53 protein-coding genes, 1 tRNA gene and 1 pseudogene (2 of these 55 only partly in view) are annotated in these 56,909 nt (G+C 61.8%); 27 read left to right on the plus strand and 28 right to left on the minus strand.

Annotation, left to right across the window (positions count from 1 at the left end):
* From addB to regB, 6 genes are all read right to left on the minus strand, one after another.
* A protein-coding gene (gene addB, locus L0V05_RS05275) for a double-strand break repair protein AddB (RefSeq protein WP_234869035.1) crosses the window boundary here: on the minus strand, positions 1-2,397 show its 5' portion. Its footprint begins 543 nt before the window's first position; 2,397 of the gene's 2,940 nt are visible here — the first part of the coding sequence; it begins with the start codon at positions 2,395-2,397; the stop codon falls past the left edge of the window.
* A complete protein-coding gene (locus L0V05_RS05280) occupies positions 2,390-3,094 on the minus strand; it encodes a nucleotidyltransferase family protein (protein WP_234869036.1) in 705 nt (234 codons plus the stop codon). Before L0V05_RS05280 ends, addB begins: the two co-directional genes overlap by 8 nt.
* Positions 3,073-4,086 carry an aminoglycoside phosphotransferase family protein gene (locus tag L0V05_RS05285; RefSeq protein ID WP_234869037.1) on the minus strand — a complete coding sequence of 338 codons (1,014 nt, stop codon included), beginning with the start codon at positions 4,084-4,086 and terminating at the stop codon, positions 3,073-3,075. The genes L0V05_RS05280 and L0V05_RS05285 overlap by 22 nt, the downstream gene beginning before the upstream one ends.
* Entirely contained in the window at positions 4,079-4,558 is a 480-nt protein-coding gene (tsaE, locus tag L0V05_RS05290; protein ID WP_234869038.1) for a tRNA (adenosine(37)-N6)-threonylcarbamoyltransferase complex ATPase subunit type 1 TsaE, read from the minus strand. The genes L0V05_RS05285 and tsaE overlap by 8 nt, the downstream gene beginning before the upstream one ends.
* Before the next feature lie 56 nt (positions 4,559-4,614).
* Positions 4,615-6,198, minus strand: coding sequence for a PAS-domain containing protein (locus L0V05_RS05295; protein ID WP_234869039.1), 1,584 nt, complete (start codon positions 6,196-6,198; stop codon positions 4,615-4,617).
* 67 nt (positions 6,199-6,265) lie between these two features.
* Positions 6,266-7,651 (minus strand): sensor histidine kinase RegB, encoded by a 1,386-nt coding sequence (regB, locus tag L0V05_RS05300; RefSeq protein ID WP_234869040.1) that lies wholly within the window; start codon positions 7,649-7,651, stop codon positions 6,266-6,268.
* Positions 7,652-7,745: 94 nt separating this feature from the next.
* On the opposite strand from regB, the gene L0V05_RS05305 reads away from it, so the two are divergent.
* From L0V05_RS05305 to L0V05_RS05315, 3 genes are all read left to right on the plus strand, one after another.
* Complete coding sequence (locus tag L0V05_RS05305; RefSeq protein ID WP_234869041.1) at positions 7,746-8,363, plus strand: SCO family protein; 618 nt, start codon at positions 7,746-7,748, stop codon at positions 8,361-8,363.
* A 66-nt stretch (positions 8,364-8,429) separates the two neighbouring features.
* Entirely contained in the window at positions 8,430-8,984 is a 555-nt protein-coding gene (locus tag L0V05_RS05310; protein ID WP_234869042.1) for an ActR/PrrA/RegA family redox response regulator transcription factor, read from the plus strand.
* Between the two features lie 100 nt (positions 8,985-9,084).
* On the plus strand, positions 9,085-9,399 hold the full coding sequence (locus L0V05_RS05315; protein ID WP_234869043.1) for an H-NS histone family protein: 315 nt from the start codon (positions 9,085-9,087) through the stop codon (positions 9,397-9,399).
* Positions 9,400-9,405: 6 nt separating this feature from the next.
* Here L0V05_RS05315 and L0V05_RS05320 read toward each other — a convergent pair whose 3' ends face one another.
* The 3 genes from L0V05_RS05320 to L0V05_RS05330 form a co-directional block, all read right to left on the minus strand.
* Positions 9,406-10,275, minus strand: a complete 870-nt coding sequence (locus L0V05_RS05320; RefSeq protein WP_234869044.1) for a LysR family transcriptional regulator — start codon at positions 10,273-10,275, stop codon at positions 9,406-9,408.
* Between the two features lie 238 nt (positions 10,276-10,513).
* Positions 10,514-11,116, minus strand: a complete 603-nt coding sequence (locus tag L0V05_RS05325; protein WP_234869045.1) for an HD domain-containing protein — start codon at positions 11,114-11,116, stop codon at positions 10,514-10,516.
* Positions 11,113-12,042: a glycosyltransferase family 8 protein gene (locus L0V05_RS05330; RefSeq protein ID WP_406565957.1), complete on the minus strand. Its 930-nt coding sequence runs from the start codon at positions 12,040-12,042 to the stop codon at positions 11,113-11,115. The genes L0V05_RS05325 and L0V05_RS05330 overlap by 4 nt, the downstream gene beginning before the upstream one ends.
* Positions 12,043-12,244: 202 nt before the next feature.
* Between L0V05_RS05330 and ahcY the strand changes: the two genes are divergently transcribed.
* Both ahcY and L0V05_RS05340 read left to right on the plus strand, forming a co-directional pair.
* Positions 12,245-13,636, plus strand: coding sequence for an adenosylhomocysteinase (gene ahcY / locus L0V05_RS05335; RefSeq protein ID WP_234869047.1), 1,392 nt, complete (start codon positions 12,245-12,247; stop codon positions 13,634-13,636).
* A gap of 220 nt (positions 13,637-13,856) precedes the next feature.
* Complete coding sequence (locus L0V05_RS05340) at positions 13,857-14,198, plus strand: DUF2853 family protein (protein ID WP_234869048.1); 342 nt, start codon at positions 13,857-13,859, stop codon at positions 14,196-14,198.
* A 181-nt stretch (positions 14,199-14,379) separates the two neighbouring features.
* Here L0V05_RS05340 and L0V05_RS05345 read toward each other — a convergent pair whose 3' ends face one another.
* Genes L0V05_RS05345 through tsaD form a run of 5 tightly spaced genes read right to left on the minus strand, consistent with a single transcriptional unit; the run spans position 14,380 to position 17,556 of the window.
* Positions 14,380-14,772: a DUF1761 domain-containing protein gene (locus L0V05_RS05345; RefSeq protein ID WP_234869049.1), complete on the minus strand. Its 393-nt coding sequence runs from the start codon at positions 14,770-14,772 to the stop codon at positions 14,380-14,382.
* 47 nt (positions 14,773-14,819) lie between these two features.
* Positions 14,820-15,239 carry an EVE domain-containing protein gene (locus L0V05_RS05350; protein ID WP_234869050.1) on the minus strand — a complete coding sequence of 140 codons (420 nt, stop codon included), beginning with the start codon at positions 15,237-15,239 and terminating at the stop codon, positions 14,820-14,822.
* Entirely contained in the window at positions 15,239-15,511 is a 273-nt protein-coding gene (locus L0V05_RS05355; RefSeq protein WP_234869051.1) for a YciI family protein, read from the minus strand. The genes L0V05_RS05350 and L0V05_RS05355 overlap by 1 nt, the downstream gene beginning before the upstream one ends.
* A 3-nt stretch (positions 15,512-15,514) precedes the next feature.
* Positions 15,515-16,462: an NAD(P)H-dependent glycerol-3-phosphate dehydrogenase gene (locus tag L0V05_RS05360; protein ID WP_234869052.1), complete on the minus strand. Its 948-nt coding sequence runs from the start codon at positions 16,460-16,462 to the stop codon at positions 15,515-15,517.
* Complete coding sequence (gene tsaD, locus L0V05_RS05365) at positions 16,459-17,556, minus strand: tRNA (adenosine(37)-N6)-threonylcarbamoyltransferase complex transferase subunit TsaD (protein WP_234869053.1); 1,098 nt, start codon at positions 17,554-17,556, stop codon at positions 16,459-16,461. Before tsaD ends, L0V05_RS05360 begins: the two co-directional genes overlap by 4 nt.
* Positions 17,557-17,601: 45 nt before the next feature.
* On the opposite strand from tsaD, the gene L0V05_RS05370 reads away from it, so the two are divergent.
* The 4 genes from L0V05_RS05370 (at position 17,602) to L0V05_RS05385 (ending at position 21,168) form a co-directional block, all read left to right on the plus strand.
* On the plus strand, positions 17,602-18,333 hold the full coding sequence (locus L0V05_RS05370) for a uroporphyrinogen-III synthase (protein ID WP_234869054.1): 732 nt from the start codon (positions 17,602-17,604) through the stop codon (positions 18,331-18,333).
* A gap of 77 nt (positions 18,334-18,410) precedes the next feature.
* On the plus strand, positions 18,411-19,571 hold the full coding sequence (locus tag L0V05_RS05375) for a hypothetical protein (RefSeq protein WP_234869055.1): 1,161 nt from the start codon (positions 18,411-18,413) through the stop codon (positions 19,569-19,571).
* 9 nt (positions 19,572-19,580) lie between these two features.
* Complete coding sequence (locus L0V05_RS05380) at positions 19,581-21,014, plus strand: heme biosynthesis protein HemY (protein ID WP_234869056.1); 1,434 nt, start codon at positions 19,581-19,583, stop codon at positions 21,012-21,014.
* A gap of 78 nt (positions 21,015-21,092) precedes the next feature.
* Positions 21,093-21,168 (plus strand) — tRNA-Thr (locus tag L0V05_RS05385).
* Positions 21,169-21,706: 538 nt separating this feature from the next.
* Here the strand turns inward: L0V05_RS05385 and L0V05_RS05390 are convergent.
* The 6 genes from L0V05_RS05390 to L0V05_RS05415 form a co-directional block, all read right to left on the minus strand.
* Positions 21,707-22,945, minus strand: a complete 1,239-nt coding sequence (locus L0V05_RS05390; RefSeq protein WP_234869057.1) for an HlyD family secretion protein — start codon at positions 22,943-22,945, stop codon at positions 21,707-21,709.
* Positions 22,946-22,948: 3 nt separating this feature from the next.
* Positions 22,949-23,383 (minus strand): hypothetical protein, encoded by a 435-nt coding sequence (locus L0V05_RS05395; RefSeq protein WP_234869058.1) that lies wholly within the window; start codon positions 23,381-23,383, stop codon positions 22,949-22,951.
* 161 nt (positions 23,384-23,544) lie between these two features.
* Positions 23,545-24,450: a DUF2950 domain-containing protein gene (locus L0V05_RS05400; RefSeq protein WP_234869059.1), complete on the minus strand. Its 906-nt coding sequence runs from the start codon at positions 24,448-24,450 to the stop codon at positions 23,545-23,547.
* 16 nt (positions 24,451-24,466) lie between these two features.
* Complete coding sequence (locus tag L0V05_RS05405) at positions 24,467-25,993, minus strand: DUF3300 domain-containing protein (RefSeq protein WP_234869060.1); 1,527 nt, start codon at positions 25,991-25,993, stop codon at positions 24,467-24,469.
* Positions 25,994-26,023: 30 nt separating this feature from the next.
* Positions 26,024-26,893, minus strand: a complete 870-nt coding sequence (ppk2, locus tag L0V05_RS05410) for a polyphosphate kinase 2 (protein ID WP_234869061.1) — start codon at positions 26,891-26,893, stop codon at positions 26,024-26,026.
* A gap of 54 nt (positions 26,894-26,947) precedes the next feature.
* The gene (locus L0V05_RS05415; RefSeq protein WP_234869062.1) at positions 26,948-27,397 is read right to left on the minus strand and encodes a hypothetical protein; all 450 of its coding nucleotides are present in this window, start codon (positions 27,395-27,397) and stop codon (positions 26,948-26,950) included.
* Between the two features lie 389 nt (positions 27,398-27,786).
* Between L0V05_RS05415 and L0V05_RS05420 the strand changes: the two genes are divergently transcribed.
* From L0V05_RS05420 to L0V05_RS05465, 10 genes and pseudogenes are all read left to right on the plus strand, one after another.
* The gene (locus L0V05_RS05420) at positions 27,787-29,262 is read left to right on the plus strand and encodes a hypothetical protein (RefSeq protein WP_234869063.1); all 1,476 of its coding nucleotides are present in this window, start codon (positions 27,787-27,789) and stop codon (positions 29,260-29,262) included.
* A 105-nt stretch (positions 29,263-29,367) separates the two neighbouring features.
* Positions 29,368-30,531 (plus strand): annotated as a pseudogene (locus L0V05_RS05425) (IS3 family transposase).
* A 250-nt stretch (positions 30,532-30,781) separates the two neighbouring features.
* Positions 30,782-33,043 (plus strand): Orn/Lys/Arg family decarboxylase, encoded by a 2,262-nt coding sequence (locus L0V05_RS05430; RefSeq protein ID WP_234869064.1) that lies wholly within the window; start codon positions 30,782-30,784, stop codon positions 33,041-33,043.
* Positions 33,040-35,409, plus strand: a complete 2,370-nt coding sequence (gene speC / locus L0V05_RS05435; RefSeq protein ID WP_234869065.1) for an ornithine decarboxylase — start codon at positions 33,040-33,042, stop codon at positions 35,407-35,409. Before L0V05_RS05430 ends, speC begins: the two co-directional genes overlap by 4 nt.
* Positions 35,410-35,427: 18 nt before the next feature.
* Positions 35,428-36,765 carry a putrescine-ornithine antiporter gene (gene potE, locus L0V05_RS05440; protein WP_234869066.1) on the plus strand — a complete coding sequence of 446 codons (1,338 nt, stop codon included), beginning with the start codon at positions 35,428-35,430 and terminating at the stop codon, positions 36,763-36,765.
* 53 nt (positions 36,766-36,818) lie between these two features.
* Positions 36,819-37,739, plus strand: coding sequence for an amino acid ABC transporter substrate-binding protein (locus L0V05_RS05445; protein ID WP_234869067.1), 921 nt, complete (start codon positions 36,819-36,821; stop codon positions 37,737-37,739).
* Between the two features lie 58 nt (positions 37,740-37,797).
* Positions 37,798-39,027, plus strand: a complete 1,230-nt coding sequence (locus L0V05_RS05450; protein ID WP_234869068.1) for an arginine deiminase — start codon at positions 37,798-37,800, stop codon at positions 39,025-39,027.
* A gap of 26 nt (positions 39,028-39,053) precedes the next feature.
* On the plus strand, positions 39,054-40,055 hold the full coding sequence (locus L0V05_RS05455; RefSeq protein ID WP_234869069.1) for an ornithine carbamoyltransferase: 1,002 nt from the start codon (positions 39,054-39,056) through the stop codon (positions 40,053-40,055).
* Between the two features lies 1 nt (position 40,056).
* Positions 40,057-40,995, plus strand: a complete 939-nt coding sequence (gene arcC / locus L0V05_RS05460; RefSeq protein WP_234869070.1) for a carbamate kinase — start codon at positions 40,057-40,059, stop codon at positions 40,993-40,995.
* Between the two features lie 44 nt (positions 40,996-41,039).
* Positions 41,040-41,777 (plus strand): TorF family putative porin, encoded by a 738-nt coding sequence (locus L0V05_RS05465; protein ID WP_234869071.1) that lies wholly within the window; start codon positions 41,040-41,042, stop codon positions 41,775-41,777.
* Here the strand turns inward: L0V05_RS05465 and L0V05_RS05470 are convergent.
* Together L0V05_RS05470 and L0V05_RS05475 are read right to left on the minus strand one after the other, a co-directional pair.
* Positions 41,774-42,616 (minus strand): bile acid:sodium symporter family protein, encoded by an 843-nt coding sequence (locus L0V05_RS05470; RefSeq protein WP_234869072.1) that lies wholly within the window; start codon positions 42,614-42,616, stop codon positions 41,774-41,776. The genes L0V05_RS05465 and L0V05_RS05470 overlap by 4 nt on opposite strands.
* Positions 42,617-42,670: 54 nt before the next feature.
* Positions 42,671-44,338 (minus strand): SulP family inorganic anion transporter, encoded by a 1,668-nt coding sequence (locus L0V05_RS05475; protein ID WP_234869073.1) that lies wholly within the window; start codon positions 44,336-44,338, stop codon positions 42,671-42,673.
* A 175-nt stretch (positions 44,339-44,513) separates the two neighbouring features.
* Here L0V05_RS05475 and L0V05_RS05480 point away from each other — a divergent pair, with 175 nt between their 5' ends.
* From L0V05_RS05480 to L0V05_RS05515, 8 genes are all read left to right on the plus strand, one after another.
* A complete protein-coding gene (locus tag L0V05_RS05480) occupies positions 44,514-46,004 on the plus strand; it encodes a Ppx/GppA phosphatase family protein (RefSeq protein WP_234869074.1) in 1,491 nt (496 codons plus the stop codon).
* A 72-nt stretch (positions 46,005-46,076) separates the two neighbouring features.
* The gene (locus L0V05_RS05485; protein ID WP_234869075.1) at positions 46,077-46,871 is read left to right on the plus strand and encodes a CYTH domain-containing protein; all 795 of its coding nucleotides are present in this window, start codon (positions 46,077-46,079) and stop codon (positions 46,869-46,871) included.
* A gap of 113 nt (positions 46,872-46,984) precedes the next feature.
* Positions 46,985-47,254 carry a hypothetical protein gene (locus L0V05_RS05490; protein ID WP_234869076.1) on the plus strand — a complete coding sequence of 90 codons (270 nt, stop codon included), beginning with the start codon at positions 46,985-46,987 and terminating at the stop codon, positions 47,252-47,254.
* Positions 47,251-47,832 carry an AI-2E family transporter gene (locus L0V05_RS05495; protein ID WP_234869077.1) on the plus strand — a complete coding sequence of 194 codons (582 nt, stop codon included), beginning with the start codon at positions 47,251-47,253 and terminating at the stop codon, positions 47,830-47,832. The genes L0V05_RS05490 and L0V05_RS05495 overlap by 4 nt, the downstream gene beginning before the upstream one ends.
* A gap of 109 nt (positions 47,833-47,941) precedes the next feature.
* Positions 47,942-48,817 (plus strand): hypothetical protein, encoded by an 876-nt coding sequence (locus tag L0V05_RS05500; RefSeq protein WP_234869078.1) that lies wholly within the window; start codon positions 47,942-47,944, stop codon positions 48,815-48,817.
* Between the two features lie 153 nt (positions 48,818-48,970).
* Entirely contained in the window at positions 48,971-49,177 is a 207-nt protein-coding gene (locus L0V05_RS05505; RefSeq protein WP_234869079.1) for a helix-turn-helix transcriptional regulator, read from the plus strand.
* Positions 49,170-49,595 (plus strand): helix-turn-helix domain-containing protein, encoded by a 426-nt coding sequence (locus tag L0V05_RS05510; protein ID WP_234869080.1) that lies wholly within the window; start codon positions 49,170-49,172, stop codon positions 49,593-49,595. Before L0V05_RS05505 ends, L0V05_RS05510 begins: the two co-directional genes overlap by 8 nt.
* A 49-nt stretch (positions 49,596-49,644) precedes the next feature.
* Positions 49,645-50,664, plus strand: coding sequence for a site-specific integrase (locus tag L0V05_RS05515; RefSeq protein ID WP_234869081.1), 1,020 nt, complete (start codon positions 49,645-49,647; stop codon positions 50,662-50,664).
* 73 nt (positions 50,665-50,737) lie between these two features.
* On the opposite strand, the gene L0V05_RS05520 is transcribed toward L0V05_RS05515, so the two are convergent.
* The 6 genes from L0V05_RS05520 to L0V05_RS05545 all read right to left on the minus strand — a co-directional run.
* A complete protein-coding gene (locus L0V05_RS05520; RefSeq protein ID WP_234869082.1) occupies positions 50,738-52,012 on the minus strand; it encodes a tyrosine-type recombinase/integrase in 1,275 nt (424 codons plus the stop codon).
* A 310-nt stretch (positions 52,013-52,322) separates the two neighbouring features.
* On the minus strand, positions 52,323-53,132 hold the full coding sequence (efeO, locus tag L0V05_RS05525) for an iron uptake system protein EfeO (protein ID WP_234869083.1): 810 nt from the start codon (positions 53,130-53,132) through the stop codon (positions 52,323-52,325).
* 24 nt (positions 53,133-53,156) lie between these two features.
* The gene (gene efeB / locus L0V05_RS05530; protein WP_234869084.1) at positions 53,157-54,494 is read right to left on the minus strand and encodes an iron uptake transporter deferrochelatase/peroxidase subunit; all 1,338 of its coding nucleotides are present in this window, start codon (positions 54,492-54,494) and stop codon (positions 53,157-53,159) included.
* 4 nt (positions 54,495-54,498) lie between these two features.
* Positions 54,499-55,680, minus strand: coding sequence for an iron uptake system protein EfeO (efeO, locus tag L0V05_RS05535; protein WP_234869085.1), 1,182 nt, complete (start codon positions 55,678-55,680; stop codon positions 54,499-54,501).
* Complete coding sequence (efeU, locus tag L0V05_RS05540) at positions 55,677-56,510, minus strand: iron uptake transporter permease EfeU (protein ID WP_234869086.1); 834 nt, start codon at positions 56,508-56,510, stop codon at positions 55,677-55,679. Before efeU ends, efeO (L0V05_RS05535) begins: the two co-directional genes overlap by 4 nt.
* A gap of 161 nt (positions 56,511-56,671) precedes the next feature.
* On the minus strand, positions 56,672-56,909 hold the 3' portion of the coding sequence (locus tag L0V05_RS05545; RefSeq protein ID WP_234869087.1) for an AraC family transcriptional regulator. The gene runs 770 nt beyond the window's last position; 238 of the gene's 1,008 nt are visible here — the last part of the coding sequence; its start codon lies beyond the right edge, outside the window — the gene reads right to left on this strand; the stop codon is at positions 56,672-56,674.

The following is a 56,909-nucleotide window of genomic DNA, read 5'->3' on the forward strand; positions in this document are numbered from 1 at the left end:
CAGCCGCGCCCGCCACAGGGCGCGAGCTGCGGGCCAGGGCGCCTCTTTCGCAAGAACGTCATCGGCAATCGACAGCAGACGCAGTCGTGCCATTTCGGCTGTCTCCTCGACCTGCTCGCGCATGAAACGTTCGAGGATCAGATGCAGGATCGATCCGCGCGCCAGTGCGTCCGGCGCGGGCCGCAGCGGGTCGAGCGGATAGAGCCTCAGGATGTAGCGTGCATAGATCGCGTAGGGATCGCGGATCAGCCGGGAGATGCCGGTGACCGGCAGCTTTCTGGGGCGCAAGGCAACGGGCGGTCTGGGGGCGGGTCTGGGCGCGGGCGGACTTGGTGCGTCGGGCCTCTCCAGTACCCGCGCGAGATCAAGCCACCGCTGGCCCCGATCACGCATGGCCGTCAGCGCATCGGGCCCGTTTCGATCCGGCAGGCCGGCCATTAGGTTGGTCAGCCGGTTGATCCATCGCGATGGCACCGTTTCCGCCTCGGCATCGCGGAGCGCCCGGGTCAGGATTACCTCGCGCGCCGCGACCGCCTGCTGGTAGTCATGTGCGGAAAGGCCGATCTGTCGCTCGGGCAGCAGCAGCCCCGCTGCCTTGCGCATCTGGCGGTTCAGCCAAGGGTCTGGCGAGGGAAGCCGTGGCCAGACCCCGTCGTTCAGCCCGCCGAGGATGACCAGATCGGCCCGGCATTCGCGGGCCTCGCGTGTGCCGATGATGCGGATCCGCGGATGCACCGAAATCGACTGGCGCACTTCGGTCTGGTTCGTCAGCGATGTGAAAAGGTCCCGGTACTCGGCTGCAGTCATCGCGCCGCCGTTTTCCGCCTCGCGCGCCAGATCCTCGATCACGGCCGAGGCGGCCTGTCCGGCCTCCCGTTCCCAAAGGGCTCCAGTGGCCTCGGACCATGGACCCCGCGCGAGCGCTTCGGCCAGTGCGCGGTGCCGGGCGACGTGATCCGCAAGCTGCCGGGACCGCCCAAGATCAAGGCCGCAGACGGCATCGCCGATCCACTTCGCCCAAACTTGGGCCGACGGATCCTTGTGGCCGGCGGCCCAAGCCGAAAGTGCATCGACGGTCGGAAACAGCGGCCCATGGCGGCGCAGGTGCAATTCCAGCGCGCGGGTGAACAAGAGATGCGGCCCGCGCCCCTCGGCTGACGAGGTGATGGGGTGCTTCAGCAGCACAAGCAGGGTCTCCACCGTCAGCTTTTCGCCGAACAGCGCCGCGACATGGCGCAGGAACCGTCCGGGAGCCGAGACGCCAAGTGGCTGTCCGGCGCTGTCGTCCGGCGTGATGCCCCACCGGTCGAGCGCCGCGACGACCTGACGGGCCAGCAGGCGGTCGGCGGTGACCAGCGCAACCTCGCGGTCGGTCTCGGCAGCCTCGCGTAGGACGAGAGCGATTGCCAGGGCCTCGGCCCGTGGAGAAGGAGCCTCGATCAGGGTCATTCCTTGCGCGGCGAGCACGAGGTCCGGCAAGTGTTGTCCCTCGGTCAGCCAGCGGTCGGTAACCGGTGCGGGCCGCAGCGAGAGCGAGATCAGGCGGTTGCGTTCGGGTGCGGGCGGGGAGCAGGGGATCCAGGGGCGAAGATCGGCAGGGCTCTGGCCGCACAACTCCATCAAGCGGCGGAAACGGAACTGCGGGTGATCTTCGGACGTGAGCGCATCGTCCAGTTCGGCCCATGCGGATTGTGGCATGTCGCCATCGACCCCCGGCAGGATGATCGCCCCTTGCGGCAATGCGGCGACTGCCTGCATCAGGAGGGCCGTCGTCCCCCGCGATCCCGTCGACCCTGCGATCAGTACCGGATGGCTGGGTGGTGAGGATTGCCAGCGGCGCGCAAGCGCCTTGACCGCCATCCGCCGCCGCGCTTCGGCGTCGGGGGGTGATTCCCCGGTGAAGAAGGGTGTGACGATCGACAGGAAATCTTGTGCGCGCTTCCAGTGGGCAGAGTGATCGGACACGTCCAGTGCCGAAAGTGCTTCCGGCGGAACACCTTCGCCCTGCATCTCATCGATCAGATTGGCCAGGCTATCGGCCAGATCATAGATGGCGGCTCGCGGCGCGAGGTCGGGCTGGGCATTCAGCAAGCCGGCAATGAGCTGGGTCAACTCTAACCGCCGCCGCAAGGGCGGGATTGCCGCCGGCATCGCCTCGTCCGGCGGCAGGAAAGGATCTGTGACAAGCCGCAGGCGGGGCAGGTATCCCGCGCCGCTTGCCAGGAAGCATTCCCGCACCGCCTTCAGCATCCGGCCGGAGTTCACGTACAGCTCGACGCTAGCCATCGCCTCGGGCGGATCCCCTGCCACACGTTCCTTCAGCCCGGCAACGAGGGCCGCGGCGAAATCTGCGCCGGGGGGCAGCGTGAACAGGCGTGGCGAGCCGGCTTCAAACATGTCCGGATGCCGCAAGAAGCGCCTCTGCGTCGACGATCCCGTCCGGATGGCCAACATCGCACCAGCCGCCGTCATGGACCATTCCGAACAACCTGCCCGCCTCCACCATTCCGCGCCAAAGCAGCCAGATAGAGAACGATCGTTCGGAAATTTCCAACAGTTGCTCTGTCCGCAGAATCTGTGCGCCGAGATAGACGTAACCGGGCCGTCCGGCGACAGGCGGATGCTGTATGCGGCCGTCATCGGCAAGCGTGAAGTCCGGCTTCGGCGCATGACCGGTTGCTTGTTCGACCGGCAACAACAGCAAAAGGCCGTCCATGTCATCCGACCAGCGGGAAATGAGTTCGGAAAGCGGATTCGCACCCGTCCAGACCGCATCGGTATTCAGCGTCAGCACCGGGCCGTCGCCAAGCAGAGGCAAAGCCTGTTTCAGCCCACCCCCGGTTTCGAGGATTTCCTCCCTCTCCCAGGAAAGGCGAAGGTCGCGACCGAAGAGGTGATCGGCAAGCTGCTCTCCACGGTAATGCAGGTTCACAACGATTGGCGCGACGCCGGCGGCTTCGGCGATATCCAGGGCGTGGTCGATCAGCGGCCGCCCCGCGACTGGGATCAGCGGTTTCGGGCGGTCGGCGGTCAGCGGCCCCATTCGGGTGCCGAAACCGGCGGCGAACAGCATCAGGGCGCGTGGTGGCCGCATTTGGCACGGATCCTTTCCAGTCGTTCCGGTGTCGGCGCGGGCAGGGTCTCCCTGCAAATCGCGGCCAGCGCCGCCAGTTCAGGCTGCTCGAGGTTGCGCTGCAATTGTGACCAGACCCGCGGAATCTTGTCGACATAGCCCGGTTTGCCACCAACCAGCGACAGCCGGGCAAAGATCCCCAGAATCCGCAGCGCCCGCTGCGCGCCGAGCGCCGCATAAGCCGGGCCGAACCCTCCCTCGGCGCGGCCGGTGAGTGACAGATAGTACCGGATCATTGTCTGTTCGATCCCCTGCCCAGTGTCGCGCCGCGCATCCTGCAGAAGCGAAACAAGGTCGTAGCCCGGCTGGCCAAGCTGGGCGAGCTGGAAGTCGAGCACCCCGACCCGAGCGACTCCCCGCCTGTCCGGAAGCCACAGCAGGTTCTCGGCATGATAGTCGCGCAGGATCATCACCCGAGGAGCATCCGCATGGTGCTGCAGTGTTTCTGTCAGAACCTTTCGGAACGGAGACGTGTCCATCCGGTCTCCGGTGATCGCAAAGCGGTACCAGTCCAGCGCAAATGCAGCGGCTCCGGCCCAATCGGCCGCGGTAAGGTTGGATAGTGCGGGGGGCGGATCGTTGCGCTCGATCTGCGCCAGAACCTCGACCGCCGCCTTGTAGAGCGGCTCCTCGAGTTCGGGCCGGCGTTCGATCAGCCGGGCATAGATGCCGTCGCCCAGATCCTCGATCAGCAAGAGGCCGCTAGCGATGTCTTGCGCGAGGATTCGTGGCGCAGACAAGCCGATCGAAAGGAGATGGTCGGCAATCCGAACGAAGCTCTCGGTATCCTCCCCCTCCTCGGGTGGAGCATCCATCAGGACGGCACTTTTCCCATCCAGCGTCAGCCTCTCGTATCGTCGGGCCGAGGCATCGCCGGCCAGAAAACTCCGCGCGGCGTTGCCCCAGCCACAGCCGCTCAGGAAAGCGGTGATCGATGCGGCCCGGTCAGTCACGGAGAAGTGCCCCGAGCTTGTCCAGCCGGTCCAGCCAGGAGGCGCCGCCGGTCAGCGTCGCAATTCGTCCTTCGCCTTCAGCGCGCAGCACCAAGGTCAATGCATCGCCGGGGCGCGCCGTTCCAAAGCGTTCAGGCCATTCAACAAGACAGATGTCTCGGCCAAAGGCCTCTTCCAGGCCAAGTTCGAGCAGGTCGTCGGGATGGCTCAGCCGGTACAGATCGGCGTGCCAGATGGGCGGATGGCCGTCATACTCCTGAACCAGAGTGAAGGTCGGAGAGGGAACGTCTTCGTCCCGCCCCAGACGGGCCCGGATATAGGCGCGGGCGAAATGCGATTTTCCCGCGCCGATCGGACCTTCCAGAAGAATGATGTCGCCCGGCCTTGCGACCTTTGCCAGCACAATGGCCAACTGGTCGGTCGCTTCGGGGGTCGGCAGCGGAAGGGTGATCTGTCTATCGGGCGTGGCCATGGCCCGAATCTATCGACCGGCAGGGCGACCGCAAGCGCTTTGCCCTGTCGGGACCGTCAGCCGAGCCCGGTGCGGCGCTGCGACACGAAGGGCAGGGGCGTTCCGAAATCCTCGACCGGGGAAAGCTCCGCCTGGGGGAATGCGCTGAATTCCACCATCGTGGCCCCGCCAGTCAGCGAAACGACCCGGCACAGCAGGGCGCGGCCGTCTTGCAGCCGGATCGGCCAACCTGCAGCCGGTGCCACGGCTGCTCCCCGGACTACGGTCTCAATTTCGGCCCAGGCCGGGGTTGAGGACGACAGATTCCGCCAATAAGACGCGAGTTCGCCAATGTCGTGACAGCCGCCCTGAAAAACCTCCATCGGATCGTGGTTCCACATGGCCGTATAGGCGGCATTGGCCAAGACAAGATCTCCGCCCTGCCCGAACACGGCTACAGCATCCGACACGGAATCGACGATGGCCTGCCCAAGCTCGACATTCGCCCGGTCGCGTCGGGTCTGGCTCATCTGAAGGGTGACATCCTCGAACAATAGTGCGAGGGCGCCTTCGGGATGAGGTCGGCCGATCACGCGGAAGGTCTGCCCGCCCGGAAGGTTCCAATGCTCTTCGAACTGTCCGATCGCCGAGGCTTTTTCTAGATCGGTCAGACGCTTGCGCCAATTGGAGAAGTCCTTCGGTTCCGGAATCATCTGACGGTCGCGCAACTGGTTGAGAAAGTCGAACAGTGTCGGGTTGCCGATCAGGAATTCGGGCGCGAGCGTAGTCAGGTCGGCCAAGGCCGGGTTGAACAGCGCAAGCTTTCGCTGCCGATCGAAAATCGCCAGACCAATGGGCAGGCTAGCAAAGGTCTTGGTCAGGGTCTGCGTGAATTCACGCAAGGTGCCCTCGGCTTGAACGAGGGCGTCGATGGGCTGGGCGAATGCCATGACGCCGTCGGCGAATGGGGCCGTCACCACCTCGAACCACATCGGCGCCTTGCCCGGCGGCACGATGCGGATGCGCTGCAGGCGCTGGGAGGCCAGCCGAAATACCCTTGGCAGCGGCCAGGACAGTTCCTCACCACTCTGAACGGCCAGCTTTAGGTAGGAACCGTTGGACCAGATCACCTCTTGCGCGCCGTTCTGCACCCAAACGGGATGCGGGGTCAGCCCGACCGTCGAGCGAAGCAGTTCCAATTCTTCGCCCGTTGCGCGCAGCGTGAGCGGATCGACGACAGCGCTGCGGTCCGCATCGGGATCCGTCAGCCTGATTTGTACCAGCCCGGATCGCAGTTCCGCCACGAGGGCGAGCGGCGTCAGCGCACCGCCCTGACCCGATTCAAGGACAAGCCTGCCTTCGTCGGGAAGTGCGGTAAGGCGGGTTTCGATGTCCGGAAAATGCCGAACCAGAAACGCCAACAGACGTTGCCATGGCGGCCCCCGCAAACTCGAGCCGGCAATCAGGGCGCGCGCCGTCGGAGAAGCGTCTACCAGCGTTTCCCCATCGAACAGGAAGATCGTGTCGGACGTCGCCGCATCGAGCAGCGGCATAAGCCGGTCGTCTGCCCGGCGCGGAAGAACGACGAGCAAACCAAGACCTGTCAGCGCTGCCACTACCGACACGAGGAACAACGAAACGATTGAGTACAAGTCTGCCAAGCGCGCCCCCGGTTAATGTCGGATCAACCGTGGGCTTGAGATGCTTAAGGGAAGGTAAACGCGAAGCCTAAGGCAGGATTAGCTGGTTTTCTCCGGTCACTGCATCCGAAGCGCGGATCCTGTCGATTGGCCAGACAACCTCGACGATGGCGCCGGAGCGTTCGGGATTCTCCTCGCTGCTCAGAAACGGGTCAGTGCCGTTCGCGAAGGTCAACTTTGCACCCGACCGTTCCAACAGCGTCTTGGCAATGAACAGGCCAAGGCCCATTCCTTCGTATTCGGGCCGCTTCGCGTCGTGATGCTCATCGCGGCGGTTCCGGACAAAGGGATCACCGATCCGTCCTATGACATTGGGCGGATAGCCGGGACCATCGTCTGAAATGCGGAGCGTGATCTGCCGGTCGTCCCAGAGGGCATCCACCCAGACCCGGCTTTCCGCAAAGTCGACGGCGTTCTGAATCAGGTTGCGGATACCATGGATGATCTCGGGGCTTCGCAGGATGGTGGGCTGTCTCGCATCGCCCAGACCGCCGGATCCGAGCGAGAAAGAAATCTCTTTCTTGCGCTTTATGTGAGGCTCCGCCGCTTCGCGCAGAACCGCGGCAATCGGGGCCTGATGAAGATGCAGGTCGTCTTTTCCCGCCCGGCCCATCGATTGCAGAATGTCGCGGCATCGGTCGGCTTGGCTCCGGATAAGGCCCGCGTCCTCCTGAAGTTCAGGCCATTCTGCCAACTCTTCGAACAGCTCGCTGCTGACCAGCTTTATCGTCGCAAGCGGCGTGCCAAGTTCGTGGGCGGCAGCGGCGACCACGCCGCCCAGATCGGTCAGCTTCTGCTCACGCGCGAGGGCCATCTGGGCTGCAAGTAGCCCGTCTGACATCGACCGGATCTCGGTCGCGACTCGGCGGCTGTAAACGGCAAGAAAGACGATCCCGATGACGATGGCCAGCCAGAAGCCGAACTCGAAGATCCCAGGTACCGACAGGACTGATCCGTCGGCAAATCGCAACGGCAGGTTGGTGAAGGTGATGACTGTGACGAGGAAAATCGCAACGATCCCGAGAATGATGGTCGTCTGCAGTTCAAGAGCGCTGGCCGAGATCGTGACAGGTGCCAGGATAAGAAGCGCGAAGGGGTTGTGCAGGCCCCCCGTCAGGCCAAGGAGCAGAGCCAGTTGCGATATGTCGAACAGCAGCGTCGTCATAGCCTCTGCTTCAGTCAGCCGCTTGTTTTCGGGGAAGATGAAACCGGCAGTCATGTTGGCGATCACGGCGGCGCCAATGACCAAGGCACAAAGGCCCATCGGCAGGACGAGATCGAAGACGACCGTCGCAGTTATGATCGCGGCGACCTGGCCGACAATTGCCAGCCAGCGCAACAGGATCAAGGTGCGCAGCTTCACCCAGTAGCTTCGCGTATCCCGTCCGAGAAGGTCGAGGCTGGCTGCGGGCATGGCGGTGGACCCCTTGGAAACCATGGACTATTGCTTCCTAGTCCGGCAGGACAGGGCGATCAATCCGGTGGGGGCACTTGGGATGGCTGAGAAGATGAGGCGGCTTGTAGCTGGTGCTGCGCTTGTCGCGGCTGTGGGCTTTATCGGCTGGCAGGCCTATCAGGTCTACGGTCCCGACCCGGATCCTTTTGCCTCGTGCCGCAATGGCCAGATCGCCGGTGGCGCCGGCGCGATCGGCGGGCCCTTCACATTGATTGACGGTCAGGGGCGCACGGTAACGGACAAGGACGTGATAACCGAGCCGACCTTGGTCTACTTTGGCTACACATCTTGCCCGGATGTTTGCCCACTGGACAATCTGCGCAATTCGGAAGCAGTCGATATCCTGGAAGAGCGGGGAATTTCGGCGACGCCGCTGTTCATTTCGATCGACCCCGATCGGGATACGGCACAGGTAATGGCTGACTATGCCAAGAACATGCACCCCAAGATGATTGGCCTGACTGGCAGTGCAGACCAGGTAAGGCAGGCGGCGCAGGCCTATCGCGTTTTCTACCGCAAGCAGGACGACGGGGGCGAATTCTATCTGGTCGACCATTCGACCTTCACCTATCTCGTCCTTCCGGGAACCGGATTTGTGGATTTCTTCCGACGTGAAACTACGTCCGAAGAGATGGCAGAGCGCGTTGCCTGCTTCACTGACCGGTCCTGAGTTGGGTTTGACCCAGCCAGGCAGAAGACATAAAACAGAATTCGAATTTGACCGCCGGAGGAACATATGTCGGATCCTGAATTTTCGGAGCTCGGTCCCGACCGTTCTCTTCTTCTGGTTGACGATGACGAACCCTTCGTAAAGCGCTTGGCGAAAGCGATGGAAAAGCGCGGTTTTGTGCCGGAGACAGTTGAAAGTGTCGCTGCCGGAAAAGCCGTTGCGGCATCCCGTCCCCCGGCCTATGCGGTGGTTGACCTGCGGCTCGAAGATGGCAATGGGCTTGATGTGGTCGAGGCCCTCCGCGAAAGGCGGCGGGATTGCCGCATCGTAGTGCTTACGGGCTATGGGGCCATTGCGACGGCCGTCGCTGCGGTAAAGATCGGTGCAATCGACTATCTTTCCAAGCCAGCGGATGCCAACGACATCACCAACGCGCTGCTGTCGCGGGGCGAAGCTCTGCCGCCGCCGCCGGAAAATCCCATGTCGGCTGATCGCGTGCGTTGGGAGCATATCCAGCGGGTCTATGAACTCTGCGAGCGCAATGTTTCAGAGACCGCGCGGCGCCTGAATATGCATCGTCGTACATTGCAAAGGATATTAGCGAAGCGCAGTCCGCGCTAGGCAACCGGGTTCTTGCCGATGTTGCTAAAGATGTCGATCCAATTGTTGAATTTCCGATTGTGACTCTTTAAGAGGGCCTTGTCCGACAGGGGATTTTGGAATGAACATCGATCTTAATGTACTGTCGTTGAAAGAGCTTAAAGAGTTACATTCTCAAGTTGCAAAGGCAATCGCGACCTTCGAGGATCGCAAGAAAAAGGTTGCACTCGCCGAACTTGAAGAGAAGGCGCGCGCTCTCGGTTTCACGCTTGCCGAACTGACCGGCGGCTCTGCCCCGCGAAAGCGGGCTCCGGCCGTGGCAAAATATGCCAATCCTGCCGACAAGAGCGAAACCTGGTCGGGTCGTGGTCGCAAACCTCGCTGGTTTGAAGCTGCGCTTGCCTCCGGCCAGTCGCCCGAGGATCTGGCGATCTGATACTGGTCAGACCTGATTGAGCAACCAGTCGCGAAAGATCTGTGCCGGGCGCCGCAATGGCCCCGGTGCGGTCACAAGGAAATAGGCAGGCAGCGAGTCTTCCCTGTCATGAATCAGGATCAGACGGCCGCTGGCCAGATCCTGTTCAAGCAGGGCCTTGTCCTGCACAACCAGACCCATCCCCTGCCGCGCCGCTGTCATGGCGAGTTCCTCGGTCAGCACGAGCGTCACATGCAGCCGGTCGATGTCGAGACCGATGCTTTCAAGCCAGGCGCGCTGTTCGGGCCAATCGCTCATCAAGACCCAAGGCAATTCCTGAAGGCGCTCGATCGGTAGCCGTCCCGACCCGTCCACCAGCGAGGGATCGGCGGCCACGACCATTCGGGCCGATGTGAGAAGGCGGGTCTCGACACCCGGCCAGTTCCCGCGACCATAGCGAACGCCAAGGTCCATTCCTTCCCGCCTGAGGTCCAACGGGCGGGAATCGGGATGAAGGCTGATGGCTATGTCAGGATGAAGCGTCCAGAAACCGCGCAGCCTTGGCATCAGCCATTCCGACGTGAAGGCTGCTGTCGAAGTCACCCGAACCGGCCGGTTTTCATCCCGGTTCGCGAAGGCCGCGATCGTTGTCTGGATCGTCTGAAAGCCGTCGCCAACAGCCGCCGCCAAGGCGCGGCCATCAGCCGTCAGCTCGATTCCGCGCCCGCTGCGAATGATAAGCGACAGACCGAGCTCTGCCTCGAGTGCGCGCACCTGCTGGGAGACGGCCGCATGGGTTACGTTCAGTTCGCGTGCGGCCGGACTGAACCCGGACAGTCGCGCCGCCGCCTCAAAGGCGCGGAGCGAGGCCAGCGATGGCATCTTTCGCCAGTCCATATGTTAGCCTGATTTACACATAAGAGAATTTCCTGACTCACTTGTTAGTCACATTATCCATATAGTCTTGGCATGAATTAGAGATAAGGAGACAGGATATGTTAGAGCTGATCGCAGAATCCCTGTTGGTCGCCATGGGTCAAAAGCCTTTCCGCAAAACCGGGCCCCGCCTCGAAGATCGACCCGTGATCGCTGATGGAGGCCGACACCGCTGGATCCAGCGCGACGGATCCCACCGTCAGGACTGATATGACTCGAGCAAGCTTTTGTGGCGCAACAGGAAGGCATCGCGCACCTCCTTGGGCGGCCGCAGACGGATCCCCAGGCCGACAAGCAGTTGGGGGTCCGGCTTTCCGAACAGGCGATCTGCCTCGTCGCGCCCAAACCCTGCGATCTGGACCGCCTCCATCCAGGCCGAAACCCGGTCGGCCCGCTTGATGGCCTTTTTGATTTCGGCAGGCAGCATTGCGGGCAATCCAAACCGCAGATGCACCGCAGCGGTAAGGCGCAGGTCAAGTTCACCGTAGGACGGACCTACAGCAGCCTTTACCGGGCTGATCATGTCGCCGATGACATATTCCGGAGCATCATGAAGCAAGGCTGCAAGGCGCCAGCGGGGCGCCATCTCGGGAAACATGCGCCCGAAGAGCGCCTCGACCAGCAGCGAGTGCTCGGCAACCGAATAGGGCCAGTCGCCATAGGTCTGGCCGTTCCAGCGCGCAACGAAGGCCAAGCCATGTGCGATGTCCTCGATCTCGATGTCGACGGGCGTAGGATCCAGCAGATCGAGCCGTCGCCCCGACAGCATCCGCTGCCACGCCCGGGTCGGTTTCTTGGTCATTGTATGGTCCGCAGGGGATCCGGAAACTGGGCAATCAGCCGACGCAGAGCTGGATAGGATCTGACGCTCTGATAGACCATCTGCGCCAGTTTCCGCGTCGTGGGCGCCATAGCTGGTTTCCACAACGGGCAATCGGGGAAATGCCGCGAAAGGAAGCGCTCGTACTGCACCCGGTACCGCAACGGCATCGTCCCCTTGCGGTCATTCCATGGTTTGTCGTGGCCGACAAAATGAACGATCCGCAGGGGAACCAGATTGCCCAGGAAGGGGCGGCTGCCGACCCATTGCCAGTTCCAGACAGGGCTGATCTGCGCAAACCCGCCACGCAACACGCCGTTCAGCAGCGATTGGTCTAGGTGGTGGGTTATGCCCGGGTTGGACTGAGCCAGCGCAAGTGCCCGCTCGGTGATCTTTTCTGATTGGTACAGTGCTGTATCGATCAGCATCAGGCCAGCATTGAAGTACGGCAGGGGCCCAAGGCCGAGGGCGGCAAACTCTGACACCAGCTTGTCAGGTTTTCTCCATTGCTGCATGTCGCGGACGGCGCCGATGGGGCGTCCGCCCAGATCGATGCCCAGCAACTCTCCCGGATCCCCGGCCTCAAGGAACATGTCGCTGTCGAGATACAGGATTCGGGAATAGTCGTCCGCCAATGCGTCCGTGATCCATAGACGCAGGTATGTCGCATGAGACACTGAACCAACCGCGAAACTCAGATATTCAGGATCAGGATCGATCTGCACGACACGAAAGCGCCTGTCGGCGAAGCCATCCGGCAATCTGAGCGGTTCGGCCGAGCAGATGCAGATATCGTAGTCTCGGTCAGGAACCGCCCTGTCGATCTGATCAGCCAGAAACAGCGCAATCGGCAGGAAGTTACTGTCGCAGCACAGGCACACCGCACCCCCTGATACCTTTGCCGACACTTCCCTCAATCCCGGATCTCCCTTCGATCTTTGGGCCCGAACACTGATGGGCAAACAGGATGACCGTCAAGGCGGGTTGCAAGGCCCAGACAAGTGCTTGCGCAAGGCATCTGGCCCGACAACGCTCCGCCCTCGCGTTGCCGTTCTGCCGGTTCGCTGCTATGTGATCCGCCAGATCCAGGAATTCCCGAGGGAGACGGCCGTGAAGGACTATCACGTCAAGGACATCGGACTGGCCGACTTCGGCCGCAAGGAACTGACCATCGCCGAGACAGAGATGCCGGGGCTGATGGCCCTGCGCGAGGAATTCGGCACGTCCAAACCGCTCAAGGGCGCCCGGATCGCCGGGTCGCTCCACATGACCATCCAGACCGGCGTTCTGATCGAAACGCTGGTGGAGCTTGGGGCAGAGGTGCGTTGGGCCTCGTGCAACATCTTCTCGACCCAGGACCACGCCGCCGCGGCCATCGCTGCCGCCGGCGTTCCGGTCTTCGCCCACAAAGGCGAGACGCTCGAGGACTACTGGAAGTTCACCGACCAGATCTTCCAGTTCAAGGAAGGCACCTGCAACATGATCCTCGACGATGGCGGGGATGCGACGCTGTACATCCTTCTCGGCGCACGGGTCGAGAACGGCGAACCTGATCTGATCGCCGTGCCCACGAGCGAGGAAGAAGTCTGCCTGTTCAACCAGATCAAGACCCGCCTCGCGCTGTCTCCCGGGTGGTTCACCAAGCAGCGCGATGCGATCCGCGGCGTGTCGGAGGAAACCACCACCGGCGTGCATCGCCTCTACGATCTGCACAAGAAGGGCCTGCTGCCCTTCCCGGCAATCAACGTCAATGACTCTGTGACCAAGTCGAAGTTCGACAACAAGTACGGCTGCAAGGAATCGCTTGTCGACGGCATCCGTCGGGCGACAGACACGATGATGGCGGGCAAGGTCGCCGTGGTCTGTGGCTATGGCGATGTGGGCAAGGGCTCGGCCGCCTCGCTTCGCGGCGCGGGGGCGCGGGTAAAGGTCACCGAGGTCGATCCGATCTGCGCGCTACAGGCAGCGATGGACGGATATGAAGTGACACTGCTGGAAGATGAAGTCGCCACGGCCGACATCTTCATCACGACGACCGGCAACAAGGACGTGATCCGCATCGAGCATATCCGCCAGATGAAGGACATGGCAATCGTTGGAAACATCGGCCATTTCGACAACGAGATCCAGGTTGCCGCGCTGCGCAACCACAAATGGACTAACATCAAGGACCAGGTCGACATGATCGAGATGCCTTCGGGCAATCGGATCATCCTTCTGTCGGAAGGGCGGCTGTTGAACCTTGGAAATGCGACCGGCCACCCAAGCTTCGTGATGTCTGCCAGCTTCACCAATCAGGTGCTCGCCCAGATCGAGCTTTGGACGCGGGGCAAGGAATATGCGCCGGGCGTCTACATCCTGCCGAAGCACCTGGACGAGAAGGTCGCACGTCTGCATCTCAAGAAAATTGGCGTGAAGCTGACGGCGCTTCGGCCAGAGCAAGCGGCCTATATCGGTGTCAGCGTCGAAGGGCCATTCAAGTCGGACCACTACCGTTACTGATCTTTCCTTCCGGGAATGAAACGCAATCCAGGAACCAAACGGCCCTGCAACCCCTGCGGGGCCGTTTCCATTTTGCATGACCGTCTGCATTCTGCCGCAGCGTCAACATTTTGCTTGAGCAATGACGCCGTTTCCCTAACCTGCCACCCTGCGTCCGATGTTTGCGGGCGGGGGGACATGCGCGTATGCAACAGGGCGCGCCAGTTGGAGATTATGCGGAATGAGCAAGCGCGACGAACTGATTGCAAAATATGCAGACGATTTGCGGGGCAAGTGCAAGGTCGAGCCGGACATGGCGCTCCTGACGAAGGTGACCATCGGCTGCGGCCCGGCCATCTACAACAATGACAGTTCGACCGTCGCCGGTACGGACCAGTCGGAGCTTGAGACCATCAAGACCAACTTCCTGAAAAAGAAACTGGGCCTCGCGGACAGCCCCAAGCTCGACGAAGCCCTGGCTGCCGTCATGGACACCTACGGAAAGTCCGAGCGCAACAAGTATCGCGCCGTCGTCTACTATCTGCTGGTCAAGCATTTCGGCAAAGAGAAGGTCTACGGCTGATCGCCAGACCCTAGGATTTGAAATGAATGCGACGCTCTTGGCATTTGTCCGAGAGCGTCGTTTGATTTAGGAATGATCCATCGGGGCAGGACGCCCGGACCCTTTTCAGATCACGGGGCACTGGCAGGTGCGCGTGGGGTGGCAGGAGGGTCCCGTCCGGGGTCGGGGCCCTCCGTGTTCCCTACATAACGCTCAAGACGATGCCCATGATTGTGCAGCCAATGACGGCATAGCCGCCGTCGATCAAGGTCAGGGCGCGCGGGCGACCGGCATAGACGTGGTTCATCGCCACCCAGGGCAGCACGACGAAGGCGCCAAGCCCGAAGCCCCCCATGACGCCTTCGACAAGCGTATCCAGTCCCGCCATCTTGAAGATGTGCCGCATCATCCCGGCCACGACTACAAGCAGGATAGCCCCGATCACGAAAGGCGCGGCGCTGCGTTGGGCCGGTTTGCCATCTGGCCCCATCGCAATCCCTGCCGAAGTCATCCAGGCTCGGGACAGGCTCATGTACCAGACCGCCCCAAAGGCATAGGCCGCAGCGGCGGCAATGATCACGGCCAGAAACTGCATGTTCAATTCCCCAACAGTTTGCAGGCCGGATCATGCGGCAGCGGGACTTAGCCGTCCAGTCCGCCCATCTGGCGGATGATCTTCCACTCAGCTTCCGTGACAGGCTGAACGGACAGCCGGGTGTTGTTGACGAGAACCATGGATTCCAGTCCCGGCTGAACCTTGCAGTCCTCCAGTGTCACAGGACGCTTCAGCGGCTCGATCGCCTTGATCCACACGCAGTCCCACCGCGGATCGTCGGTGGTGCTGTCCGGTGTGCTTTCGCGGACGACCTCGACGATGCCGACGATTTCTTTCCCGATGTTCGAGTGATAGAAGAACCCGCGGTCGCCGACCTTCATCGCCCGCATGTTGTTGCGCGCCTGATAGTTGCGCACGCCATGCCACTCCTCGCCCTCGTCTCCCTTGGCGACCTGATGATCCCAGCCCCAGACGTCGGGTTCCGACTTGAACAGCCAGTAGTTCATCAGCCGATCACCTTGTTCCACTGGATCAACTCTGTCTTCTCGAACAGACCGGCTTTCGCATAGGGATCAGCCTCCGCCCAGTCGCGCGCCTGGTCCATATTGTCGACATTCAGCACCACCAGCGATCCGCACATCTGACCCGAATCGTCAAGGAACGGGCCTGCCATTGCCACGATGCCGCAGGTCTTGAGGTATTCGACATGGGCGGGACGGTTGTCGACGCGGGTCTGCAGATGGCCAGGCTTGTCACGGCCGATGAAGGCTACGAGCATTCTTCACTCCTGTTTGAGAGGGCGGGACAGCAAGCTTTGCACAGCCTGTGTCAGGGAAATTCTGCCGTCGACAAGGGCAGCAACCATGGCCGCGACCGGCATGTCGACCCCAGTCCGCGCAGCAAGTGCTGTCACAGCCTTTGACGTGGCAACGCCCTCGACGGTCGTTGATGGATCAAACGTCTCACGTGCGCCAAGCGCATGCCCGAAACGGAAGTTTCGTGATTGAAGCGACGTACAGGTGAGAACAAGATCGCCAAAGCCCGACAGCCCGGCAAGCGTTTCGCCCTGCGCTCCGAGCGCCCGGGCCAGTCGAACCATCTCGGCATAGCCGCGCGTCATCAGGGCGGCGCGAGCGGAGTCGCCCAGGCCCGCACCGATAACGACGCCAGCCGCAATGGCGATGACATTCTTGAGTGCACCGCCAAGCTCGGCCCCGGTCACATCGGTCGTTCGGTACAGGCGAAGCACCGCCGTCGACAGCTGATGCTGAAGCAAGTGACCCACGGCCTCGTCCGCACAGGCGAGCGTCAGGGCGGTCGGCAGGCCACGGGCTATGTCGGTGGCAAAACTCGGTCCGGTGAGGATTGCGGCGCGCGCGGCGGGACAGGCCTCGGCGATCAGGGCCGTGGGGCCGCGGAGCGTCGCAAGGTCGACACCCTTGCAGCAGGCAACAAGCGCCTTGCTATCCAGCGTGGCGGAATTCTCGGTCAGGAATCCACCCAGCACCTGCGTCGGAAGCGCGAGCAGCACGGTGTCGGCGCGAGAAAAATCCTCAAGATCGGCTGTGATAGAGACGCTTTCCGGCAGTTCCACGCCTGGAAGCTTTCGGCTGATCTGTCCTTCGAGGTCGCGGGCATCGCGGGCCCAAAGCCACACATCCCGGCCTTCACGGCCCAGGGTTACGGCCAGCGCGCTGCCAAAAGCCCCGGCGCCGATGATCCCGATCATGCCTTGGCCCCTTTCTTGCCGGACCCGATCAGCGCGGGCGCCGACTGGTCCAGCGGCCAGCGCGGCCGTGCGACAAGATCGCTCTGTTGCGGATGGCCGCTGCGGGTCCGTTCGATCCCGGCCCAGGCGATCATGGCCGCATTGTCGGTGCAGAGGCGAAGCGGCGGCGCAAAGAAGCGGACCTGGGCCGCTGCACAGAGTTGTTCCAGTGACGAACGGATCGCTTCGTTGGCCGCCACTCCTCCAGCGACGGCCAGTGCGGGTTCAGCCGGCCTCCGCTCCAGATAGACCGCCAGTGCACGCCGAGTCTTCTCTGCCAGGACTTCGGCAACCGCGGCCTGAAATCCGGCGCACAGATCGCGGCGGTCCTGCACGGTGATCCCGCCCTTCTCTGCAATCAGGCTGTCGCGAGCCCGCAGGAGCGCTGTCTTCAGCCCGGAGAACGAAAGGTCGCAACCCGGCCGATCCAGAAGCGGTCTGGGAAAGTTGAATCGCTTCGGACCACCCTGCCGGGCTTCTGCCTCGACCGAAGGGCCTCCAGGCTGAGGCAGGCCGAGAAGCTTCGCAGTCTTGTCAAAGGCTTCACCTGGCGCATCGTCGATTGTGCCTCCCAGCCGCTGGAAGTGTTCCACGCCATCGACCAGCAGGAACTGGCAGTGCCCGCCCGAGACCAGCAGCAAAAGGTAAGGGAAGGCCAGGCCGTCGGTCAGACGCGGTGTCAGCGCATGCCCGGCCAGATGGTTCACGCCCACAAGGGGTAGCCCCGCACCCGCAGCAATGCCCTTGGCCGTCATCACGCCCGACAGGACACCGCCGATCAGCCCCGGCCCAGAGGTCACCGCCAGCCCATCCAGTTCGTGCAGTTCAATCCCGGCTTGCTGCAGTGCCTGCTCGATGCAGAGGTCGAGCCGCTCAGCATGGGCGCGGGCGGCGATTTCCGGCACGACCCCGCCGAAGGCTGCATGCAGGTCGGTCTGACCGGACACGACCGAGGACAGGATGAGAGGTGTCTGACCTGGCACATGCCGGACGACGGCTGCGGCGGTATCGTCGCAACTGCTTTCCAGCCCGAGAAAGGTAAGCGTCCCGTCCATGACCGCCGATTGTCAGAAGGATATGGGGCAGGTAACACCGCAAGCATGGCCAGACAATCCCGTCACGGCGCGCCCGTCTTCCTGCTTACCCGGCCCAAGGCTCAAGCCGCCCGGCTGGCAGACGATTTCCGCGCGCGTTTTGGTCCCGATCTGCGGATTGTCATTTCACCGCTGATCGAGCCCATCTTTCTAGCGCCCGACCTGCCGCAGCGCGACTGGGCCGGGGTGCTCTTTACTTCGGGCAATGGCGTGGAGGGTGCGCGGCGGCTTTCTATGGCGCCGGGCCGTCAGGCCTGGTGCGTGGGCGATGCGACGGCGCGGGCGGCCGCGGCGGCCGGGTATCGGGCGCAGTCTGCCGGTGGGGATGCGCGGGATCTCGCCGACCTCGTCCTCCGGTCGGGTGCGCATGGCCCTCTGCTCCACGCGCGAGGGGATGAGGTTTCGGGGCAGCTCGCCGAAATCCTCCAATCCGCCGGAATAGAGACGCATGAAGCCATCGTCTATCGGCAGGAGACCGTGCACCTTTCCGCGGAGGCGCGAGCCCTCTTGGCCGAGGACGGGCCAGTAATTGCTCCCGTCTATTCGCCACGGACTGCACGGTTGCTGTCCCATGAGGTGGAGGCGATTCCGCCCACCGCCCCCCTCCTGGTCGCCGCTATCAGCCGTGCTACCGCGCGTTCCCTGACCTTCGCGCCACAGCATCTAGTGGTCGCCACGCGTCCGGATGGCGACGCCATGCTCGACGCGGTCGCGGGGCTACTTGCCACAGTCTCATAGCCTTGATGCCCCACCACCCCGCGGCTTAAGCTTTGCGCGGAAGGACGGCTTCCAAACAAGGCGGGAGGATTCGGCGTATGGCGAAACAGGACACCCAGGCTGAAGAGCCGGCCGAAGCCGAGATCGTCGAGGAAACCGCCGCCCCCCGGATCGAACTGCCATCAGAAGCGCCGAGGAGGCGCAGCAGCGCAGGCGCTTTCATTGGCCTGCTTCTGGGCGGGGTAGCAGCTGCGGCAATCGGCTTCGGACTGGCGCGCTATCTTCCGAACGGCTGGCCGATGCCCGACATTGCGGCCCTTCAGGCCGAGATCGCCGCCCAAAAATCGACGATTGCCGAATTGCAGCAAGAATTGGCCAACCTTCCGGCCCCCGCAACTTCCGACATCTCTGCCGATCTCGATGCGCTGCGGACCGAGTTCGCAGCAAAGCTGGCGGCGCTGCCGCCCCCTGCTCAAGACGAATCGGCAGACGTGAGCGCGTTGCAGTCAAGCCTGGCAGCGCTGAACGACCGGCTTGCGACGCTTGAAAAGCAGCCAGCAGGCGAAGCGGGCGCGGCATCCTCAACTGCCGTTGCGGCTTTTGAACGAGAGTTGCAGACGCTGCGCCAGCAGATCGAGGCGCAGGGCAGCGTCGGATCGGCGATGACGGCCGACCTGCAAACGGCGATGACGGACGCCAAGGCACAGCTGGCCTCGGCCGCCGAGGAAGCAAAGAAGGTTGCAGCTGATGCCGAGGCTTTGGCCCAGGCAGCCCGGAACGATCTGGCGATCGGCCGGGTCTCGTCTGCCCTGGAGGCTGGCGGCAGCTTTTCAGGAGCTCTGGACGACTTGCGCACGGCTGGAGTGACCATTCCCGACGCACTTTCCGCCGACGCGGCGGGCGGTGTGCCTACGCTCGTGGACCTGCAACGAAGCTTTCCCGATGCGGCGCGCGAGGCTCTTGCCGCCGCGCTGCGCGCAGATGCCGGGTCGACCTGGAGCGAGCGCGTGGGTGCATTCCTCCGGACGCAGGCGGGCATCCGCTCGCTTACCCCGCGCGAGGGCGACGATCCCGACGCAGTCCTGTCGAGGGCTGAAGCCTCGCTGGCAGACGGTGATCTTGCCGCCGTCTTGGCAGGCATTGCCAGCCTGCCCGAAGCAGCTCAGGCTGCGATGTCCGGTTGGGTTGCAGAGGCGACAAAGCGGCAGGCGGCGGTTGATGCGCTTGCAGCGCTGAGCGCCAGCCTCGCCACCAAATAGGGGAACGCCATGATCTGGTCGGCCACCAAGGTTGTTCTCTTTGTTCTCATCATAGCGCTTCTGGCGCTTGGCGCGGGATGGCTTCTCGATACTGGCGGCGGCATTCGAATTGCCGCGGCAGGCTATGAATTCACGTTTGGTCCGCTGCAGGCGGTCATTCTTGCGCTGCTTGCGACGGGTGTCATCTGGCTGATCCTGCGCGTTGTCGGGTTTGCGGTGGCGATCCTGCGCTTCATCAATGGCGACGAGACCGCGATCACCCGCTACTTCGACCGCAACCGCATCGAGAAGGGCTATCAGGCCTTTTCCGAAGGCATGTCGGCCCTCGCCGCCGGAGAGCCGAAGCTTGCGCTCAGTCGGGCGGCAAAGGCCGAGCGCTATCTGAAGAAGCCCGAGCTGACGACACTGCTTACAGCCCAGGCCGCCGAGGCCGCCGGCGATCGGCGCAAGGCGACCGAAGCGTACAAGGCTCTGTTGGCCAATCCGGAATCGCGCTTTATCGGCATCAGGGGTCTCATCAAGCAGAAGCTCGATGAAGGCGACAAGGAAACGGCGCTGAAGCTGGCACAGAAGGCCTTCGAACTGAAGCCACGCCATCAGGAGACGCAGGATCTGCTTCTGGCGCTTCAAGCCGAAAGCAGCGACTGGTCGGGTGCCCGGACGACGCTTGGCGCCAAGTATCAAAGCGGGGCCATCCCGCGCGATGTTCACCGCCGCCGGGATGCCGTTCTTGCCTTGCAGGAGGCGAAGACGATCCTCGATTCAGAGTCTTCGGTTGAGGCGCAGGAGGCAGCAATCCAGGCGAACCGCATGTCACCCGATCTTGTGCCTGCCGCTGCAATGGCCGCACGCAGCTACATCGCGCGCGGTGACAGCAAGAACGCGACCCGGGTGCTGAAAAAGGCCTGGGCCTCACAACCCCACCCCGACCTCGCTGCGGCCTTTGCCGAGATTGCACCCGAGGAAACCCCGGCGCAGCGGTTGAAGCGGTTTGGCACGCTGACCTCGCAGAACCCCGACAATGACGAAACGCGGATGCTTCTGGCCGAACTCAATCTCGCGGCCGAGGATTTTCCCGGTGCCCGCCGCGCGCTGGGTGATCTTCCGACTCGCCATCCGACCCGCAGGAGCTTGGCCATCATGGCTGCGATCGAGCGGGGCGAGGGCGCCGACGAAGCGGTGGTGCGTGGCTGGCTGGCTCGGACGCTCACAGCGCCGCGCGGCCCGCAATGGGTCTGCGACAAGTGCAACAGCATCCATTCGAACTGGACCCCCATCTGCAACAATTGCGGCGGCTTCGATACGCTGTCCTGGCGCGAGCCGAATGAAACGACGGGCCCAAGCGCCACGCAATCCGAACTGCTGCCCCTGCTGGTCGGAGAGGCATCGCCTGGACGCATTGACCTTGCGGAGGACGAAACGGAACCACCTGCGAAGACATGAAAATTGGGGCTACCCACTCCGCCACGACGATGCTAAGGAGCGGCGCGCGTGGCCGGATCAGGTCCGCCATGAGAAGTTGCCGGTGTAGCTCAGCTGGTAGAGCACGTCATTCGTAATGATGGGGTCGGGGGTTCGAGTCCCTTCACCGGCACCACTTACCAGACCTGAGGCCCTGCAATTGCAGGGCTTTTTGGTTTTTCAGCTCATTCAGCCCCACAATTGGCCCCACAACCTCCTGAAGCCTACGCAAGCACCTACTAACTGACTGATGTGCCTGAGGTGTTCCTGCAGTTGAAATAAGCACTTCAGATGGAGCACAAATCAGGCGAGAACATCGCCTAGTTCCTATCGGCCACTGACACGTCTCAAGAGCCCAGATTGGTGCAGATTCCGCGGAATCCGCCGGCAAGACCGAGTCCACCTGACACTGTGGATCATGGGGTGCGGCGCGTAGAGAGCGGGTCACGTGAATGAGCCGAAAGAAGGCGATCCCAACGGCTTTGCGGCTCTCCCCATCATGCGAGAATGAAGGTGCCCATTTGCTGTGGTCGGCGAAACGGCGAACAGGAACGGCCGCTCTCTGGAGCTTCTGAACGGTCGAAGGAGACATCATTTAGTGAACTGCATAATCCGCACCAGCATCGGCTGCGAAGTCGGTACCGAACGATCGCCGCCGCTCACGACGGTCTCCTTTAATGTCCGCCGGTGAAGACGAGCACTTTCACGGGCGCGATGACGGTCTGCATCCGCAGGATCAGCGCATGGACGAGGCCGACCGTGTCGACGACATGCATCCCGATGCGCTGGAAGGTTCCGAGATTGGGGTCCTTCAGCTGCTCGTGATAGCTCGTATAGGCGTTGGCGGTGCAGACGCTGCCGGGCGGAATGCCGTCCAGTCCACCCGCGAACATCGGTTCGAGATAGGCCACGATCGTGCCGGGGGTCTGCGCCGCCTGCACCGGATCGACAAGCTGGTCGCTTGCCCGCACCTGACCGCTCGACACGGTCGACTGCACCTGCGTCACAACCATCGGGATGATCGTGAAGGGTCTGGCGATGCAGGCGATCTCCGCCGCCATGCCGGGATACATCACGCCCGCCTCGATCTGGCCGAACCCGGCCTGGATCGCCTCGCGTCCCGCTTCCGCAGGCACAAGAACCCCGGCGGGGCGCATCATCGGGTTCACCAGATCACCAACCCGGAGCGTGAACTGCTGGACCTCGCCGGCGACGCCGGCCCGGATCAGGGTCTTGTCGAGATCAGCCTGCGCCTGCACCAGCGCCGCCTCGGCGGTGCGTAGTTCCGCCGGAAGCTGCGTCTCGATCTCGGCCGTCAGGGTCACCTTCTCGGCCTCGGCAGCCTTCAAGCCCCCGGCCCGGCCATCGACGATGTTCTGCAACCGCTCGATCTCGCGTGCTGCAACCGCGTCGGGGTTGCGCCGGCGGATCTCGGCCTTGGTGTCGCGCTCGTCCTCGGCCTGCTTCAGCGCACTCCGCGCCTCGATGATGCGCGCATCCGCCGTGGCAAGCTGCGTCTCGGCCACCGTCAGCGCCGCCGTCACCTCATCCACCTTCGCCTGTGCCGTCGCCACCGCCGCCTTCTGCTCGCTGTCATCCAGCCGGAACAGCGGCTGCCCGGCCTCGACCTTCTCGTTGAGCGAGACATAGACCTCGGCGACCCGACCGATGCCCTCGGGCACGATCGGAACCGTGCGGTACATGGCGACCGCCGCCGACGTGGCCGGGTGGAAATAGAAGATCGTGGTGATGAGGCTGACGGTCAGGAACACGCAGGCGACGATGCCGTAGCGCAGCTCGTACCAGACCGAGTAGAGCGTGATCTCGTAGCCGATGCGCTTGCCCTGCCGGTAGCGGCGGAACAGGAAATCCGGCAGGATCGTCAGGGCCGAGCAGAAGAGAAGCTCCAGCATGGCTCAGGCCTCCTTGCCTGCGACGGCTTCGCCGGACGCCGGGGGGACGCCGTCCGGTTCGGCCACCTGCCCGGCCGGGGGCGGGACACCCTCGCGCCGGGCCATCCGCGCGAGGGACTCCGCGATCGACTGGATCGGGGTCGAGAAATCAGGGACGGTCACCATCGCCAGCAGCAGCGCCGCAACCCAGAAGATGTTGATATGCGTGAACAGCGCCAGAAGCGCGAGAACCGCCACGATCTCGAACTGCGCCTTGTTCGCCTTCTGGTGCATCATCCGCTCGGGGATCGAGTGCAGATGCAGATACAGAAGACCCACGCTCAGCACCGCCGCGATCATGAACAGGATCGCAAAGGTCATCAGCCCATCCGACTCTCCCGGAGCCGTGATGAAAAACGGAAGAACATGCGGCGCCAGCGGATGGATCTCGGTGGTCATTGATAGATTCTCCGAATTTCAGGTGACTGGGTCCTTACCCCGACGGCCACCACCGCCCCTCGGAGAAATGCTCCGAAATCTTCGACATTCTCCGAAGGACTTGCGTTCCAGGATGGCTCGCCCGACCCGACTGGCGAAGCGATGACGACAGCATGTGATAGCTACGGCCCCAAGACGGGACGCCAGCCCTCTCCCGGATCGAAGCTGTCGATTGCTCCGGCGACGTCGAGGGTGTTGGCTCCCAGATCCGCCTCGTAAACGATCCCGCTCTCCCCAACCATGAAGGACATCACCCCCGTCTGTCCGGGGATGGCCGGGAAGGCCAGCAAGGCATGTCCGGCGAGCATGTTGGTGTTGACGATGTAATCGAGTTCGCCACCCGGGGCTGCCGGTCCCTGGCGGGTGAGAATGCGGAAATAATACCCGGAATACGGCACCGGTGCCTGGTCCACACCATCGATCGACACGCCGTCAGCTGCTGCTTGCGCGATGAAGGCTCCAATTGGGCTCTTCGGGGCGCCGGCTTCGTCGGGCCAGTAGAGCCCGTCACGCTTTCCGGGTTCTGACAAGATGGCATCGGCAAATTCCAGTACACCGTCGCCGTCATAGTCGATCTTGCGGTAGTTGGCTTGAACCTCGACTGCGCGATGAAGGATCTCAATCACATCAAGTTCGTTCTGGCCGATCCTACGATCAAGGATCTCTTCCCGGGCGGCGTCGGGGTCGAAGTGCCACCCTCCACTTCCGGCTACGAGCGATACGGGGAACGCCCAGCGGGTTCGTCCAACCTGAAGCGCCTTGCGACCTTCGCCGTCATCGACGATTTCCGCGAAGCTCTGGTATGCGGCCAAGAACTCGCGCCGAGCTTCCGCATCTTGCTTGGGGTCGCCGGAGGAAATGAGGTCATCCGACTCCGTCCCGAATACAGTTAGCAAGGCAGCGTGGTCTTGGGCGTTCAGGGCATCGACAAAAGCTTCGACCGCCGCCTCGGGCGTCGGATATACGGCCGGCTCGGCATGAGCTGGCAATACCCAGAGAAGCGTGACAAACAGGCTGCTTCTGAACATGAATGGACTCCTCATCTCAGCGCCTCCCACCGCGGCTGGTCCGCCCGCGTGACGATGCAGCTTGCGCTCGCGACCCGCTCGATGGCTTGAACGAGGGGGATCGGCTGACGGAGGCTCTTGGACTCGAAGCGCTTGGACGCGATGAGACCTTGGGCTTGTTCACTTTCGGAGCCGAAGCCGAGGGACGGCTGGCTTTTGGCTTCGCCGAAGGCTTAGTGAGTTTGGCCTTGTTGTCCGAAGGCCTGGCCTGGGGAAGTCCAGCCGTATCCCCCCTGCCCCGGGCGGCCGGGAGAGCGGCAACGTTCCCACCCGTGGCCTTGTGGGTCTTGATCTTTTCGCGCGCGGCGTCCCGGCTGGCGTCGGTGGGGCGGAAGTTTCCGTCCTTGGCCCCATCGAGCCGGTCCGTGCTGACATCACCCAGGCGTCCCTTGTCGATCGCAGGCAGGGTCGATGGGCGTTTTAGGGCGCCCCCGGCCACGCCGCCCGCGATGCCGCCGGCTATGGCGCCTCCTAGATTGCCGTCGCCGAGGTTGCTGCCGCCCGGATTTCTGTCACCGATGTTTGCCAGACGATCGCCGTTGCCAATGTTTCCGATGTCGATGCCGTTATCGATGTTAATGTCGCCATCCCAGTCAATGTGATTGCCGTTGCCGCCGCCGCCATGCCAGTAATCGCCCCAATCCTCGTCCCAGTGATCGTCATCGAAAATTTCGTCGATCAGGATAGCTCCACCCCAGACGATGGCTCCGGTCATCAGCCAGTCATCCCAATTGCTTCCGTCGGTAACGTAGACCGGGTTGGCTGGCGCAGGCGTCGTGTAGACCGTTTCAGTGTATTGCGGCACATACACTATGTCGGGGCTCGCCGATGAAATCGTGAGGTTGCCGGAGTCTGGATCTTCCTCCACGTTCATTGCCTGATTGTCCTCAAGGTAACCGTTGAGCTTTGCTTGAGCCCGGAGACGCTGTATGGAAGCCAGGCTGTCGTCGGTCTGTGCGATCAACGCATTACCTGCCATCTCGGTCCAGTCGATATGCTCGATCATTCGTCCGATCAGGTCAGGGAAGCCGGCGGCGAGAGCCTTTACAGGTTCCGGCCAGATCTGCGCCGAAACCAGGTCCGAGAGTTCCTTTGGGGATTTCCCCTTGTTCCGCTCGAGGAACAGGTTCGCCTTGACCACATCCAAGGGATAGGTCGCGGCCAGAAGGACCTGCGCGAGCAAAGCATCAGGGTAAAGCGCGACAGGCGCGAACAGTTCGTCGAGTTCATCTGCGCTGAGCAGACCGTCATCGACCGCCTCGTCTGCACCCGTTGTCTGGGTGGCAGAGGGTGCCACCGTCTGGGGAGTTGATGCGGCATCTTCTGCGCGCGAATACGACGCTGTCAGTGCGGTTGTCCCGATCATGGCCGCAAGAAATCCAAGGGTTCGCAAACGGTTCATGCCATCCTCGCTCGGACAAGTGTCTGGCCAGACGAACCAAGAGTCGTCTGAGCCAATCCCAGAACGTATCCGCCTCGTGAAACTGGCGGGAATACGAAGCACCACCTCGCGATGCCGCTAGAGCATCACAGTCTAGAACACATCGGGCACGATATTCCGTGCCATGCCGCTTTCCTTGTATCCGCTCGGCCGCTTGTCACGCTTGCCGAGCTTTGGTTTGTCAAACGGCAGCTTTTCGTAGGGGATCTGCGAAAGGAAATGGGAAATGCAGTTGATCCGGGCTCTCCGCTTGTCATTCGACGGGACGACCCACCAAGGCGCCCATTCGCTGTCCGTGCGTGAGATCATCTCGTCGTAGGCTTTGGAGTAGTCCCACCACTTCCTGTAGCTTTCGATGTCCATGGGCGACAACTTCCATTGCTTCATAGGGTTGTCGATCCGTTCGCGGAACCGCTTGTCCTGTTCGTCCATGTCCACATCGAGGAAGTACTTGATGAGAGCGATCCCACCATCGACGATCGTTTTCTCGATCGGTCCCGCAAGCCGCAAGAAATGTTCGACTTTCTCGGGTGAGGCAAATCCCATTACCCGGTCCACGCCAGCCCGGTTGTACCAACTCCGGTCAAAGATGACGATTTCGCCAGCGGCCGGGAAATGTTCCATGTAGCGCTGGAAGAAGAGCTGCGTCTTTTCGCGGTCCGACGGGGCGGGCAAGGCGGTGACACGGAAGACACGCGGACTGACGCGGGCTGTCAGTGTCTTGATGACACCACCTTTTCCCGCAGCGTCGCGACCCTCGAAGACCACGATGATCCGGGCGCCAGTTCTCTTCACCCAGTCCTGCAGATACGCCAACTCGATCTGCAGCCGCTCCAGTTCTTTTTCGTAGTGCTTCTTGGCCAGCTTTCGGGCGGCTTTGGGCTCGACAATTGCACTTGCGGCCGGTTCGTCGCGCATCGCGAGTTCTTCAGATTTGTCGTGCTTCTTACGCTTCTTGCTCATGGCGGACACTTTCGGGATCATCACGTTCCGGCAGCTTCTTAGACGTTCGGTCCTTCACACGGCTTCCGGCGCCCAATTCAGGAAAAAGCCAATGTCGCCGGGCATTCCGCCCGGAAAGTTGATTACTGCGGCTTTGAGCTTGAAGCCCTGCGGCTTCGCCACCTCGGTGTAGCGCTCGTAGAGTTCTTTCGCCTTGCCCTGAAGGGTTTCGGGCCAGTGAGGAAGCCGATTGTTGATGGCCCGACCGGAATCCGTGCAAAGGTCGGACGGAAAGGAATAGACCAGCGCCTCGAACTTCCCGTTGTTCGCGGCACTCATCACCAGCTTCTGGATCATCCCACGTTCTTCGTCGGTTACATGTTCATGCAGGAAATTTTCGGTAAAGTCTCGAAGCTGCTTCTCCTGCTCGGCCTTGGCCTTTTCCGCCCCTTCGATCTCAGCCATTTCCTTTTTCAGGATAGCCATGCGCAGATCGCTTGCGCTTACGACTGGTTGTTCGCTCATCGCTCCTCCTTGACCGTCTGCCGCCATTCTGGATGGGACGAACTGGCCTATCTCCCCAAGACAATACGGAACCCGGAGCCCCACCTTCGGCAAAGGCCTCACTTTTCGTAGACGGGAAAGTTCCACAACTATTTTAATACTTTAGCGCTTGTCTATCTGGCGCTCTACGCTGTTTAACTTGCGTTGTTACAGTAACAACATATCCTCGGGTCATCGGGTTCGCTTCGTCCAAGTCTGGTTTTGAGAAGCCCAAGGGTCGACCGGACCACCAGCCTTGGAAGACTACGCGTCGCTGAAGGCGAGGACTCGGGCGCAACCGAACATAAGCTACTTGCGGACAAAACTTAATGGACAGTCGAGACCCGCGCGCTCCATCTCTGCAATCGGAAATGCAGCGGCTACTTTCGTCGCCCTCATTCGACGCGTCAGAGCGCAATCGCCGCTTCCTTCGTTACATCGTAGACGAAACAGGGGCCGGACGGGGTGAGCGGATCAAGGCCTATGCCATCGCTCTTGAGGTATTTGATCGCCCGCCGGAGTTTGATCCTCTCCTTGATCCCATCGTTCGGATCGAGGCAATGCGGTTGCGCCGATCTCTGGATCGATTCTACCTTCTCGAGGGGCCCTCCGGAGGCCTGCGCCTGAATATACCTAAGGGTCGCTATATCCCGATCCTTGAGCCAGCCGCGCGGGCTGTCTCTCCCAATGATACACACGTTCCACGACTTCTGGTCACGCCGTTGGTCTGCGACGAAGATTCTATCGAGGCTAGAAAATTCAGCGAGGCCTTCGTTCACGATCTGATTGTCGATCTCAGCCGATTCCCAAGCCTGGCCGTCTTCAGTGCAGCCGAGGAAAGTCACAGTGTGGACTACGTCCTGAGGAGCAATGCCAGCGAGCGCCCGACGCACATTAACGTTTGTCTGCACCTTCTGCGCGCTGCGGATCAGCGGGTTTTGTGGGCGGATCGCTTTGAGGTGGCGCGGCGCGAAGAAGGATTCTGGTCGGAAATGAATGTTTCTGCAAGCGTCGCCCGAACGCTGGCACAGGCCTATGGTGTGATCTTCTCTGTCCAAGCTGACACACCCTCTGCTGATTTGCGGGACGCACCTTCCTCGTATTCTGCCGTCCATCTCTTTCTTGACTATTGGCGGTCGTTGGACGAACTGGGGATGAATGCATCTGAAGCGGCGCTGGAAGGGGCGATGTCGCTCGAGCCAAACAACGCTGAAGTGCGTGCCTGTCTTTCGCTTCTACACACCAATAGGGCACGATTTCGGCTTATTCCCTCACTCCAGTCGCGGGCCGAGTTGCATCGAGCGATGGAACTTGCTGCCGAGGCGCTCGAACTCGCGCCATGCGGCAGCTGGGGCTATTATGCGCTTGGCCTCTCGTACTGGTTCCAAGGTGATATTGCGGGGGCCTTGAGCTCGCTTGACCATGCCGTGGCCCTGAATCCGAACGACATGATGCTTCTTGCTGAACTTGGGCATCGGTACGCTATGCGGATGGATTGGGATCGGGCAGTGCCGATGCTCAATGCCGCCTACACCGCATCGCCCTCCCTGCCACAGTCAAACCAGGTGGGCTTGTTCCTTTATCATTTTCATCATCGCAGATTTGATCTGGCTCGTGCAGCGGCATTGAAAATACGCGATCTGCCCGTTCCCCACGGGGCGCTTGCAATGGCGGCAGTGTCCGGGGAGCTTGGCGATCAGCAGACCGGTCGCGAGGCGTTGGATCAACTCGAACGGATCAAGCCCGGTTATCTGGGATTTGTCAGGGACGATCTGCGCGAGAGGAATCTGCACCCGACGCTGATCGAAGAGGTGCTGGCGGGGATCGAAAAGCTTCGATCACGCTAATGTATAATAGCGATCCTTGAGCTATGAGCTCCTCCCCGAAAATCGGACAGTGACGGAAGCTACGATCTGAAGTCTGCTGGTCTCCAAGCACGAGGAGATCAGGACATGTCGAAGCGCAGGAACCACGACGCAGCATTCAAGGCGCGGGTGGCGCTGGAGGCCGTGAAGGGAGAGCGCACGGTGTCGGATCTGGCCGCCGAATATGGCGTGCATCCGACGATGATCCACCAATGGAAGCGGTCGCTGCTGGAGGGTGCCGCAGGCATCTTCGAACGCGGTGGTAAGGCCGCTGTGGCGGCGGAGGTTGCCGAAGAAACGGTCCGCGACCTGCACGCCAAGATCGGAGAACTGGCCGTGGCCAACGATTTTTTGTCCAGAAAGCTCAAGCCTTGGATCGGGAAGTGAGGCGCGGGATGGTCGAGAAGAACCACCCAAGCCTGTCGGTCGGGGCGCAATGCCGTCTGCTGTCGATCTCGCGGTCATCGTTCTACTACGCGCCGCAGGGTGAAACGGCGATGAACCTCGACCTCATGCAGCTGATCGACAAGCAGTTCCTGGAAACCCCTTTCTATGGCGTGCGGCAGATGACGTGGCACTTGCAGAACGAGGGCCATGCTGTGAACTGCAAGCGCATCCGGCGACTGATGCGGCTCATGCGCCTGATGCCGATCTACCAGAAGCCCGACACCAGCCGGCCTGCGAAGGGGCACAAGACCTACCCCTATCTGCTGGGTGGGCTAAGGGTGGAGCGGCCCAACCAGGTCTGGTGCGCCGACATCACCTACCTGCCCATGCGCCGCGGCTTCCTCTATCTGGAAGCCGTCATGGACTGGTTCACCCGCAAGGTTCTGGCCTGGCGTATCTCGAACACGCTTGAGGCCGACTTCTGCATCGAGGCGCTGAACGAGGCAGTCCACAAGTTTGGCCCGCCCGAGATCATGAACACCGATCAGGGCAGCCAGTTCACATCCTTCGCCTGGACCGACCGGTTAAAGCGTATCGGCACCCGGATCTCGATGGACGGCAAGGGCGTTCGGCGATGGCCTCACCCTCGACAACATCTTCATCGAGCGCCTCTGGCGGTCCCTGAAGTATGAATGCGTCTACCTGCACGCCTGGGAGACCGGTTCGCAAGCCCGGGCTGGCATCGGTCGCTGGATCACCTTCTACAACCACCACCGCCCACACACTGCCCATGGCGGTCAACCGCCCGCCGTGGTCTACTTCAACACCATCGAAACCGACCAGCAGGTGCAGGCTGTAGCTTAAGTCACCCCGAAATCTGGCCAAGGATCGGGGAGTAGCTCAGACATTCGAAGAATGAGCATTGGATAGGGGAAAGAGAAGTCAAGTGTGTAACTGTAAAACTCATAGCGCGGTTGATTGGGAAATTTAGTGCTGCTTATGCTGCCGTTGAGAGGCTCGTCGGCAGGATCGCTGGGGTCATCCGTGCCTAATTTTTGCGGCGGGATAGCAATCCGCAAGTTCTTCTTGGGGCACAGGGCAGGAGCGGTTGACGATGGAATTTACCCAGGCATTCCCGATTGCAATCATCGATGAGGATTTCGGAAGCCGACAAGCCGTCGGTATCGGCATGAAGCAGCTTGCGACCGAGATTGAACGCGAAGGGTTTCGGGTCGTCAGCGGTATCAGTTATGCGGACGCGCGCCAGATCGCAGGAATTTTCAACAGCGAGTCCTGCTGGATCGTCTCGGTGGATGGCGTGGAAGATCCAACAACCCGCTGGCAAGTGCTCGAAGAAATCCTGTCCACCAAGCGCAGCCGCAACCAGCGCCTACCCATCTTCCTGTTCGGCAATACGACGACGGCGGACATGGTGCCGGTGTCGGTCCTCCGCCACGCCAACGCCTTCCTGCGGCTGTTTGAAGACTCTCCCGAATTTCTGGCCCGAGTCATCGCCGAGGCGGCACAGCACTATCTCGACGGACTGGCGCCACCGATGTTCAAGGCGCTGATGGATTACACGCTGAAGGCTTCCTATTCATGGCACACGCCGGGCCATGGGGGCGGCGTGGCCTTTCGGAAAAGTCCGGTCGGCCAGATGTTCTACGAGTTCTTCGGCGAGAATACCCTACGTTCGGACATTTCTGTGTCGGTCGGCAAGATCGGCTCGCTGCTGGACCACACCGGCCCGATCGCCGCCGGAGAGCGCAATGCGGCGCGGATCTTCGGCACGGACGAGACGCTGTTCGTTGTAGGCGGAACATCGACCGCCAACAAGATCGTCTGGCACGGCATGGTGGGGCGCGGTGACCTCGTGCTGTGCGACCGCAACTGCCACAAGTCGATCCTGCATTCGCTGATCATGACGGGGGCGACCCCGATCTACCTGATCCCGTCGCGAAACGGGCTTGGGATCATCGGTCCGATCTCGAAGGACCAGTTCACACCCGACGCCATCGCGGCCAAGATCGCCGCCAGCCCGTTTGCGCAGGAGACCAGCGGCAAGGTCCGACTGATGGTGGTCACGAACTCGACCTATGATGGGCTTTGCTACAATGCAGACGGCATCAAGGCATCGCTCGGCGACGCGGTCGAGGTGCTGCATTTCGACGAAGCCTGGTATGCCTATGCGAATTTTCATCCGTTCTACGACGGATATCACGCCATTTCTTCCAGTCAGTCCGCGCGGTCGGCGCACGCGATCACCTTTGCGACGCAGTCCACGCACAAGCTTCTCGCAGCGTTTTCCCAGGCTTCGATGATTCATGTGCAGAATGCTGAGACGAAGGCGCTGGACATGACCCGGTTCAACGATGCCTTCATGATGCACACCTCGACCTCGCCGCAATACGGCATCATCGCCTCTCTCGACGTGGCTGCGGCGATGATGGAACAGCCCGCCGGCCAATCGCTTGTGCAGGAGACGCACGACGAAGCGCTGGCCTTCCGCCATGCGATGCAAAGCGTGCGCGGGCAGATCGGCGGAAGCTGGTGGTTCGATGTCTGGCAACCGGACGGACTCTTGTCCAAGCCCGCGTCCGATCGCGCCAGTTGGTCGCTGAACCCCGGCGACAAGTGGCACGGTTTTGAAGGCCTGGCGGTCGATCATGTGATGGTCGATCCGATCAAGGTGACGATCCTGACTCCGGGGATGACGGCCGACGGCACCATGCAGGCCGAGGGCATTCCGGCGGTCGTCGTGGTGAAGTTCCTGTCGTCGCGGCGGATCGAGATCGAGAAGACTGGGCTCTATTCCTTCCTCGTCCTGTTCTCGATGGGCATCACCAAGGGCAAGTGGAGCACCCTGATCACCGAGCTTCTGAACTTCAAGGAGCTCTACGACGCGAACAGGCCGCTCGACCATGTGCTGCCTGATCTCGTTTCGGCCCATCCCGAGGCCTATGGCGGCATGGGACTGAAGGATCTCTGCGACCTGATCCACAAGGCGTATCGCAAGGACAACCTGCCGCGCGCCCAGCAGGAGATGTACACGACGCTGCCCGAAATGGCCCTGCGTCCGGCCGATGCCTATGACCGGCTGGTGAAGGGACGAGTCGAAAGCGTCGAGGTCGATCACCTGATCGGACGCACGCTTGCGGTGATGATCGTGCCATACCCGCCGGGCATCCCGCTGATCATGCCGGGCGAAAGGATCACGACGGCCACCGCATCCATCCGCGACTATCTGGTCTATGCGCGTGGGTTCGACCGCCGCTTCCCCGGATTCGAGACCGACATTCACGGCCTGCGGTTTGATGGGACGGGCGCTGACCGACGCTATCTGGTGGATTGCCTGACAGAGGGACAGGGGGAATGATCCCGCGCGACGTCAAGGCACCCACAGTCGCAATCCCGTTCAACAAGCTGCTCAAGGTCGTGGCGCTGGTAGATGGCGCCGATCCCGAAATCCGGGAATTGCTCGCCCTGATCACGGCGGAAGGGTATCAGGTTGAAGTTACCGATCGGCTGGACCGCGACGTGGCCGAAGATGCCGATGTCGGCGCCTATGTCGCGATGGTGGACGGTGATCGGCTGGAGTCTGCGCGCGCGCTGGCGGTTGCGGTGCGGGAAATCGGTTTCCAGACGCCGCTCTGGGCGCTGTCGAACCGGCGCGGCATCACCGACATGGCGGTGCGGGGTCAGGTGGGCGAGGTCGAGGGTTACGTCTATCTCGGGCAGCAGACGCCGGCCTTCTACGCCAAGCAGATCGTGGCCAGCCTAGTGCGCTATGGCAGGGAACTGCTGCCGCCCTTCTTCGGCGGGCTCATGGCCTATGACGGCGAGGCGAACATCGCCTTTGACTGTCCGGGCCATCAGGGCGGCCAGTTCTACGCCAAGTCGCCCGCCGGCCAGTTATTCTTCAAGTTCTTCGGCGAAAGCATCTTTCGCAACGATCTTTGCAACGCCGATGTTGACCTTGGCGACCTGCTGATCCACGAAGGCCCTGCGGTCGAGGCGCAAAGACACGCTGCGCGGGTGTTCGGCGCCGACAAGACCTATTTTGTGCTGAATGGCACCAGTACCTCGAACAAGGTCGTCACGCAGGCAACGCTAAGGCGCGGCGATCTGGTCTTGTTCGACCGGAACAACCATAAGTCCTTGCATCAGGGCGCGCTTGTTCAGGCGGGGGCGATCCCGATCTATCTGCCGACGGCGCGCAATGCGTTCGGCATGATCGGTGCCGTGGATTGGGCCGCCTGGGATGAGGATTACCTGCGCGACCAGATCCGGCGGCATCCGCTGGTGGCCGATCCCGAACGATACAAGGCCGAGCGGCCGTTTCGCCTCGCCTGCATCCAGCTCGCGACCTATGACGGGACGATCTACAACGTCCGCAAGGTGCTCGAGAAGATCGGGCATCTGTGCGACTACGTGCTCTGGGACGAGGCCTGGATCGGCTACAACGCCTTCCATCCGCTGTTTTCCGATCACAGCCCGATGCGGCTGACCGACCTTAGGCCTGAAATGCCCGGCCTGTTTTCGACCCAGTCGGTGCACAAGCAGGGGGCAGGGTTTTCACAGGCATCGCAGATTCACAAGCGTGACGCGCATGTGAAGGGCCAGCGCCGCTACATCGAACACAAGCGCTTCAACGAGGCCTTTCTGGCGCACGCCTCGACCTCGCCCTTCTATCCGCTGTTCGCTTCGCTCGATGTCAACGCCAAGATCCACGAGGGCAGGGCGGGCATGATGCTATGGGACCGCTGCATCGAGCTTGGTATCGAGGTCCGCAAGAAATTCCGCGAGTTCTCGCGGCACTATGAGCAGACCGGCAAGGGACCGGAGGAGCAGTGGTTCTTCGATCCCTTCGTGCCGGATGTCGTCACCCTCAGGAACTCTCCCTTCACCACGGATGCGACGAACGTCCCGTGGGAATCCCTTCCGACCGGGGTGATCAAGCAGGAGCAGCAATGCTGGAACTTCGGGGCCGATGCCAAATGGCACGGCTACCAGGGTTACGCCGACGGCTATGCGATGGTCGATCCGAACAAGCTTACGCTGCTGACCCCGGGAATTGACCGCGCCACGGGCGAGTATCTCGATTTCGGGGTGCCCGCGACTGTGGTGGCGAATTTCCTGCGCGAGGAGCGGGTCGTGCCCGAGAAGTGCGACCTGAACAGCATCCTGTTCCTGATGACCCCCGCCGAGGATGAAGGTAAGCTCAACACGCTGCTGTCCAAGCTTGTCCGTTTCAAGGAGCTTTGGGATCGGGACGCCGCGCTGGAAGAGGTGCTGCCGACGGTCCATGCCGCCAACCGCGAGCGTTACGCGGGCTACACGATCCGGCGCATCTGCAAGGAGATGCATGATTTCTACCGGCAGGCCCGGGTGAAGGATCTGCAGCGCCTCTGCTTCCGCGCCGAGAGCTTTCCCGAACCCGCCATGGCCCCGAAAGCCGCCTACGAGGCGCTGGTGGGCAACGATGTAGACTACATCCCGTTCGACCAGATCGAAGGCCGGATCTCGGCCACTCTCGCGCTGATCTACCCGCCCGGCATCGGCGTGATCGTTCCCGGCGAACGCTGGGACAAGCGCGCGCGGCCGATGCGGGACTACTTCCTGGCCTTCGAGGACTCCTTCAATCGTTTCCCCGGCTTCAACTACGAGGTTCAGGGCGTGTTCCAGGAGAGGATTGGGGGCCGCATCAGGTTCCACACCTACGTCGTTCGCGAAAACAACTGAGCAGAGGGAGCCGGCGTCATGGCAGAGCAAGCTGCAAAGAAGAAGATGAACCTGATCCAGCTTACCTTCATCGTCGCGGTGAACATGATGGGGTCCGGTATCATCATGCTGCCCGCGAACATGGCGCAGGTCGGGGCAATCTCACTGCTTTCGTGGATCATCACGGCTGTGGGCTCCATGGCCATCGCCTATGGCTTCGCGCAGGCGGGGCTGTTCAACCAACGCGGTGGCGGTCTTGCCGCCTATGCCGAAGACGCCTACGGCAAGTCCGGGTATTTCGTCACATTCTTCCTGTATTTCGTGTCACTGCTGATCGCCAACGTCGCCATCGCGATTTCGGCCGTCGGCTACCTGTCGGCCTTCATCCCTTGGGTGAGTTCCTCGCCGATCGCGACCTTCGTCGGCGTCGTGGCCCTGCTCTGGCTCACGACGATCGCCAATTTCGGCGGCCCGAGCATTACCGGCAAGATCGGCTCGTTCACGGTCTGGGGCGTCATTATCCCGGTCGGGGCTCTTTCGATTATCGGCTGGTTCTGGTTCAATAAGGAAACCTTCGCTGCTGCCTGGAACCCGCACGGGCTGGGATTGGTAGAAGGAATGGTCTCGACCATCTCGCTGACCCTCTGGGCCTTCCTCGGAATGGAGTCGGCGGCGCAGAACTCGGATGCCGTGGAGAATCCCAAGCGCGACGTGCCCCTAGCCTGCATGTTCGGAACGCTTGGCGCCGCGGTCATCTACATCCTCTCCACCACGGTCATTCAGGGCATCGTGCCCAACATGGATCTGGCGCAATCTACCGGTCCGTTCGGACTGGTCTTCGCGCAGATGTTCAATCCGTTCATCGGCAAGCTTGTCATGGCCCTTGCCGTGATCGCCTGCATCGGTTCGCTTCTGGGCTGGCAATTCACCATGGGGACGACGGCGAAAACCGCTTCGGACGATGCCATGTTTCCGGGCGTGTTCTCGAAGCTGAACGGCATGGGCGCGCCGGTCCAGGGCATGATCATCCTTTGTGGCATCCAGACCCTGTTCGCCTTTTCGACCATCTCGCCCACTTTGGCCGAGCAGTTTTCTGCGCTGGTGAACCTGTCGGTGGTGACCAACGTCCTGCCTTACATCCTCGCCCTCTCAGCGCTGGCGGTGATGATGCAGAAGGCCGAAGTGCCCGAGAGGAAGTATCGTCTGAACCTCTTTATCTCGACCATCGGTATGCTCTACAGCGGCTACGCCGTCTATTCGGCAGGCATGGAAGCCGTCTTCGGCGGGATGATCTCCATGGTCGCGGCCTTCTTCATCTGGGCCTTCATCTCGCCGCGCTTCGTCAGCTTCGCTCAGGCAGGGGGGGAAACGGAATGAACAGCATGACTTTCGCGTCAATCCGCTCCGCCATGTCGAAAGGAAAGCAAATGATGCTCTCTCCGACGTCAGGTCGGCTTCTCAGCTCTTTCGCAGCGTTGGTGTTTGCTGCAGGGCTTCCCGCGCTTGCTTCGGCGCAGACGCTTGAGCGTATCCAGTCCGCCGGCAAGATCGTGCTGGGCTTCGAGGCCAACGCGAGCCCGTTCTCCTATGCCGACGACGCCGGGCAACCGAATGGTTTCGCGATCGCGCTTTGCGGCAAGGTGGTCGACGAGGTAAAGGCGCAGCTTGGCTTGTCCGATCTTGGCGTGGAATGGAAGCCGGTCCAGTTCGACACCAGGTTGGATGCGGTCCGCGATGGCGCTATCGACCTGCTGTGCGGTGCCGACAGCATCACCCTGACCCGACGCGCCGAGGTTTCGTTCTCTCTCCCGGTGTTTCCAAGCGGGACCGGGGCAATGATGCGCGCGGACGCGCCTGCGGCACTTCGGGAAATCCTGTCCCAGGACCAGTTGACGGCCCGGCCGATCTGGCGCGGCGCCCCGGCCCGGACCTTCTTGCAGCAGAAGACCTTCGCGGTCTTGCCCGGCACGGTCAGCGAGGGATGGGTCAAGGAGCGGATGCTGACGCTTCAGCTTTCCTCGAAGCTTCTGCCCGTGAACTCTGTCGATGAAGGCATCCAGAATGTCCTGGACGGGCAGGCCGACGTGTTCTTCGGGCCGTTGCCGGTCCTACTCGACGCAGCGCTGCGCAATGCCCAGGTTGGTTCGCTCGCGGTGCTCAACCGGCAATTCACTTTCGAGCCGCTTGGATTTGCGCTGGCCCGCAATGACGAGGACTTTCGGCTTCTAGTGGATCGCGCCTTGAGCAAGACCTACCGCAGTGACGGATTCCGCGACCTGTTCATGCGGTGGTTCGGCCCGCCGGATGGCGATCTTGTCTTGTTCTACAAGCAGACCGTCCTGCCGGATTAGCGCACCTGACGGCCGCCGATCCACCGCTCGGGTGGGATTCATCAACGGGAGGAACGAGATGCAACTGGGCGTTCATTCGGAAATCGGCAAGTTGCGGAAGGTGCTGGTTTCTCGGCCATCGCTGGCCCACGAACGGCTGACACCCGGCAATTGCCACGATCTGTTGTTCGACGATGTCGTCTGGGTTGACAGGGCGCGGTCGGACCACGCCGATTTTGTGCTGAAGATGAAGGGGCGGGGGGTCGAGGTCTACGACATCCAGGATCTGCTGGCCGAGGTTTTCGAGACATCCACAGAAGCCCGTGCTTTCGTGCTGGACCGGCGCATCAACGACAACTACGTCGGCCCCGCCTTGGCGCGCATCCTGCGGCCATGGCTTGAATCCCTCAGCGGCGCGATGCTGGCCCGGCACATGCTTGGCGGCATCGTCCGCGAGGATCTGCCAAAGGACCTCGTTTCGCCGTTGCTGACGGCAGTGCTTGCGTCGAGCGAGTTCATCGTCCGGCCCGTGCCCAATGCCTTGTTCCAGCGCGACCCGTCCTGCTGGATTTATGGCGGCGTTACCTGCAACCCGATGTTCTGGCCCGCACGCAAGCCGGAGACGCTGTTCCAGCGCACGGTTTACAAGTTCCATCCGCTTTTCACCGCAAACGACTTCGACATCTGGTGGGGTGACGACGACGATATAGACTGGGGCATGACCTCCTTGGAGGGCGGCGACGTGATGCCGATCGGGAAGGGAGTCGTGCTGATCGGCATGGGCGAACGTTCCACCCGGCAGGCAGTCAATCAGGTCGCCAACCGGCTGTTCGAGAAAGGCGCGGCGGAACGGGTGATCGCCTGCGCCATGCCCAAATCGCGTGCGGCCATGCACCTGGACACGGTCTTTACCTGCCTTGACCATGAAAAGGTAACGGCCTTCCACGAGGTGGTGGACGATATCGTCTGCTACTCGTTGCGTCCGGGCACAGGCGGATTGCCTGACATTCGCAAGGAGAAAGGGCATCTCTTCGACGTCTACAAAGAGGCGCTCGGCCTTGGCAGCCTGCAGGTCATCGGCACTGGCGGCAACGAGTTCCAGCAGGAACGCGAACAGTGGGACGACGGGAACAACGTCGTGGCGCTCGAGCCCGGTGTGGTCGTGGGCTACGAGCGCAACACCCACACCAACACGCTGATGCGCAAGGCAGGGATCGAGGTGATCACCATCAACGGTCAGGAACTGGGGCGCGGACGCGGCGGCGGTCATTGCATGACCTGTCCGGTCCTGCGCGACCCGGCCTACTGATCCACTGGTTTAAGGGAGACAGTCCTATGGCATTCAATCTCAAAGGCCGCAGCTACCTCAAGATCACGGACTTCACGCAGCGCGAAATGTTGTATTTGCTGGACCTCGCGCGCGACCTGAAGCGCGCGAAATATGCCCGGTCCGAGCAGAAGGCGCTGGTCGACAAGAACATCTGCCTCATCTTCGAAAAGACCTCGACCCGCACCCGCTGCGCCTTCGAGGTGGCCGCGCATGATCAGGGGGCCCATGTCACGTATCTTGATCCCGCCGGCAGCCAGATCGGCCACAAGGAATCCATGAAAGACACCGCCCGCGTGCTGGGGCGCATGTTCGACGCCATCGAATATCGTGGAGCCGGGCAGGAGCTTGTCGAGGAACTGTCAAAATACGCGGGGGTGCCGGTCTACAATGGTCTGACCGATGACTGGCATCCTACGCAGATGCTGGCCGACATGCTGACCATGGTAGAAAACTGTGACAAGCCGCGCAGCCAGATCGCCTATGCCTTCCTTGGTGACGCGCGGAACAACATGGGTAACTCGCTTCTCATGCTGGGGGCGATCATGGGCTGCGACGTGCGCATGGTAGCACCGAAAGCCAACCAGCCCCATGATGACGTTCAGAACATGGCCCGCCGGCGCGCCGAACAGACCGGCGCCCGGATCATCATTACTGACGATGTGGGGAAAGGGGTCAAGGGGGCCGATTTCGTCCACACGGATGTGTGGGTGTCGATGGGTGAACCGAAGGAAGTCTGGGCAGAGCGGATCAAGCTGCTCAGCCGCTATCAGGTCAACATGGACGTGATGAAGGCCACCGGCAATCCGAACGCCAAGTTCATGCACTGCCTGCCGGCCTTCCATAATACCGAGACCAAAGTCGGTCAGGACATCCACGAGAAGTTCGGCATCACCGAGATGGAGGTGACGGACGAAGTGTTTGAAAGCCCGATGAACATTGCCTTCGAGCAGGCCGAAAACCGGATGCACACGATCAAGGCGATCCTTGTCGCCACGCTGGGGGCCTGACATGGGCCGCGTGGTGGTGGCGTTGGGAGGCAATGCGCTTCTCAAGCGCGGGCAGGAGATGACCGCCGACAACCAGCGCCGGAACGCCCGGATCGCGGCTGAGGCGCTGGCCCCCCTGTGCCTCGACCATGATACGGTCATCACCCATGGCAATGGGCCACAGGTCGGCATGCTGGCCTTGCAGGAAATTGCCTTCGAGGAAGTAGAAGACTACCCACTCGACGTTCTGGGCGCCGAGACAGAGGGCATGATCGGCTACATGATCGAACAGGAACTTGGCAACATCCTGCCCTTCGAGCATCCGATTGCGACGATCCTGACCATGGTCGAGGTGGACCCCGCCGACCCAGCCTTTGCCGATCCGACAAAGTTCATCGGCAAGGTCTACACCGAGGCCGAAGCCAAGGCCGAAGCCGCCGCCAAGGGCTGGACGGTGAAGCCGGACGGCAAATACTGGCGTCGGGTCGTGCCTTCACCGCAGCCCAAGCGCGTGTTCCAGCTACGGCCGATCCAATGGTTACTCGAAAAGGGCGTGACTGTGATCGCGGCCGGCGGCGGCGGCATCCCGACGATGTATGAACCAGGCAAGGACAGACATCTGATCGGCGTTGAATGCGTAATAGACAAGGACCGGGCCTCTGCCTTGCTAGCGAGGGAAGTTGGGGCAGATTTCTTTGTCATAGCGACCGACGCCGACGCGGTGTTCCTCGACTGGGGAAAGCCGGCTCAGCGCGCGATACGATCCGCGACGCCCGATGCGTTGGACCGCTACCATTTCCCCGCCGGGTCTATGGGGCCGAAAGTCGAGGCCGCCCAGGATTTTGTCCGAGCCACCGGCAGACGGGCGATCATTTGCGCGCTGGCCGACGTGCCGCAGGCGGTGCGGGGCGAGAAGGGCACGACCATCGCTCTGGACGTCGGAGAGATGGCCTTTCACTAAACCGCCAAATGCGGATGCAGGAGTTGACGTCAGGAGGAGCTACCATGAAAGCCTCGAAATCAGAATTGAAAGGGTTCAGAAGGCTTACTCATGGCCTTGCCCTTGCGATGCTCCTGCCCGCCGCCGGCGCCCGCGCGCAGGAGACGAACCCCACCACGGGCGAGGCGCTGCCGGGCGTCCCAGCACCGGCGACTGAGGGGGCTAAATTTCAGCTCAGTTATGGCGTGGGTCTGACCACGAACTACATTTCCAAGGGCCTGACCCAGACCGACAACCAACCTGCCATGCAGCCTTACGTGGAACTGGGATATGGGATCGGCTATGTGGGATTGTGGGCATCCAACGCCAGTTTCGGCGGAGTTTATGACAACGAACTGGACGTCAGCATCGGAATACGGCCTGGGTTCGGGAAGTGGTCTTTCGATTTGGGCTTTGTCCAATACTTCTATCAAAAGGACGACGCAGATTATGGCGAAGCATATCTGTTCGGCAAATACGCGTTGAATGATCAGGTAACGCTGAAAGCGCAGTACTATCATGAGGTCTATGCCAACAAGGACTGGCTATACGTCGGGGGCAGCTACTCCGACTTGCCGTGGGACCTGACTGTGTCAGGAGGTGTCGGGTCCGATTTCGGCACCAATGACTTCTCTGAGGATTCCGTTGCTGCCGATATTGGCGTTACCAAAGACTTGGGCGACCACGCTTCGATCGACATCCGCGCAAGCTATAGTTCGATCGAGGGCAACAGGCTGATCGCCTCGCTTGCGTTCTTCAATTAGCCGTCTGGACGCGCATGTCTTGCCATCACCGCTGACACCACGGCGGCAATGACCATCTGAACCGGAATGCCAAGAATGACCATTACGATTGCGCGCTGATCGGATCCTGCAACAGGTAGAAGGGGCGCGAGTGCCGCCCCGACGTTCCGCGTTGACAGGGCCAGGGCGATGACGGCGCGTTTTTCCCGGTTGAGAGCGTATGATCCGGCATAAGCGAGGCTGGTCAGGGCAACCAGAAAACTGACTTGTGCGAGAATGGCCAGCTGTCCGAGGCTATCGACGAAGTTGTTGCCATACAGGATGATACACAGGCCAAGTGCTCCAATTGCTGCGAGGTGCGTGCCGCGCTCCACCGGTATCAGGATCGCCTTGGCCGTTGCCGGGTAGGCCCAGAGGAGAGCCATACCCACCATGCAGGGAAAGAGCAGGAAGCCAATGACCGGACGCGCAATGGCGATTGCCGACACCGCCAGTTCCGGAAGGATGAAGGGAAGCGCTACGGGCAGGACGACGACCGTTCCGACCGCGCTGAGCACCATGATCGCCGGCACCCGGGTCATGTCTCCGCCCGCGCGTCGGACCAACGGGGGAAGGAAAGGCGCACAGGGCGTGAGACCAAGGAGGATCAGCCCCTCGGCGTAGGATTCCGCCATCGGCAACATTCTCGTGATGCCCCACGCCAGCGCCGGACCGACGAGAAACGCGAAGGCGAAGGCGACGCCGAGGAAACGCCAATCGCGCAAACTGGTGACAGCGTCGGCGAGGGTAACCACGAGGCCGAGTTGCAGAAGCGAGCCCGCCATGAAAAGGATGACAGCCAGTTTGAACGCGAACTCCATGCTGCCCCCTCGAAGCCCTGCGGGTCAAAGAACATCCAGAGCGCTCGCCTCCGGCTATCCCGTGTCTTTCAAAGATTGGTTGCTGAACTGCCGGACAGCGGAGCGCAGGTCGGGAAAGACGCGGTCCTTGCCAAGCCGACCAGGTATGCCATAAGCCGCCGCTTCGCCAGCCACGCCGGGGTTCATGCCCGAAATCCAGACGGCAACGCCTTCCCTGGCGAAGCGCTGTTCTTCGACGTCGAGCGACTGGAGCGCCGAGAACTCGATGTCGAAGACACGGCTGAGATCAAGGAGGAGCACGGCGGGCCTGTGGGTGCCGACGAGCGTCCGGATGCGGTCCGCGACGCCTTGCGCGTTTGCGAAGAACAGCCTGCCGACCGGCCTTAGGATGAGCAGCCCCTCGATGGGCTCGTCCACTTCACCATCCTGTCCGACCGGACCGAACAGATCTTCGCCCTGCTTTCGCGCAATGACCAGCACCGACGGATTTGCGGCCTGGCTTGCGAGGCCCACCATCGACAGCATGATTGCGATGACAATGCCTTGCAGCGTCCCGAACACCAGGACGCCGAGGAAGGCGGCCAATGCCCAGATGTATTCCATACGCCGCACCCGCAGGATGGCGGCGAAGTCGGCCGGCTGAATGAGACCGACGGAATACACGATCACCACGGCGGCCAGCACGGCATTCGGCAACAAGCCGAGAAGCGGCGAGAGAAGCAACATCGTCGCGGTCGAGATCATGGCCGTCACAAGCGAGGCCCTTTGCGACCGTCCGCCGACAGCGCGCACGACGGCTGTCTGCGACGTCCCACCACCAGCTGGCATCGCGCCCAGAATGGCGCCGGAAAGGTTCGCGGCCCCCGTCGCAAGCAATTCCCGATTAGGACGGATCGGAGGGTCTTCCGGTGCGATAAAGGCACGGCCTGCGGCGATGGACTCCGTGAAACTCATCAGCGCGATGCCCGCTGCACCGGGCAACAGTTGTGCGACCAGATGGCTGTCGGGCAAGGTCAGCGGCGGCAGGCCGGGCGGAATATGCCCAATAATCGACAGGCCCCGCGCATCGAGGCCGAACAGCCAGACGGCGGCTATGGCGCCGGCGATGACGGCCAAGGCGGCCGGCGAATGGGGCCTGATCCGCTCGGCGAGCGCCAGCAGGCTCAAAGCGCCGGCGCCGATCACGACAGTCACGACCGAGATCGCGGGAAGGTGCTGCACAAGGCTGACGATATCCCGGAAGAAACCTTCTTTCTCGAAATGAATGCCGAGAATCTTTGGAATCTGGTCGAGAACAATGACTAGGCCGATTCCGGCCTTGAAGCCGGTCAGGACCGGCGCGGAAATCAGGTTGGCGACAAAGCCGAGACGCAGCATCGAAGCCATCACGAGTATCAACCCCGTCAGGGCGGTCAGTGTCGCGGTAGCTGTCGTCAGACGGGCAAGGTCGCCATCTGGGACCGCAAGGCCAAGCTGGGTCGCGGTCAGGATGGCCAGAGTGGTCGTCGAACTGAAGCTCAGGACACGCGACGAGCCGATCAACGCATAGACGATCATCGGAACAAAAGCCGTATAGAGACCCACGCTGACCGGAAGGCCCGCCACAGTCGCATAGGCCATCGACTTTGGTAGCACCACCGCCGCCGCGGTCAGTCCGGCAATCAAATCGGCTTTTGCGCCAGCAGCATTTACAGTGGGGCCCGATCCATGGATTGCCTTCATCTGCCGGCTCCTTCGGTCAAATGGCAGTCAGCCTCGGACCGGATGTCAGGCGACACACCATCGATGATACTATCTGCGAAATTCAGGAGGACAGAAACATGATCCATATCAACGAAATTCGCGGTGTATTCAATTAGCCAGAAGTGGTGTCGCTTAGGACCCCGGGGAGGCCGAAATGACAGGTCAGCCATCACGTTGGGAGTGGCGCAGTTTCGGAGATCGTTTTGACGAGGCAGACCGGAAACTGGCGACGCTGGCCAAGAGCCCGGTGCATGTCAGCGACGAAATCTACATCTGGTCCGAAGCCGGCGGGAATGTGAAGATCCGGGACGAGTTGCTAGACATCAAGGTACTCCGGCAGGTTGATGCGCACGGGCTCGAGCAATGGAGCCCCGTTCTGAAGGCTACATTTCCGCTTGATGCGTCTGCCCTGGATGTCTTGAGTGCGGCCCTAGGGCCAAGGGTAACTCTTCCCGAGCAAGACCGATTGTCTCTTGACGGCCTCCTGTCGGTGCTACAGTCGCAAACCGGCAAGGTGAGGGTCGTAAGCGTCCACAAACGGCGTGTTCGCTACTCTGTCGAGGGGTGCATGGCGGAGTTGTCCGATGTCGTTGCAGACGGACGCTCCACTCGCACCATCGCCGTCGAATCCACGGATGCGGACGCGGTCCTAAGGGGTGTGGCTTGGCTCGGCCTCGCGGGCTACGAGAACATCAGCTACCCCCGATGGCTTGCTGCCTTGGCTTCCGGCGCGCCAGAAACTTGGGCGGTGATCGACGTCGGAACGAACTCGGTCAAGTTCCATATCGGCACGCAGGACGCCACGGGTCGCTGGCGCTCTATCGTCGATAGGGCGGAGGTGACCCGCCTCGGCGAAGGCCTCGCTCAGAGCGGTTGCATTGGCGAAGCGCCGCTGGAGCGCACGATCGCGGCAATTGGCGGCATGGCGAAGGAAGCCAGACGCCACGGGGCAAAGGCGATCTTTTCCGTCGGAACCGCCGGCCTGCGTCAGGCATCGAACGCCGGGACTGCCGTGGAAGCCATCAGGGACCAGACAGGCATTGCCGTGGAGGTCATCTCGGGCGAGCAGGAAGCCCGGTTGGCCTTCCTCGCCGCAACCTCCGGCCTGGCAAAGGCGACGGGGAGAACCGTGGTCTTCGACACTGGCGGCGGTAGTTCGCAATTCACCTTCGGGCACGGGTCGATCGTGGATGAGCGGTTCAGCCTGAATGTCGGGGCCGCGCGATACACCGAGGCTTTTGGACTGGATGGTCACGTCGATGCGGAACAACTGAAGGCAGCCCTGGCAGCGATCGCCGCCGATCTGGCGCGCCTCGGTGACAGGCCGGCTCCGGACCACCTCATCGGCATGGGCGGAGCGATCACCAATATGACGGCCGTCCATCTCGGCCTGACGAGCTACGATCCCGAAAAGGTGCAGGGAACGGTCCTTGACCTTGCCGAAGTCGATCGGCAGGTCGATCTCTTCAGCCGTCTAGACGCATCGCAGCGGCGCTCGGTGCCCGGTTTGCAACCGGCGCGCGCGGAAGTGATCCTTGCCGGGGCCTGCATCGTGAAGTCGGTAATGGAGACGCTATCCTGTGAGAGGCTTGTCGTCAGCGATCGTGGGCTACGCCACGGCGTCTTGCAGGACCGCTTCGGCTGACGGTCCGTCGGTCCGCTACAAGTTGGGTGCAGTCAATCTGGCATACGAAATGAGCCTGAACGGGAGGAAGCGATGAAGTCGACAAACAGAAAATCCCCACCTGCGGCGGACGCGCCCGTAGCGTCGGAAGCGGACGTCATGAAGATGCTCGATCTGCTGAAGGGCTCGACCAGCGTCGAGCTCAAGCTTACGCTTCCCGATACCAACATCCGGCCGGCGATCCAGCGCTTGGGTTTTGATCCTGTCGAAGCTGAACCGCGCCAGTGTTATTTCTTTGACACTAAGGATTTGGATTTGCAGCGTGCGGGGCTGGTAGTCAGGGCGCGACGAATCCAGGGGGGCGCTGGAGACTCGGCGATCAAGCTGCGCCCGGTTGATCCAGCGGCGGTCGATCCAGAGCTGCGCCGCTCACCGGCCTTCAAGATCGAACTCGATGCGATGCCCGGCGGGCATGTCTGTTCGGCTTCTTTCAAAGGGGTATGCAGCGGGGAAGACGTGCGTTCGGTCGCTGAGGGATCGGCGCTGCTGTCGACACTCTTCTCCAAAGATCAGCGTGCCTTCTTCGCGGAACATGCGCCGGAAGGCATTGACCTCGACTCTCTTGTCCCGCTCGGTCCGACATTCCTGCTGCGCGTTAAGGAGCAGCCAAAGAAATACGACCGACGCGTGACAGTCGAGCTGTGGCTCTATCCCGACGGCTCGAGGATATTCGAGATTTCGACCAAGGCTCAGCCAAGAGAAGCCTTTCAGGCCGCTGCGGAGTTTCGGGCCTTCATAAAGAGTTGCGGCATTCCGATCGTCGCCGTGGACTCAATGAAGACAAGGACAGCCCTAGAGTATTTCAGTAAGGAGCCACAGGACGCTTAATGCTCTCGGCTTCGGGGCAGTCGGTCGACCTTCGGTCAAGAACTCTATGAACTCCGTCAGGTTTGCAAAACGCTCGACATCTCTCGAAAGAGGGGAGCATCACGAGAAAAACTTTGAAAAAGTCTATCTCTGGATTAACCGGAGCGATCCGTTTTGCTGGTTTAGACAATGAGGGTCAGGCCCCGTTGCGTTGCAGGCGGTCAAACCCGGCGCGTCTCAAGGAGATCGGCATGATGCAGGATGACGGATCATCGCACGCGACCGAGTTCGGCAAATTGGATCAATCCTTCGATACAAAGTTCACCGACCTGCTGATTAAGCTCATAATCGTCGGCTTTTTCGCCTACTTCTCGCTCACTTACTGGCGCCCTTTGCCATTGTGACGATCTGGGCGGTGGTGCTTGCAGTGGCCCTGTATCCGGCATTCGAGGCATTGCGCCTGCGCCTTGGCGGCCGTGGGGGTCTTGCAGCAACCCTTATCACCGTTCTTGGTCTGCTGATCGTTCTTGGCCCTTTGGGAGCTGCGACTCTTAGCCTGACCGATACCACAGCGGATCTCGTAGTTCGATTCCAGGAACACACGATCAATGTACCTCGGCCACCTGACTCCGTGAAGGAATGGCCATTCATCGGCGAGAAGGTCCATGCGGCCTGGACTTTGGCTTCTGTCAATCTTGAGGCAGCAGCAAAACGTTTCGGGCCGCAATTCATGGCGGCCTCAGGCAACATTGCAGCCAAGGTTGCAGGGATCGGACTCGGTATGATTGGTTTTGCGGTGTCGGTCCTGATTTCCGGCCTTCTCTTCGTTCCTGGCCAGAGATTGGCAGAGTCTGTCAAGGCATTCGCGCGTCGCGTTTCGCCCGATCGCGGAGCCGAGTTCACCGACCTAGCAGGCGCGACAATCCACCCGAAAGGTTACAACAGATCCGAGCTCAACAGACAAATGCGAGCCGCCTGCTAGATTTCCGCCGTCTGTGAAGCCAAAATCCTAGTCCGTGTTACCGCCTAGGAGATCCAAGTTGACCGTCCCAAGGACCGAGAGCTCAACGCTCGCGGAGCGCGTGTACGTTATGACTGCGAAGCCGCTCCTTCAGTGGACACCACCGGAACAGGGACCGGCAATTGGTCCCGACTTCGACGCATTGATGATGCGCGTTGACGAGGTCATTGCTTCCGGTCGAAGGCGCATCCGCGAATGGATAGTAGCCCAAGGCGGCGAACAGCTCGCGAAATCATTTGATCGCCGTGGTGTTGCGACAGAACCCGCCGCCGAGCAATGGCAACGGGGAGATAAACAGAGGGCAACCGACCTTGTCCGTAGTCTTCATCCGGCCATGGCTGCCGCACTTGGTGCGCCGCGGTTGATGGCAGACTTCGAACATTGGGGAAGGTCGGCCTATTTCGAGTTGAGTGAAGCCCTGTGGTTGTCATTCGGTTTGGAACCCGCAGGCATCTATGAAGGTCGGAAGCTTTCAATAGTCAAGAAAGACAGTACGGATCTGATTGATCAGTATGCCCTGCGCCGAGCTGAGCTAATCCGACGAAGGTTCAATCCCGATGGCTACGACCACCGCGTTTCTCCAACGGAGCTCTTGGCGTGGGTCCAAGAAGTAGAGCTTGATGTGCACCCTGGCTTCGCCGCGATGCTGGCGGACATGGTTGCCCGGTCTAAGGACATCGCGGTCGAACCGCCGCCTGGGCAGGCCGCAGTTGAAGGATCAAGCAAGTTCGATGACCGGGAGAAGCGATCGCTCTCCATGCTTCTCGTTGCATTGGCGATCACGGACCATGGCTACCAGCCGAACCAGGCGCGCAGCCCTATCCCGAAAGAGTTCGAAGACATGGCGGCCAGGCTCGGTCTTGAACTGACTCGAGAAACCATCCTGAAGTATCTCAGACTGGGGGCGTCGCAGTTGCCAGAGGGGTGGGAGCCGCTCGATCTCTGACCAGAGAGATAATCGTATAACGATTATCTTTTCGATTTTCTCATGTTTCCCGTAGGTTATTTCTGATCGGATAGGCAGGATTGCAGATCTGCCTCATCCGGATTTGGCTCTGACAGGATCACCTCGAACGTACTCGCTCCGAGGTGAATCGCATTGGACGACCAGAACTTCCCCCGCACCGGCTTTGTCCGGCTTTCTTCCATCCTTGCCCCGGCCGGTCCGATCCCGGTGTGCCGCTCGACCTGGTGGCAGGGCGTCAAGGATGGCCGATTCCCCAAACCGCAGAAACTCGGCCCGCGCACTACCGTCTGGAAAGCAGAGGAAATCCGAGCCCTGTTCGAGGGTCCCGCCCATGGCTAAGCGACCGAACCCCCGCTCCGTTCGAGCCGCCCGGTCCTATACTTTGCAGGAAGCCGCCGACGCCATCGGTGTTTCGATCGGGACGGTGCGCGGGTGGATCCGCACAGGGTTGCCCGCGTTCGTCGGGCGCCGACCGGTCCTGATTGTGGGCAGCGATCTTCAGGCTTTCCTCCAGAATCGGCGGGCGAGGTCGAGGATCGACCTCTCCGAGGATGAGTTCTTCTGCCTCCGTTGCAAACTGCCGCGAAAGCCTTTCGGGATGCTGGTCGATCTGCACCTGCAATCGGCAAAGACCGCCCGCCTCGTGGGGCTCTGCGAGGTCTGCGGCACCCCTTGCAACAAGATGGTCAGCCGCCGCGATCTCGCGCGGATCGGCCAGATCTTCGACGTCGCGGGCAAGGTCGGGTCGCAGGCCTAAGGGATACCCCCGACCTCCTCTCAAACCGACACTTCGAAAGGCAAACACGATGGCCCGCAAACACAACGAAGAAAACGAGCGGATCAAGCGCCACTACCTGCACTTCCTGCGGGAGGCCAAGCGCAGCGACACGAAGACCGTCGACAAGGCCGCCGAGGCAATCCGGCGGTTCGAATGCAGCACCGGTGTTAAGCCGTTCAAGAAGTTCCACATCGAGCAGGCGGTCAGCTTCAAACGCCGCCTGGAAGCCGATACCAACAGCCGCACCGGCAAGCCGCTGGCGAAGGCGACGATCGACGGCACGCTGCGGGCGGTGAAGGCGTTCTTCCTCTGGCTGGCCGGCCAGCCCGGATACAAGTCGCGCATCTCCTATGCCGATGCCGAGTATTTCAACCTCAACGCCAAGGACGCCCGGATCGCCCATACCGAGCGGGACGTGCCCTATCCGACGATCGAACAGTGCCGCCATGCCTTCAACCTGATGCCGGTGACGACCGAGATCGAGCGGCGGAACAAAGCCATCTTCGCTTTCCTCATGCTGACCGGGGCGCGGGACGGGGCCATCGCCTCGCTGCGGCTCAAGCGCATCGACCTCGACCAGGCCTGCGTCTACCAGGATGCCCGCGATGTGAAGACCAAGGCGTCCAAGACCTTCACCACCTGGTTCTTCCCGGTCGGGCAGGACTATGTCGACTGCTTCGCCGACTGGGTCGGCCACCTGCGCCGTGACCTGCTGTTCGGCAACGAAGACGCGCTGTTCCCCAAGCCGCTGCTCAAGCAGAAGGACGGCGCCTTCGCCGTCGTAGGCCTGTCGCGCGAGACCTACAGCGATGCCTCGGCGATCCGCGAGGTCATCAAGGGGGCCTTCGTCAATGCCGGCTTGCCGGCCTTCGCGCCGCACAGCTTTCGCAAGACGCTGGTCAAGCATGGCGACCAGATCTGCAAGACCCGCGAGCAGTTCAAGGCCTGGTCGCAGAACCTCGGGCATGAAAGCGTCGTCACCACGATCAGCGCCTATTGCCCGGTGTCGAACGACCGACAGGCCGAACTGATCCGGGCCTTGGGCTGAGGCAATCGCGGGCGAGGGGGCGAGAGGCCGCTTCGGTTGGCATCTGCATCCAACCGCTACCGCATCTCGTGCCCTAGACGCGTCTGAGTTCGATCACCTTTGACTCGGACCCGGTCACGAAGTTTGCCCAACGGATCATCAGAAGGCGGCGCTGGTCGAGCAGATCGGACCGGGCATAGCTGCGCTCGACCTCACTGCCGACGATATGGCCCAGTGCTGTTTCGGCAACATCGTAGCTGGCGGTCTGTTGGTCTTGCACCCAGGTCCGGAACGAGGTGCGGAACCCGTGCGGCCGACCGGGTTCACCAAGGGTGGTCAGGGCCTTCTCAAGCGCATTGGCGGTGATACCACCCCACTTGTCGGTCCGCTTCCTTGCCGGAAACAGAAAGCCGTCCACAGCCACCGCCTTGGCCATCTCGATCACCTCAAGAGCCGCAGTGCTTAGCGGCACCCGGAAGTCGCTAACATGGCCTTCGCGGCCCTTGATCCGATCGGCGGGCACGGTCCAGACGTCGCCTTCGATCTCTTCGACCCGGGCGCCGCGGGCGGCATCACCCCGCACGGCAGTCAGGATGATGAGACGCAGACAGAGATGTGAGGCGGTGTGGGATTCACACAGACGGGCGTAGAGGTCGGGGACGTCCTGCCACGCGGTTGACGCGATATGCTTGTGCTTCCGCTTCGGCCGCTTGCCAAGCAGTTGCCGGGCAATGTCGACGATGAACGGGTCGATCGGATAGCGGGCGAGGCGCCCCAACTCAAAGGCCATGCGCAACCGGGTCGAGGCCTTGCGCGCTGTCTCGGGCTTCGCGAACCAGATCGGCGCCAGCACATCGCGGATGTCGGCCTGATCCAGGCTTCCGACTCTTCGTTTGCCGATCTTCGGCAGGATGTGGACGCGAAGTGGCGATAGCCAGCGCCCGCGCTTTCCCTCGTCGCGCAAAGTGGGTCTCAGGCTCTCGAAGGCCATATTGACCAGTTCTTCAACCGTCGGCCCTTTGTCGAGCGCCGCCGCCGCCTCAGCTTCAACGCGGCGCTGCCGTTCGGTAATGGGATCAAGGCCGCCCTGCAGTACCGCAGCCCATTTGTCGCGTTCCTGGCGCGCGGCCGCCAGCGACACTTGTGGGAAGGACCCCAGCCCCATGTCCCTGCGACGGCCCGCGATCGAGTAGCGATAGGTCCATTTGCCACCGTCCGCCCTCTTGTCGAGAAAGAGGCCACCGCCGTCTTGCACCACCCCCTCAGCTGCCGATCTGAGCTGCATCGCCGTCAGCTTGTTCTTGCCACGAACCATGCACCAGCCCCACATCCAGCCCCACAATTGGCACTGGATTACCACGGATTTCATCGGACAACTACGGACAAGTCATAGATATACTATTGCTACTTATCAAATAAAACGGACAAAGTTGGATACGGGTAGACAATAGTTCGAGTCCCTTCACCGGCACCACTATCCAAAAAAGAACCCCCGCAATCCTAATGGGTTGCGGGGGGTTCTTTTTGGTTGATCCCCCTTTTTGCGCCCTGAATTCTCACAACGACCAATCAAGCGGCCCCAACCGGAAGCGGTGCGTTGCTCAGGCAACAATTGGTCTTGCGAACAAAGAAAGCCGCGCAGCCCGGCTGGCCGCGCGGCGTCGTGACCTTGCAAGGCTTCAGTCGAGTCCGAGCTTCCCGCGCAGGGTAGAGAGGTCCTCGGCCAGGGCATTGACGGCGGCAGCCAGCTTGACGCGGTCCTGTTCGGTCAGCTTGTCGTAAGTGACGTAACCTTCGCCTTCTTCATACTTCGCCAATGTCGTGTCGATGACGGCGAAATTGGCGTCGACCTGCCGGACAAAGGCGGGATCCTGATCGGCGATAAGCGGCTTGACGAGTTCGACGATCTTCTGCGAGCCGTCAAAGTTGCCCTTGAAATCCCACAGGTCCGTGTGGCTGTAGCGATCTTCCTCGCCGGAGATCTTGGTGGCCGCCACCTCTTCCATCAGTACGGCGGCACCGCCCACCACAACTTCGGGCGGGAAGGGCAGGCTCTCGATCCGGCCCTGCAGGTCCTGCACATTGGCCAGAAGCTGATCGGCAACAGGGGTCAGCCCTTCAGTCGAGTTATGCTCCCACAGACCGTATTCGATCCGGTGAAAGCCGGGGAAGTCGGGGTCTGCCTCTGCCTTCTCGTAGTCATCCGCGCGGCTGTCGATCGCGACGTCAAGGTCGGAAAACAGCTCTGCAATCGGTTCGATCATCTCGTAGTGCTGTCGGGTGGGAGCGAATAGCGCCTTGGCCTTTTCCACGTCGCCTGAATTGACGGCGGCGACGAAGGCCTCGGTGTCCTCGACGAGCAGGTCAGTCTGCTCCGAGACGAAAAGCTTGTATTCGCTGACTGGTCCGACAAGGTCGAGCGTTTCGGCTGCTTGGGATCCAGTTGCGGCAAGAAGGCCGGCAACTGCCGTAAGGGCAAACATGCGCATGAAGACTCCTGAGATTTCGCGGCCCTAGTTCTGGGCCTGGCTGGTGGAAAGGCCCGACTGGCTGGAGTCCTGGCTTGTCGGGGAAAGTGCGGCGATCAGCGTCCGGCCGAGAAAATCATCTCCGCCCTCGGCAAAGCCCGGCAGGGCAAAGAAATAGCCACCGCCGACTGGCTTGATGTACTCCTCCAGCGGCTCGCCATCGAGGCGGCGCTGGACGGTGATGAATCCCTTCTCGATGTCGGCCTGCCAGCAGATGAACAGAAGCCCCTGGTCAAGCTGGCCGTTCTTCAGCACGCCGTTCACATAGTTGAACGGCCGTCTCAGGATCAGGTTCGCCTTCGAGGCAGGAGTGCGCGGATTGGCCATGCGGATATGGCTATCGAGCGGTGTAACCTTGCCGTGCGGGTCGGCGGCAAAGTCAGGCGCCATGGCTTCCGTGCCATGAGGATGATCGAGCGGCGCCCCGGTGATCTTGGTACGACCGAAGATTCGCTCCTGCTCCAGAAGGGGCGTGCGATCCCATCGCTCCACATTGTTGCGGATGATGCGGACGGCCATGTAGCTGCCGCCCGTCGCCCAATCGGGTTCATCATTTGCAGGCCCGACCCACACCACCGTGTCCATCAGCGATGCATCTGCGCTGTCCGGGTTGGCAGAGCCATCGCGAAATCCGAGGAGATTGCGCGCGCTTTCCGGTGGGGCGCCGGGCGGTGGCGAGATGACGGGCACGTTGCCCGCCTGGGCCCATTTCAGAACCAGTTGGTCGGGGATCGACTTCACGATGTCCCGCAGGGCGTGGATCACCGTGTCCTGCGTGTTGGCGCAGAGCTGTATGACCAGATCGCCGTGGCAAAGATCGGCGATCAGTGCGTCGTTGCGGAATTGTGCCATTCGGACCAGCGCCCGAGGCTTGGCCGGCTGCAGCCAGGGCCGATCCTCGAAAAGCGACGCCCCAAGGCCGACAGTGACCGTCAGCGCATCGGGGGTCAGCACGGGGCCCAGAATGCCGCTATCGCTCGGCGGGAGTTTTGGGTCCAGTTCGGGCACCGGGCCGCCTTTCGTCAGCACGATGATCCGATCGGTCAGCCGACGGAACAGCCGTTCGAGATCGGCAGGGTTGTCGGCCAGCACGTGGAATGAGGCGATCATGCCGTTGGCAGGGCGAGGAGTGGTGATGCCTGCCTGATGCGGACCGTAAGGCTGTATCCGGTCGGAGAGCCGGGCGGCATCCTCGATCGGAGCGTCGGCCGCATGGCGCGTTTCGGCCTCGGTCGAGGCAAAGACGAGGCGTGGCGCGGTTGCAAGCGCGGCAGCGCCAAGGAACAGGCCGCGGCGCGACGTGCGAAGGTGATCGTTGGTCATCCTGCTACTCCAGGCCGATTGCTGGGTTGAGGGCTGCAATGGCTGTTGAAAGCGTCTCGAAACTGGCGGAAATGGCCTTGCGACCGCTTGAATCCACCTCGGTGAATGAGGGATAGGCACCGCCGACCGCAAAGCTTGCCAGCGTGGCCTGTGTTGCCTCGATCGCCTGATGAAGTGCCGCAGAGGTCACGGGGTCGGCTGCCGCGACGAATGGATCGACCAGCATCGCGGACTTCGTGATGCCATCGAGATCGGCCGCGAATTCGGCAAGGTCGGTCTGGCTGTAGGGGGTCTGCCCGCCCGCGGCCTGATCCGCGACGCGTCGCGCCAGATCGGCCGCATTGGCCGAAAGGTCGGCCGGAGAAACCTCCAGCGCCTTGATCCGCGCCTGCAGGTCAACTGCGTCTGCTGCCAGCGCTAGCGCCACTGGCGCAAGGCCGTCGGTCGAGTTCTGCGACCAAAGGCCATATTCGATCCGGTGGAAGCCGGTAAAGGCAGGGTCCGACTCCTGTCCTTGCAGATAGATCGCAAGTGGGTCCATCCGGTTGACAAGGTCGCCCATGCGGCCAGCAACCGGTGCCATCTGCCTCCACGGTTCCCGCGCCTCGATCCACGCCGCCCGCGCACCGTCAAGATCGTTTGCGGCGATTCGGTCGGACAGGGAAGCGGTCGCCTTAACCAGGCTGGACGCCCTGCGGCTGAGATAGACCCGATACTCGGCGAGTGGCCCGACGAACGCGCGCAGTTCCGGCGCGGTAATGGCCGCCTCAGACTCCGCGGTCGGTGTGACGGTCAGCGTTCCGCGGGGGTTCGAAAGCAATCCGCAGGTGATGTCGTAGGTCCCGGGCTTCAGCCGTTCCGTAAGGGTCGAGTTCAGGCCGGGCGCGATGTTCTCGCGTTCTGCAACAACCAATACGCCATCAAGGATCTCCCATTCGAGAACACGGTTCGAGGCGTTCTGGATCCGGAAGGTCGACTTGCCGGCAGGCACCGTCAGGGTCATTGGATCGCAGGCTGCGTCCGTGATCGTCACAGTGATCTCGCCTTCGATGCTTTCCGGCACAGCGTGGCTGGCCGCCCACCAGACAGCCCCTGCCCCGAGGACAACGAGCGCGGCAGACCCGATGAGCGCCAGCCGTGCGGCACGGCGTGAAAGCGGCGGGGTCTGGGATTCGCTGGCGGTCATGACCGCGCCTCCTGCCCGGCGGCCCGGGGCGATACGGGTTGAAGGAAGAACCAGAGCGTCACGCCAAAGGTCAACACCCAGACCAGAACTTCACCCAGGACGGGCGCATCGTGATAGCCGAACAGCCCGCTCAGGATCGTTCCGGTCACAGAGGTGATCGGCAGGGTGCGGGTCAGGTCCCAGACCGGTTGTTGCAGCAGGTTCCAGACGCCGGCCTCGTGCAGGCTCCGCAGCACGCCAGAGGCAAGACCGGCGGCCACAAGGATGATCACCACGCCGGTCCAGCGGAAGAAGAGCCGCAGATCCAGCCGAAGCCCGCCGCGGAAGATCGCGACACCAAGCGCTGCCGCTACGGCCAGACCTAGAAGTGCCCCGATCAGGGCCTCCGGCCCAGGGCTTTGCTGGAACAGCGCAACAAGGAAGAACACTGATTCCAGACCTTCGCGCGCCACCGCGAAGAAACTCAGGCCGATCAGTGCCCATGCCGGTCCACGCGCATCGGCCAGCGCCTTGTCAATGTCGTGTTCCATTGTCTTGCGGATCGAACGCGCGGCCTTGCGCATCCAGAAGATCATCGAGATCAGGATGACCACCGCGGCAGCACCGACTATCGCCTCGAAGAGTTCCTGGGTGCGTTGCGGAAACTGCGCTCCGACCACCAGCACCGCTGCCCCGGCAAAGAGCGAAATTGCGATTGCAAGAAGCACCCCGATCCACACCGCGGGAAGCCAGTCAGACCGGCCCGTCCGGGCAAGGTAGCTGGCAATGATCCCGACGATCAGCGCAGCCTCAAGCCCTTCGCGAAGCATGACAAGAAACGCGGATAGCATGGCGCCCATATCCCGACAAAAAGAATCGGAAAAAGTCCTACTAACTGGAGCGCAGCATCGCAAGCCTGTTTTTTCTGGCGGGAAACATATGGTTCTGACCAAGGCGTGATTGGCCAAAGCCGCACCAGTGCGGGCTCAACGAACATTTCAGGTGACGTGGATCAGCTTGCCAGTCGTTCGCGCAGCTCGCGCGGAGGCGCACCCATCCAGCGCCGGACCGCCCGGGTCAGGCAGGATTGGCCGGCATAACCAAGGCCGGCAGCAAGGTCCGACAGGCTGCCATCGCCGCTGGCCAGGGCGGAAATCGCCGCGTTGCGACGAACTTCGTCGAGAAGCGCGGAAAAGCTTGTTCCGCTGGCTTCGAGCCGCCGCTGCATTGTGCGCTGGCTCATCCCGGAC

Source organism: Alitabrizicola rongguiensis, from assembly GCF_021491355.1.
Lineage (GTDB): Bacteria > Pseudomonadota > Alphaproteobacteria > Rhodobacterales > Rhodobacteraceae > Aliitabrizicola > Aliitabrizicola rongguiensis.

Coding starts and splice junctions, on each gene's coding strand:
- L0V05_RS05280 (WP_234869036.1), bottom strand. CDS start 3,094: ATGCGGCCACCACGCGCCCTGATGCTGTTCGCCGCCGGTTTCGGCACC.
- tsaE (WP_234869038.1), bottom strand. CDS start 4,558: ATGGCCACGCCCGATAGACAGATCACCCTTCCGCTGCCGACCCCCGAA.
- regB (WP_234869040.1), bottom strand. CDS start 7,651: ATGCCCGCAGCCAGCCTCGACCTTCTCGGACGGGATACGCGAAGCTAC.
- L0V05_RS05305 (WP_234869041.1), top strand. CDS start 7,746: ATGAGGCGGCTTGTAGCTGGTGCTGCGCTTGTCGCGGCTGTGGGCTTT.
- L0V05_RS05310 (WP_234869042.1), top strand. CDS start 8,430: ATGTCGGATCCTGAATTTTCGGAGCTCGGTCCCGACCGTTCTCTTCTT.
- L0V05_RS05315 (WP_234869043.1), top strand. CDS start 9,085: ATGAACATCGATCTTAATGTACTGTCGTTGAAAGAGCTTAAAGAGTTA.
- L0V05_RS05320 (WP_234869044.1), bottom strand. CDS start 10,275: ATGGACTGGCGAAAGATGCCATCGCTGGCCTCGCTCCGCGCCTTTGAG.
- L0V05_RS05325 (WP_234869045.1), bottom strand. CDS start 11,116: ATGACCAAGAAACCGACCCGGGCGTGGCAGCGGATGCTGTCGGGGCGA.
- L0V05_RS05340 (WP_234869048.1), top strand. CDS start 13,857: ATGAGCAAGCGCGACGAACTGATTGCAAAATATGCAGACGATTTGCGG.
- L0V05_RS05345 (WP_234869049.1), bottom strand. CDS start 14,772: ATGCAGTTTCTGGCCGTGATCATTGCCGCCGCTGCGGCCTATGCCTTT.
- L0V05_RS05350 (WP_234869050.1), bottom strand. CDS start 15,239: ATGAACTACTGGCTGTTCAAGTCGGAACCCGACGTCTGGGGCTGGGAT.
- L0V05_RS05355 (WP_234869051.1), bottom strand. CDS start 15,511: ATGCTCGTAGCCTTCATCGGCCGTGACAAGCCTGGCCATCTGCAGACC.
- L0V05_RS05360 (WP_234869052.1), bottom strand. CDS start 16,462: ATGATCGGGATCATCGGCGCCGGGGCTTTTGGCAGCGCGCTGGCCGTA.
- tsaD (WP_234869053.1), bottom strand. CDS start 17,556: ATGGACGGGACGCTTACCTTTCTCGGGCTGGAAAGCAGTTGCGACGAT.
- L0V05_RS05370 (WP_234869054.1), top strand. CDS start 17,602: ATGGCCAGACAATCCCGTCACGGCGCGCCCGTCTTCCTGCTTACCCGG.
- L0V05_RS05375 (WP_234869055.1), top strand. CDS start 18,411: ATGGCGAAACAGGACACCCAGGCTGAAGAGCCGGCCGAAGCCGAGATC.
- L0V05_RS05380 (WP_234869056.1), top strand. CDS start 19,581: ATGATCTGGTCGGCCACCAAGGTTGTTCTCTTTGTTCTCATCATAGCG.
- L0V05_RS05390 (WP_234869057.1), bottom strand. CDS start 22,945: ATGCTGGAGCTTCTCTTCTGCTCGGCCCTGACGATCCTGCCGGATTTC.
- L0V05_RS05395 (WP_234869058.1), bottom strand. CDS start 23,383: ATGACCACCGAGATCCATCCGCTGGCGCCGCATGTTCTTCCGTTTTTC.
- L0V05_RS05400 (WP_234869059.1), bottom strand. CDS start 24,450: ATGTTCAGAAGCAGCCTGTTTGTCACGCTTCTCTGGGTATTGCCAGCT.
- ppk2 (WP_234869061.1), bottom strand. CDS start 26,893: ATGAGCAAGAAGCGTAAGAAGCACGACAAATCTGAAGAACTCGCGATG.
- L0V05_RS05415 (WP_234869062.1), bottom strand. CDS start 27,397: ATGAGCGAACAACCAGTCGTAAGCGCAAGCGATCTGCGCATGGCTATC.
- L0V05_RS05420 (WP_234869063.1), top strand. CDS start 27,787: ATGCAGCGGCTACTTTCGTCGCCCTCATTCGACGCGTCAGAGCGCAAT.
- L0V05_RS05430 (WP_234869064.1), top strand. CDS start 30,782: ATGGAATTTACCCAGGCATTCCCGATTGCAATCATCGATGAGGATTTC.
- speC (WP_234869065.1), top strand. CDS start 33,040: ATGATCCCGCGCGACGTCAAGGCACCCACAGTCGCAATCCCGTTCAAC.
- potE (WP_234869066.1), top strand. CDS start 35,428: ATGGCAGAGCAAGCTGCAAAGAAGAAGATGAACCTGATCCAGCTTACC.
- L0V05_RS05445 (WP_234869067.1), top strand. CDS start 36,819: ATGCTCTCTCCGACGTCAGGTCGGCTTCTCAGCTCTTTCGCAGCGTTG.
- L0V05_RS05450 (WP_234869068.1), top strand. CDS start 37,798: ATGCAACTGGGCGTTCATTCGGAAATCGGCAAGTTGCGGAAGGTGCTG.
- L0V05_RS05455 (WP_234869069.1), top strand. CDS start 39,054: ATGGCATTCAATCTCAAAGGCCGCAGCTACCTCAAGATCACGGACTTC.
- arcC (WP_234869070.1), top strand. CDS start 40,057: ATGGGCCGCGTGGTGGTGGCGTTGGGAGGCAATGCGCTTCTCAAGCGC.
- L0V05_RS05465 (WP_234869071.1), top strand. CDS start 41,040: ATGAAAGCCTCGAAATCAGAATTGAAAGGGTTCAGAAGGCTTACTCAT.
- L0V05_RS05470 (WP_234869072.1), bottom strand. CDS start 42,616: ATGGAGTTCGCGTTCAAACTGGCTGTCATCCTTTTCATGGCGGGCTCG.
- L0V05_RS05475 (WP_234869073.1), bottom strand. CDS start 44,338: ATGAAGGCAATCCATGGATCGGGCCCCACTGTAAATGCTGCTGGCGCA.
- L0V05_RS05480 (WP_234869074.1), top strand. CDS start 44,514: ATGACAGGTCAGCCATCACGTTGGGAGTGGCGCAGTTTCGGAGATCGT.
- L0V05_RS05485 (WP_234869075.1), top strand. CDS start 46,077: ATGAAGTCGACAAACAGAAAATCCCCACCTGCGGCGGACGCGCCCGTA.
- L0V05_RS05500 (WP_234869078.1), top strand. CDS start 47,942: ATGACTGCGAAGCCGCTCCTTCAGTGGACACCACCGGAACAGGGACCG.
- L0V05_RS05510 (WP_234869080.1), top strand. CDS start 49,170: ATGGCTAAGCGACCGAACCCCCGCTCCGTTCGAGCCGCCCGGTCCTAT.
- L0V05_RS05515 (WP_234869081.1), top strand. CDS start 49,645: ATGGCCCGCAAACACAACGAAGAAAACGAGCGGATCAAGCGCCACTAC.
- L0V05_RS05520 (WP_234869082.1), bottom strand. CDS start 52,012: ATGAAATCCGTGGTAATCCAGTGCCAATTGTGGGGCTGGATGTGGGGC.
- efeO (WP_234869083.1), bottom strand. CDS start 53,132: ATGCGCATGTTTGCCCTTACGGCAGTTGCCGGCCTTCTTGCCGCAACT.
- efeB (WP_234869084.1), bottom strand. CDS start 54,494: ATGACCAACGATCACCTTCGCACGTCGCGCCGCGGCCTGTTCCTTGGC.
- efeO (WP_234869085.1), bottom strand. CDS start 55,680: ATGACCGCCAGCGAATCCCAGACCCCGCCGCTTTCACGCCGTGCCGCA.
- efeU (WP_234869086.1), bottom strand. CDS start 56,510: ATGCTATCCGCGTTTCTTGTCATGCTTCGCGAAGGGCTTGAGGCTGCG.